This window comes from Sporosarcina sp. YIM B06819 (genome assembly GCF_033485175.1).
In the GTDB taxonomy this organism is placed as follows: domain Bacteria; phylum Bacillota; class Bacilli; order Bacillales_A; family Planococcaceae; genus Sporosarcina.
Genome location: NZ_JAWLIQ010000016.1, coordinates 57672 through 114640 on the forward strand (window position 1 = coordinate 57672; position 56969 = coordinate 114640).

The window sequence follows — 56969 nt, forward strand, 5'->3', positions numbered from 1 at the left end:
AATTGAATACGTATAATATTTACATTATGTTATTCATCCTTTTACTTGGAGTTATTACGGCATTCGTTAGCTTGTCTGGTGGTAGTCGGGCGTTTGCAGCGTGGGCAGTCCAGCGTATTAAGACAAGACGTGGAGCTAAACTATTGACGGTGTTTTTGGGCATTGCGATCTTCGTAGATGACTATTTTAACGCATTGGCAGTTGGTCAAATTGCTCGTCCGATTACGGATCAGCACAAGATTTCTCGCGCGAAATTAGCTTATTTTATCGATTCAACGTCAGCACCGATTTGTTCGATTTCGCCAATTTCTAGCTGGGGTGCGTTTTTAATAGGACAGCTAGCACTCATTTTTGGTGGTGCCGCGGCTATTAGCTATTCACCACTATCGGCTTTTATCATGATGGCCCCTATGAATTTTTATGTTGTGGCAACACTAGCAACAGTCTTTTTCTTGGCGTGGACAGATGTTGATTTATTTGGAATGAAAAAACATGAAGAGCTTGCGAAAGAACAAGGGCAGTTATTTGATCCTTCGAAAGCGATTCCTGGTCAATTGAAAGAGGAGTTCCCTGTGCACGCACATGGTCGTGTACGTGATCTAGTAGCACCGATTGTGGTGTTAGTAGCTGTTACTTTTGCCATGATGATTAGAACGGGCTATTTGGCAGGTGGATCGATGAGCATTTGGTCGATTTTTGAAAACACAGATGTGCCTTTGTCATTGCTAATAGGGGGAATGGCGGGGACAGCAGTTGCTGCGATGTTGTATATGCTACAGATGAAACGCAATGAAACGGCAAGTATGCGGTTGGTCATTCGCGCATTTACAACTGGTGTACAATCGATGATTCCAGCAGTTCTCATCCTAATTTTTGCTTGGGCACTAACCGATTTAATTGCTGTATTAGATACAGGTGCTTATTTATCGGGCGTTGTCATAAGTGCTAATCTACCAGTGGCATTTTTACCGGTTATTATTTTTGTGCTGGCAAGTTTAATGGCCTTTGCAACGGGGACATCTTGGGGGTCATTCGGAATCCTGTTACCGATTGCAGGAACCATTATGATTGATGCCGCACCGGACATTTTATTACCAGCATTGGCAGCAGTTCTTGCAGGAGCGGTCTGCGGCGATCACTGTTCGCCGATATCGGATACGACAATCCTGTCAGCGACAGGTGCGGGGAGTAACCTGATGGATCATGTGACAACGCAATTACCTTACGCGCTCATCAGCGCAGCAATCGCTGCAATTGGCTATATTGTTTTAGGGATTACAGGCTCTGTATGGATAGGTCTTATTGCTGTCATTATTCTTCTTGTTATATTATTTGCTGTTTGGTCGATGAAAGCAAAAAAAGAGGCCGTTCAGCTGTCTGCATAAAAAAAGAAGCGATGGAATTTCATCGCTTCTTTTTTATATAAAAAGCAATTTTTGGATAAAAAAATGTTTTGACAATAATCAATCAGGTATATATACTAGCAATAAGATTACAAACAATCTGAAAGTATTAAACATTTAATTCTCTGTTTTAGAAATAGAGAATAAGAGGGGGAAACTAGGATTTATAGCATTACGTCTTTAATTATCTGAATTGTAAATAAAAAGGGGGATTTCAAATGAAATTGAAAAAATTCGCGGGTATATTTGCCACAGCAACTCTTGCAGTTGGACTACTAGCAGGATGTGGTGCTGGAGAGAAAACGGGCGGGGATAGCTCAAGCGCAGGCGGCGAGGGTGGCGACTCGATTAAGATTGGGATTAACTTAGAATTATCGGGGGCTGTTGCTTCATATGGAACATCAGAACTTGCTGGAATTGAATTAGCTGTTGAAGAAATCAACGCAGCTGGCGGAGTGGATGGCAAGAAAATTGACTTAGTAAAGGTCGATAACAAATCAGACCCGGCAGAAGCAACGAGTGCAGCACTAAAATTAATCGATAAAGATAAAGTCGTGGCAATTATCGGAGCGGCGACAAGTGGTGCAACAGTTGCACAAGCTGATATTGCTAATAGTAAAGAAATACCTATAATCAGCCCATCTGGTACAAGCCCGACAGTAACGGTTAAAGAAAATGGCAGCGTCAATGAATTTGTCTTCCGAACATCTTTCATCGATCCGTTCCAGGGGACTGTTGCAGCGAACTTTGCAGCAAACGAACTGAAAGTGAAAAATGCTGCGATTTACTCGGATAACTCAAGTGACTACTCAAAAGGTCTTGCAGCATCATTCAAAAAAGATTTTGAAGCAGCGGGTGGTAAAGTAGTTAGTGAAGAATCATACATTGCAAAAGACTCTGATTTCCGCTCAACATTAACACGTATTAAAGCGGCAAATCCAGAATTCATTCTGATTCCAGGTTACTATGAAGAAGTTGGATTGATCGTTAAACAAGCGCGTGAAATGGGTATTACAGTACCACTTATGGGCGCAGATGGTTGGGATTCTCCAACTTTACTAGACTTGGCTGGTGCAGAAGCGTTGAACAATACATTCACGACAAATCACTACTCTTCTGAAGATACAGATGGAATCATCCAAGAATTCAATGATAAATTCGAAGCGAAATATAGCAAATTACCAGATGCATTTAACGCACTTGGGTATGACACAGTTTACCTACTAGCTGACGCTATCAAACGTGCAGGTGGAGCAGATTCAGTGAAAATTAAAGATGCTTTAGCTACAACGAAGGATCTTGAACTTGTCACTGGCTTATATTCAGTAGATGAAAATCACCACCCTATCAAATCTGCTACGATTCTTGAATATAAAAACGGTAAGCAAGAATTTAAAACAAAAGTAAATCCTTAATTCAAATACTAGGAATGGGGGGAGGTCATCCTCTCATTCTTTTTTATCTTTGTTCAGCTGAAGATCACTGCGGAACAATAGAGGAACGCAGGCTAAGGTCGCCACGTCCTGTGGCAACGCCTGCATGACCTGCATCGTGCAGGCCCAAGCCTCCGGCGGATGTCATAGATTTTGAAAGGAGTTAATCGAGCTCGATTCAAAATCTGGATGCCATTTCGTCAAGGCGTAATTGATTGAAGCCTATCTTAGAATAAAAAAGGAGTGAAAAATGCATGGAATGGTTACAGCAGCTGATAAACGGTATTTCACTCGGAAGTATATACGCGTTAATAGCATTGGGCTATACAATGGTTTATGGAATCATAAAACTCATTAACTTTGCGCACGGGGAAGTCTTTATGATTGGAGCATTCATCGGCTATTTTTGTATTGCTGGATGGGGGCTTGGGCTGTTTCCAGCTTTGCTAGTTGCAATGACAAGTTGTGCAATCATTGGGGTTATCATCGAACGAATTGCCTACAAACGATTGCGGAATGCGACACGAATTGCCGTTTTAATCACTGCAATCGGAGTATCTTTGCTGATTCAAAATGGTTTCATCTATATGCGCGGAGCACAACCAGAAGCGTATCCGGCTGTTTTTGCGAATAAGTCATTTGCTTTTTTTGGTGCTCAAATTAGTAGCCAGTCCATCTTAATTCTTTCTGTTTCGATTGGCTTGATGATTATCCTTCAATTTATTGTACATAAAACGAAAATTGGGAAGGCGATGCGAGCGGTATCTTATGACAGTGAAGCTGCAAAATTGATGGGCATTAATGTAGATAACACAATCTCGGCGACATTTGCGATTGGCTCTGCACTAGCGGGAGCTGCAGGCGTTATTTTCGGTATTTATTATACAAAGATTGATCCGTTGATGGGGATTATTCCCGGTTTGAAAGCATTTGTAGCGGCTGTTCTTGGTGGAATTGGTATCATTCCAGGGGCAATGGTCGGTGGGCTTGTGCTTGGGGTGGTAGAAACATTTGTAAGTGCGATCGGCTTCTCGCTTTGGAGAGACGCTGCGGCATTCATCATTTTGATCTTAATACTCATTTTCAAACCGTCAGGCATCTTTGGTAAAAATACGCGTGAGAAAGTGTAGGTGACAGGACATTATGAAAAAGTCAAAACAATTTTGGATATTTATCAGCTCATCTATTGCTGCCTATGCCATTGTTCAACTTCTCATCAACATGGGAATTTTGGATGATTTTTATATCAATACTCTTGTTTTTATGTCAATCAATATTATGTTAGCCGTCAGCTTGCATTTAGTCATTGGGATTACGGGACAATTTTCACTAGGGCATGCTGGATTTTTAGCAGTTGGTGCGTATGTATCAGCGATTGTCACTATGAAATTGCAATTACCATTCCTAGTTGCCATTTTAGCAGCGGGTGTAATGGCAACGATTGCCGGATTAATCATCGGGATTCCAAGTTTGCGGTTACGCGGGGATTATCTAGCAATTGCTACGCTTGGTTTCGCAGAAATCATTCGAATTATTTTCTTGAATATTGAATATGTCGGTGGAGCGGCGGGCATGCAGGTCACGCATTTAACGAATTGGACGTACACATTTATATGCCTATTCGCGACAATCGTAATCATTGTGAACTTTACTAATTCACGACATGGTCGAGCATGTATTTCCATTCGTGAGAATGAAATTGCGGCAGATGCTATGGGTATTAATACAACCTACTATAAGGTTCTAGCGTTTGCGATTGGTGCTTTCTTTGCCGGTATTGCCGGTGCGTTGTATGCCCATAACTTCTATATTATCCAGCCTGTTAACTTCGGGTTTTTAAAATCAATTGATATTTTAATTTATGTTGTATTAGGCGGACTAGGAAGTTTGTCAGGTGCAATTGTAGCTACTATATTATTGACAATTGTTTCTACATTCCTACAAAGTTATCCTGAAACACGGATGATTATTTATAGCTTAGTCCTGATCATTGTCATGCTCTATCGTCCAAAAGGTTTAATGGGAACGATGGAAATCACAGATTATTTCAAGCTGTGGAGAGGTTCGAAAGGGGGCAGCAAACATGGCCAGTGAACCGTTACTAAAAGTCACAGATGTCGGTATACAGTTTGGTGGACTAAAAGCTGTTGCGAATTTCAATATGGAAATCAAACAAGGTGAGCTAATTGGATTGATTGGACCTAATGGTGCGGGTAAGACAACGAGCTTTAACTTGTTAACGGGAGTCTATACGCCAACCGAAGGTGAAATTTTACTGAATGGGCAGCGTATTAATGGCATGGCCCCGTACCAGGTTACACGCAAAGGAATTAGTCGGACATTCCAAAATATCCGGTTGTTTAATGAATTGTCTGTATTGGATAACGTAAAAGTGGCTTATCATTCGTTAGCGAAGCATTCAGTAATGAGTTCCATGTTCCGTCTTCCTACTCACTTTTCTGGTGAGAAAGAGATGGAAGAGAAGGCAATGGAGTTTTTGAAAATCTTTCAGTTGGACAAATACAAAGATGAACATGCAAAAAACTTAGCTTACGGAAAACAGCGGAGACTGGAAATCGCCAGGGCGTTAGCGGCGGGACCGCAGCTGTTGTTGCTCGATGAACCTGCCGCTGGGATGAACCCGCAGGAAACGAAGGAATTGATGGAACTCATCGCTTTTGTTCGCAAAGAGTTCAATTTGACCATCTTATTAATTGAACATGATATGAACTTAGTGATGGGGATTTGTGAGCGTATTTACGTATTGGATCATGGTGTGCTTCTTGCTGAAGGAACTCCTGAAGAAATCCGTAATAATCCAAAAGTAATTGAGGCTTATTTAGGGGAGGAGGTCCATGATGAGCATGCTTAAAATTGACAACATCAATGTCTATTATGGAAGTATCCATGCCTTAAAAGGCGTTTCATTGGAAGTAAATCAAGGCGAAATTGTTACATTGATTGGTGCTAATGGAGCTGGGAAAAGCACATTGTTGAAAACATTATCGGGTTTATTGAAGCCGAAAGAAGGCTCTATCACTTATTTGAATTCGTCAATTGCAGGAAAGCCGGCTCAAGACGTTGTTAAGGCTGGAATCTCGCACGTGCCGGAAGGAAGGCGCGTCTTTGCAGATATGAGCGTTGAGGAAAATATTGAATTAGGTGCATTTTTACGCAAAGATAAAGCCGGGATTCAACAGGATTTTCAAAAAGTCTATCAGATTTTTCCGCGCTTACATGAGCGGCGCAAGCAATCTGCCGGTACATTATCTGGTGGAGAACAACAGATGCTGGCGATGGGAAGAGCGATTATGGCGAGGCCAAAGCTATTATTATTGGATGAACCATCCATGGGCTTGGCGCCACTAATGGTGAAAACGATTTTTGAAGTCGTCAAGGATATTAATAAAGAAGGCACAACGATTTTACTTGTCGAACAAAATGCTAACATGGCTTTATCAATTGCGGATCGGGCGTATGTCATTGAAACGGGTAGAGTGATCCTGTCGGGGACTGCCGAAGAATTACAAGCGAGTGAAGAAATAAAAAATGCTTATCTTGGTGGGCATTGACGATTATTAGTAGATATGTTTGAATCGAAAAAGAGAGCGGTTGACCCACAAATTCAAGGGGCAGCCGCTCTTTCTGCTGGTTGTTTGAAGTCTGAATATATGATACATTGACAATAGCAATGAAATCAATACCATATGTCTTAAACATTTCATTACATTTTAAATAATATCGCACTAAATTGTGGGAATGGGGTAGATCGTCGTGTCGTGCAGACCGGAACAAGGAACGAGAGCAGAACATATTAAAAAACCAGATTGGCTAAAAATCAAGCTGAATACGAATGATAATTATGTGGGACTCAAGAAATTGATGCGAGAGAATAATTTGAATACAGTTTGTGAAGAAGCTCGTTGCCCCAACATCCATGAATGTTGGGGAGAGCGTCGCACGGCAACGTTCATGATTCTTGGAGCAGTTTGTACACGTGCCTGTCGCTTTTGTGCGGTTAAAACGGGATTGCCAACTGAACTCGATTTGGCGGAACCGGAACGCGTTGCAGATTCTGTTGCGCTCATGAATTTGAAGCATACCGTCGTAACAGCTGTTGCGCGTGATGATCAAAAAGATGGTGGATCTGCAGTTTTTGCTGAAACCATTCGTGCGATACGTCGAAAAAACCCATTTACGACTGTAGAAGTGCTACCATCAGATATGGGTGGAGATTATGATAATCTAAAGCGTCTGATGGATGCCAAGCCGGATATTCTGAATCATAATATAGAAACCGTACGGCGCCTCACACCGAGAGTTCGTGCTCGAGCAACATATGATCGCTCACTCGAGTTGCTACTGCGTGCGAAAGAAATGCAACCAACAATCCCGACAAAATCTTCTTTGATGCTTGGTCTTGGCGAAACGCATGAAGAAATTTTGGAAACGATGGATGATTTACGAGCACATAAAGTGGATATTATGACAATCGGTCAGTATTTACAGCCGTCGAAAAAGCATTTAAAAGTACAGAAATACTACTCACCGCAAGAATTCGGTGAGTTAAGAAAAATTGCAATGTCCAAAGGATTTTCACACTGTGAAGCGGGTCCATTAGTGCGTTCAAGTTACCATGCGGATGAGCAGGTAAATGCGGCAGCTAAGGAAAGACAGCGTCAGGGTGATGTGGAATTAGAATCGGCACTGCAATCAACTTGAATCGGCAAGCCCTGCTGATTGAGGAGGAATGAAGTTCAATTCCTCCCTGTTGAGCCTTCTGCGGATGTCACAGATTTTGAAGGGAATTGTGGTATGCAACCTAAGTTCGCCGCGTCCTGCGGCAACGGTTGCATACCCGCATCCTGCGGGCACAAGCAAAATTCAAAAACAGGACGCAATTACGCAGAGGCGTAATCGATTAATTGGCGGTGAAATGAATGATAAAATTAGATGATTGGCAGTTTGAGGTCGTGACGAATTTTCGTGATGGTTTCAATGAAGAAGCGCTTCTTGCGCGATATAGTGATGTCCTGCTGAAGTATGATTATATACTGGGCGACTGGGGATATGGGCAACTTCGGTTAAAAGGCTTCTTCGAGGATACGAACCAGAAAGCAACGTATGAAACAAAGATTGGTACTTTACAGGATTACCTGTATGAATACTGTAATTTTGGCTGTGCATATTTCGTTTTGAAAAAAGTAGAGCGTATCAAACCAGATACGTTAATTGAAGAAGTTGCTGAATGACAAGGCTCGCGCGTGGATTTTTATACTCCATGTGCGAGTCTTTTCTATGGGGTGTTAGAGAATAATACTCTAGGAAGAAGGTTTGGGCTGTCCGGAAAGATAGTATTCACAAACTTTTTGAGCAGCCAAAAGGCTGCTTTCCATTCCACGATAAACACAATTGAACTTATCGATCATTTGCCGAAGGTTATCGATCAATTTGAAGTCATTATCGATCATTTCCGCTAAGTTATCGATCAATTGGACAGAGTTATCGTCATTTCGGGACCTTAGACTCGTCTAGTGGACACGGGCACTGTACGCAGCGTGTCTAGTGTGTAATCAATGAGTTCCTTATTTCAATTCATGTAGATATGGTATTATAGTAAAGGATACATAAAGCTAATCATAACAATCAGGAGGGACAGTCTGTGTACTTTGTTGACAGAAATCAAATTAATAAAGCGCTTGATCATATGGAATATTTACTTGGGGTATATGAAAGTGGGAGTAGGTGGGCGGATGATGAAATTCGTTCACTCGCATTGGAGCGGATCGCACAAGTCATCATTGAATCGGTTATTGACGTCGGTAACTCGATGATTGATGGTTTTATCATGCGTGACCCGGGCAGTTACGAGGATATTATTGACATTATGGAAGATGAACGTGTGGTAACGACTGAAATGGCTGGGCCGTTAAAACGGGTAATCGACCTGCGAAAAATGATTGTTCGTGAATTCACGGAAGTGGATATCGCTGAAATTAATAAAGTCCTTCATGACACATTAGGGGAACTTCAAGAATTTCCAAACAAAGTCCGTTATTATCTTGAAAACGAACTAGGTCCAGTATCTGCATTTTTACCTGAGGATAAATAAAGATGGATCACTATAAAGCAATTTGCCTCGACTTAGACGGGACAGTTTACCGTGGGACTGAACCGATTCCAGAGGCAGTGTCTTTTATCGCTAGCGCTCAAGCACGGGGCATCAATCCTTATTTTATAACCAATAATTCTTCGATGACACGCTTGCAGCTTCAAGAAAAGCTGGCTTCATTTGACATTCAAACAGATACTGCTCATATTATGACATCTGCCATTGCGGTAGCTAAATATTGTAAGGAAAATTATAGTGGGGCATCTGTACTGATGATTGGTGAAAATGGATTGGAAGAAGCATTGGTTTCTGAGGGGATTGAACTTACGATGGACAAGCCAGACGTGGTTATTATGGGAATCGATCGCGGTATAACTTATGATAAGTTGGCAGCGGCTTGTCTTGCTCTACGTGCAGGTGCTCATTTCATTGCAACAAATAGTGATAAAGCATTTCCGACAGAACGGGGACTTGTCCCGGGGAATGGCTCGTTTGTCCAATTGATGGAGGCGGCGACGGGCAAATCACCGATATTTGTTGGAAAACCAGAATCGTATATGTTAGGTTTCATTCAGCAAGAAAACGGTTATCGTAAGGAAGAGATGATTATGGTGGGTGATAACTATGACACCGACATTCAAGCTGGAATTCGCTTTGGCATCGATACGCTCCATGTGGCAGGTGGGGTGACATCTAGTGAGGACGTCTTGCTGAAAGAACAGCAGCCGACGTATCATTTTCAATCGTTGTTGGAATGGCCTTAATCAATCACGCTAAGGCGTGATTGCGTCCGGATTTTGAATCGAGCTTGAGGCCAGCACGAGGCTGGTCATGCAACGGAGAAGGATTGAACTGCATCCTTCCTTGTTGCCACAGGACATGGCGGTCTTAGGTTGCCTTCCTTAACTCCTTTCAAAATCCGTGACATCCGCCGGAGGCTTTATCAGGGAGGAATTGAACTGCATTCCTCCTTATTCAGCGGGAATTGGAATACCAATTGAATGAAAAGTTTCCTATATCCATCTTACCAATTATGGAAGTGGGGTATTCAGCTGAATTTAGATAAAAAGCTAACCGCCTTACATAGGCGGTTAGCTATAATGCTCAAAAGAGCGGATTGTCTTCGATGAATTGGTAGATACGTTCAGTCAGTTCTTTAGGTGTGTCGGCTTCGACAACTTCACCATTGACAACTGCGTACAGTGTGTTCATACATTTTGTACAATAGCTTAGACAACCATATTCAAGAACGTCAAGATTCGGATCTTTTTCCAATGTTTCGAAAGTTTCTTGTGAACCATTTGCAATATTACTTATACAAAACTCGACAATCGGATTCATGGCGATCACCTCACTCACTTGGAATCCTACTCCTTTTTCCGCCACACGTCAATTCCCCTGTCCTATCAAAGTTAGCTAATGAAATGAAGATTTACTTTCTGATGACTCATTGTGAAGTTTGTCACAAACTGCTATAATCAGATTGAGAAAATAACGAATTAACGGATTATGAAGGAGAAAAACTATGAGAAAACTTGTACTACTTGGCGCTGGATACGGAAATATGCGTATTATGCTGCGCTTATTGACGAAAGATCTTCCAGATGATATTGAAATCACACTTGTCGATCGGACTCCTTTCCACAGTTTGAAAACGGAATTTTATGGACTGGCGGCTGGGACGGTATCAGATTCAGAGGTCCGTGTTGCATTGCCTATCCACGACAGATTGAAAGTGGTTGGCGGTGAAATTATTGAAATTAGACCGGATGAAAAATGTGTCTATCTCGATGATGGCGTACAGATTAAGTATGATGAGCTCGTGATTGGTCTTGGCTGTGAAGATAATTATCATGATGTACCAGGAGCAGCCGAATACACGTATAGTATCCAAACTATCGGTAAGTCAAGAATTGCTCATGAAAAAATTCTTGGTTTCGGAGCAGGCGCAACAATTGGTATCGTTGGTGCTGGTTTAAGTGGTATAGAACTCGCGAGTGAATTGCGTGAAAGCAGACCTGATTTGAATATTAAATTATTCGATCGTAGTCCACGGATTTTACGCGATTTCCCTGAAAGGCTGAGTAATTATGTCAAAGGCTGGTTTGACGATAATAATGTAGATGTTGTGTCGAATTCTAATATTACAAAAGTAGAACCAAATGCTTTATATAATCATGAAGAAACGATTCCGGTTGATGCAGTTGTCTGGACGGCAGGTATTCGTCCTGTTGCTGCGGTAAAAAATATTGATACTGAAAAAGATAATTCGGGTCGTGTTGTTCTCAATATGTATCATCAGTTGCCCGCATATAACGACGTCTATATTGTAGGGGACTGTGCTTCTTTGCCTTACGCACCAAGTGCTCAGGTTGCAGAAGAACAGGCGGAACAGATTGTCAAGATATTGCGCGCGGTATGGAGCGGGGAAGCTTTGCCAGACAAGATGCCAGAGATTAAGCTAAAAGGCTTCCTTGGTTCATTAGGGAAGAAGCAAGGCTTTGCTTATCTTGCTGACCGTACCGTTACAGGACGTATTGCGAGACTGTTGAAATCAGGCGTATTGTGGATGTATAAATGGCATAATGGCTAATTCCAAAAAATCCTTTATTCACAAAAAATTTGTGGATAAGGGATTTCTTTTTTTTTATTAGTTCTCTGAACGTTGTTTAGTTTCGCGGAAACGTTGCAAGGATTTCATTAGACATTGCAAAGTTTGTAGTAAACGTTGTTAGGTTTCCTGACTACGTTGTTTAGTCCTCTGAACGTTGTATAGTTTCGCGAAAACGTTGCAAGGATTTCATTAGACGTTGCATAGTTTGTAGCAAACGTTGTTAGGTTGCCTGATTACGTTGTTTAGTCCTCTGAACGTTGTATAGTTTCGCGGAAACGTTGCAAGGATTTCATTAGACGTTGCATAGTTTGTAGCAAACGTTGTTAGGTTACCCGATTACGTTGTTGACTGTGATAAAAACGGATTAAATCCCATCAAAAAACGGTCATTCCCTTAAGTACAGGGAATGACCGTTTTTAAGTTACGCTTGTGCCACAAAGCCATGCTTTTCAAGCTCGGCAAATACTGGTTTTAGTTGAATATAACCTTCGCCAATCATTTCGCCTTCAATCATAACAAGTGGATAGAAAAATTCGTCATTGCGTACTTGCTCCACAATTGCGCTTTGTCTGTCGTCTGCAATATCTTCTGCATCGATATCGATGTAGTGGATATCATAAGGCTGATTGGGATACTTCCTATCAATAGCAGCCTGTAACCATTCGTAAGTATCTTTGGAAGAAGGTGCGTTGACGCAGCTGGCACAGACGACCTCTGCTCCATAAATTTCAATGCTTAGTTTGTTCTTTTTCAATTTAACGATCTCCTCTCGACGCATTATTGGATTTTTTCTTAATGGCAGTTTATAATCAGTATAATGAAAGGGGAGTTTAAAAACAATGACAGATACAATGTTGACTGAACCTGTACAAGAAGTATTAGATAAATTACGCCCATTCCTATTGCGTGATGGAGGCGACTGTGAATTGGTTGATATTGAAGATGGTATCGTGAAACTTCGCCTTCTCGGCGCTTGCGGAACATGCCCAAGCTCAACCATTACATTAAAAGCAGGTATTGAACGTGCGCTTCTTGAAGAAGTGCCAGGTGTTGTTGAAGTGGAGCAAGTATTCTAATTTAGCATCGTCTATGCTAAATTTGGCCTCCGGCGAATTTGAATATTGAAATGAAAGCGGGCCGAACTTGGGTCCGCTTTTTCCGTCTAGCTCTGGGCGCCCTCCGCATTTCGTGATTGTATTTCTCGAATTTCCTGCCAACGATCTTTGGCTATTTTAATAATATGCGGCTCTGTTGAGCTACGTTGACCTTCAATGACGCGAGAGAAGTGGCGAATGGCTTCTTCCTTATCCCCGATTTTCCAAGATAGTTCCGCGATGATATAAAGGACTCTCGATTCAGACATTTGGGTGCCTGCATAATCACCTTCAGAATATGAATTAACATATAAGTCTCTAGCAATTTTCATAAAACGTTGTTCTTCTTCCTGTTTACCTTGGTCGCGGTATAACCAAGCAACGCGTAAAGTGAGCCCTGCCATTGACAATGCCTTTTCTTTTTTTAGCATGGCGCTTAGGTAGGCAAGCTTATACGTTTCGATGGCTTCATCGATATCACGTTCCGCTCCGAATGATCGGCCATTCCATTGTGCTGTAATTTTATTTAATATGTCATCCTTTGTACCTGGAGCAAAATAAGGTGCAAATTCATCAGTGAATGAGAAGCCACATTGTGGGCAGACTGCAACATTATAAAGGAGAGGTTTGATTTCAGGGTCTGAATAAACTGGTTTAAAATCGCTCTCGTGTGATGTGACTCGAACAAATCTTGACCGGACTTTTGTGGTGATAAAATCTGTTTTACAATTGAGACACGCTATTTTTTTACCGTAATAAGGGGTAATCTCCAATCGAATCATCCTTTCATACTATCAACCTTATTATAGCGCAAAAGTCTTAACTTACTCCAGCAGAAGTCCCCTACTTCTGTAAATTGCGATATGAAACTAAGTACTCATTCAAATCTTTGGGTGTTCAAACAACTGTTGAATTAAATTAAGAGGTAGGCAACCTAAGTACGTCACGTCTGTTGCAACGGTTGCATGACTGACAAGGAAGGATGCAGTTCAATCCTTCCCCCCCTGTCGGCCCGCAGATGTCACAGATTTTGAAGGGAGTTGTTAAGGAAGGTAGTCTAAGGTCGCGACGTCGTAATCATGTGCCTTAATTTCTGCAAAAGCACAGAAATACGGCAAATCGAACCCTTCGCAGTTCGATTCGCAACGAATGCATAACCTACATCCTGTTGGCACCAAGTGCAATATAAATTCTGCACGCAATTACGCCGGGGCGTAATTGATTAGACGAGTAATTATAATTGCGTTAAGGTTAATTTCCTTGCTATGATGGAGAGAAGAAAACAAAGGGAAGGTGAACGCAAATGGCACAAGTTGTTGAAGTTACTGAGGCAGCGGCATTTCATGTTAAAGAAATGATGCGCCATAATGGGGAAGAAGGTTCATTTTTACGTGTTGCTGTTAATGGCGGAGGCTGCAGCGGATTGACATACGGAATGGGTTTTGAAACTGAAAAGTCTGAGGAGGACCAGCTGTTAGTCCAGCATGGTTTACAAATCCTTGTTTCAAGCGAAGATGCCGGTATTCTTAACGGTACACAAGTTGATTATAAAGAGTCCCTCATGGGGGGCGGATTTATCATAAATAATCCCAATGCAATTGCTTCATGTGGGTGCGGTACATCATTTAGAACAGCGCAGAAAGCTGGAACTCCAGCTGATTGCTGATTATTGTTAAGCCCCTGACAGTATTGTTAAGGGGCTGTTTTTGCTATGGATAATTAGTCTATGTTTTCAAACATTTTGTATTTCAATTATAGTATTGAAATGCCGTTTCAAAAGGGCTACTATAAGAGATAGAAGTTTGTCGAACAAATGACAAAGGCCAGGACTGTGTAAATCGTCGGTGTAGTTGATTTCACGAGGGCCGGGCACATAAAAAATTTAAAGGTGGTTTCGATCTTCGTGAAAAGACCGACAATTTTAGTATTAGGTGCAGGGTACGGCGGTTTATCTACAGTCGTGAATTTGCAAAAATCACTTGGGACAGACGAAGCAGATGTTGTCCTTATTAACAAAAATGATTATCACTATGAATCTACATGGCTTCATGAAGCGGCTGCTGGAACATTGTCTCCTGAACAAGTTCGTTATGACATTAAAAGTGTTATCAATAGCCAAAAAGTGGAATTCATCAAAGCAGAAGTACAAGCAATCGATGTTGCGGGCAAAATTGTAACGACAAATGTTGGTACACATACATACGATTATCTTGTGATTTCTCTTGGCTTCGAAGGTGAAACTTTCGGTATTCCTGGACTTGATAAGTATGCACTTTCAATGGCGAACGTGAAAGCAGCTCGCCAAATTCGTGAACATATCGAATACCAATTTGCAACATGGTCTCTTGAAGAAGAGAAAGACGATAGCCGTCTAACAATCGTTGTTGGTGGTGCAGGATTCTCTGGAATCGAGTTACTTGGTGAACTTGGAAACCGTGTTCCTGAACTTTGCAAAGAGTTCGACGTGCCAGCTGACAAAGTACGCGTACTTTGCGTAGAAGCAGCTCCAATGGTTCTTCCTGGATTTGATCCTGAGCTTGTCCAATATGCTGTAGCTAAATTGGAATCAAAAGGCATCGAATTCTCAATCGGTACGCCGGTTGTTGAAGCGACTGAAGAAGGCGTTAACATTAAAAAAGGCGAAGATGAGTTTGAATTCATCAAAGCTGGTACGGTGATTTGGGCTGCGGGTGTACGTGGTAACCGTTTGATCGAATCATCTGGCATCGAAAACATGCGCGCACGTGTTAAAGTTGATAAAGATCTTCGTGCACCAGGTTATGCTGATGTATTTATCGTTGGAGACTGTGCATTGATGATTAACGAAGAAGCTAATCGTCCATACCCACCAACAGCGCAAATTGCTATGCAACAAGGTGATATGTGTGCAAACAATATTATCGCGCTTATTCAAGGTAAAGCAACATCAGCGTTCGTTCCAGACTTGAAAGGTAGCGTTTGTTCACTTGGTGAAGACGATGCAATCGGTCTAGTATTTGGTAAGAAATTGACAGGAGCAAAAGCTTCATTCATGAAAAAAGTGGTTGATAACCGTTCACTATTCCTAATCGGTGGAGTAGGTCTAACAATTAAAAAAGGGAAATTTAATTTCCTATAAATCGTTTAAAACATTTACAAAGCATCTGCTTGTCTTCTGACAGCAGGTGCTTTTTTGGAAAGGACTGTACATAATGTCACGGAATAAACGGGGAAATGTCTGGCTTGGAGCGGCGGGGCTTGTGGTGAATAGTGAAGGACAGTGGCTCGTTGTGCGTAAAACTTATGGGGGACTTCAAGGGAAATGGTCAATTCCTGCTGGCTTTGTGGATGGTAATGAAACAGCAGATGATGCAGCCATTCGTGAAGTCAAAGAGGAAACGGGCATTGATAGTCGTTTGGAAGGGATGATTGGTTTTCGCACTGGTGTATTGAATGGAGAAATCAGTGATAATATGGCGATATTTCTTCTGAGACCGACATCAGAAGATCAGCTTTTGATTCCACAGCTCAGAGAGATTTCTGAAGCGGTGTGGAAAAGTCCACTAGAGTTGAAACAAGATAAGGATTCTTCTTTGATGATTTTGGAGATGGCTGAAAAAGTGATTGAGTCGGGATTAGATGAAATCGTCGATATTACGCCCGGCGATAGTTTTGGCTATACGTCGTATAAACTATTTTTTAAAAAATAGTCACTTGTAAGAGATGATAAATTGGAAAATAGGTTGTGATTTGTTGAAAGCCGTCTCTCATTCATGTAAAATAATGAATGGAAAACGGAGGTAATTACTTTGGGAACCATTTCACTGACGCACGTCGTCTTATCCGTACTGATTTTCATGGTTATGTTTTTTGGTATCGGATTTCTATTAAATATGCTTCTTCGCATGACATGGTTAATGGCTATCATTTATCCAATTATCGTCGTCTTGATTATTGATGAAGTGAAGATGTATGAATACTTCACAAAGCCAAAATATGCATTTCAACTTCTTGGAGAAAAAGTGATGGCACTTCATATGGCTGACATTATTATTTTAGCAAGTGGTCTCGTTGGAGCCATCATTTCAGGATTTGTTATGAAGATTTTGAGAAAGCAAGGTTATCAGATGTTTTAAGAGGGAGGAATGAAGTTCGATTCCACCCTCTTAAAGCCTCCGGCGGATGTCACAGATTTTGAAAGGAGTTAAGGCAGTCTAAGTTCGCGACTTCCTAATTATGTGCCTTAATTTCTGCAAAAAGCACAGAAATACGGCAAATCGAACCCTACGCAGTTCGATTCGCAACGACTGCATGACCTACATCCTGTAAGCCCCAAGCTCAATTCAAAATCTGGACGCAAACACGCCGAGGCGTGTTTGATAAATTTAGAAGCTGCCACAACGTATTGAGTTGTGGTGGTTTTATTTTTTACCGGCGAGTTTCCGGATTTACCGGCGACTTCAAAAATTTACCCGCGGTCGCATCCAAAAAGCCATGTCATTTCCAGAGGAATTACTCCGGAAGTGACATGGCTTTTTTGTCATACGATAAATGAATAGATAATGATAGAGATGAGGATACCGGTTACAGCGCCTGCAAATACTTCGCTTGGTTTGTGACCGAGTAATGTTTTGAGCTCTTGGATTTTTTGTTGTCCGTCTTTTTGTTGCCAGCCTTTTGCTTCTTGAACAAATGTTTGGAAGTCTAACCGCATTTGATTGATAATTAGCGCTTGTTGTCCCGCCTGATAACGGATTCCCGTCGCGTCAAACATGACAATAACGGCGAAGATGGCGGAGACGGCAAAGAGGGGCGAACCCAGTCCTGATTCATAAGCGATTGCAGTTGTCAAAGCTGTCACTGCCGCAGAATGCGAGCTTGGCATGCCGCCTGTTGATGTCATCAGTTTCCAATCGAGCTTGCCGCTAAGAAGAAAATAGATAGGGATCTTGACGATTTGTGCAAAGACGATCCCGAATAATGCCGCCAGGAGCGGAATGTTTTGGAATATAGCCATTTGTATCCACCCCTTTAAAATTTTCAATGGTGTAACAATTATACCACAAAGCATTCAGACAAAAACAAAATAGTACGACTTCCGAATGAATTCCTACAAAGGGCTGAAAATTTGGTATATAATAAGGATTGTATGAAAAAATTGGAGGCCAGTAAAATGAAAACAATTATTGTAAAACCAGATTTTAACCAAGTAGCAGCAGATGTCCTCGTTATAGGTGTTCCGGAACATCCAGAAAATACTGTCGGCTGGGATGGATTCGTCAGTTCTTTTAGCTCACGTTTACCAGAATGGCTTAAATCTGGAGATGTTAAAACGACTTTCAATAAAATTGTTTCAATGCCTGCCATCGAAGAGCGGGGTTATAAGCGTGTATTTTTTATTGGGCTCGGTGAGCAGAAGGCTTTGACGGTAGATCGCCTGCGTCAAGCATTTGCAGCAATCGGTAAAGAATTAGCGAGCGTGAAAGCGGTTTCTGTTGCAGTTTGGACGGCTCCTTTTACAAATGACAAGCTAGCTTGTGAAGATGTTGCATTTGCGGCATCAGAAGGCATTGGGCTTGGAACGTATAAGTTTGCAGGCTACCGCACGGACTCAAATGAGCGTGATGTAGCAATCGAGGCTTTAACGATCTTATCTTCAGCAGATGAGGATGAATTGAAAGCGGCTTGTGAAGTAGGAAAAGTATATGCCAATGCCGTCAATGAAGCCCGTAATTTAGTCAATATGCCTCCAAATATTTTAACAGCAACTAAAATGGCGGATTATGCACGCGAGCTTGCGGAGAAATATGATTTCGATATCGAAGTGCTCGGGAAAAAAGAGATGGAAGAGCTCGGCATGGGAGCCATCCTTGCAGTCAATCAAGGGTCTGTAGAAGAGCCGAAGCTTATTGTACTGAAATATGCGGCGACAGAGCAATGGGAAAATGTCGTTGGCTTAGTCGGTAAAGGCGTCACCTATGATACAGGCGGTTATTCATTGAAACCTCGTGAAGGAATGGTTGGCATGAAAGGGGATATGGGTGGCGCGGCTGCTGTCCTTGGTGCCATGGCTATCATTGGGGAGTTGCGTCCGCAGAAAAATGTCATTGCTGTCATTGGTTCGACGGATAATATGGTGTCTGGAGATGCATTTAAGCCGGATGATGTTATTACATCATTGAGTGGAAAAACGATTGAAGTGCTTAACACAGATGCTGAGGGGCGCCTTGTGCTAGCAGATGCTGTGACGTATGCGAAACAATCCGGAGCAGATTACCTGATTGACGTAGCAACATTAACAGGTGGCGTCATCGTCGCACTCGGTAACGATAAAACAGGAGCGCTGACGAATGATGAAGCATTCTTTGAAGAATTTATGCAAGCATCTATTGAGACCGGTGAATTCGTTTGGAGACTGCCGTTAACGGAAAGTGATAAGAAAAGAATTCGTAAAAGCGATGTAGCTGACCTGAACAATTCACCGGGCCGTGATGGGCATATGATCTTCGGTGGGGGCTTTGTGGGGGAATTTGCGGGTGATACACCTTGGATTCACTTAGACATTGCAGGGACATCAGACGCGGCTGCTGCGCATGATTTAGGACCAAAAGGAGCAACAGGCGTGATGGTGCGAACTTTGGCGACATTGGTTGAACGACTAGCAGATACTGAACTAGAGAACTAATGGGCAATTGTCTCTTTCCCGCCCGCCCTATATGAATAGGATAGGTGGAAGGGGGATGCAGATGCCTAGAGGTTATAATGGTGGTCGCGGCGGAGTTGGACGTGGTTTCGGGCGCGGCTTTGATGGTATTGGACGTGGATTTGGTGGCTTCGGTATACCGTTTCTTGGGAGCTTTGCTGGTGGTCTTCTAGGATCAGCGCTATCTCCAGGGTATGGAGGAGGTTATGGTGGTTATCCACCATATGCTTATCCACCGTACGGGTATCCACCGTATGGCTATCCGCCCTATGGATACCCACCGTATGGTTACGGATATCCACCGTATGGCGGTTTCGGACCATACTAACAAGAAAGAACGCATGACTGTCGGAAATCCGATTGTCATGCGTTCTTTTTAATCTTTTTCTGAATGGGATGTTGAGTAGTTTCGTTTTACATCAGCTACAACCTTGGCTAGGTCATCACCCACAGTGAGTTCAGTTGGTTTGACACCAGACATATAAGCAGCACGGCTCATGAGATGCCCGCCAATCGGAGAGGTGATGAACAAGAAGGCAATCGCTAGAATCAGCTGAATGCTAAAGATTCCTTTGATCAACCAAAAGTGAAGAAATACCCCTAACAAAATACTGAGTACACCCAACGTGGCGCTTTTAGAAGCGGCATGCGCCCGTGTATAAACATCAGGTAAGCGCAAGATGCCAACAACGGTCACGATAGTGAAAAGGATGCCGACAACGATCGTCAAAACAATGAGTATATTAGCGATTACGGTCACGTTCGATAATCTCTCCTTTCTCAATAAATTTGGAGAATGATACAGTCCCGATGAACGACATAATCGCAATCAGTAAGATGACCTCGATGAAAAATCCAGTATCGAACAAAATCGATAACAAGGCGATGGCAGAAATCAACATGACACCAATCGCATCGAGTGCAATAAGTCGATCGGGTGTGGATGGACCGAAGTACACACGATACAGTAGGCCAAAAATCGACAAGATGACAAGTATGAGACAAATCCAAATGAATGTCATCATGGGCGGCTCACTTCCTTAATCGCTTTTTCGAAAGAGTTTTTGATGGAATCAATTGCTTCATCCACATCATCGACATCAATCGCATGGATATAGAGCGTTTTTTGATCATCCGACACATAGAGGACGAGAGTTCCAGGAGTCAATGTAATTAAGCTGGATAATAGTGTAATCTCCCAGTCGTGTTTCAGGTCGGTCGGTAAAGCAAAAATCATCGGTTCAATATCCATCTTTGGCTGCAAAATCAAGCGTAACACAGAGATATTTGACAGGATCAGTTCTTTGAAGAATATGAGCGTTAATTTAACAGTTGCCCATAGCCGCCAAATATATAGTCGTTCATTGAAAAAACGTCTCATCACGATGATTAAAATAAGCCCAATCAAGTACCCAACGATGAACGTTGAAGCAGTCATTGAAGTGCTCATGAACATCCAAACAGTGGCGATGAAAAAGTTTAATAATAGTTGGAAAGCCATCGCAATCTACTCCTTTAACACCGCATCAATATAGATGGACGGTTGTAGTAATACGTTCGAGGCATCCGTCATATACGGCATCAGCCATTCAGTACCGACACCATATAGCACCGACAGGACGACTAATGCCATAGCTGGAATCATCATGTACTGGTAAGGACGGCGCTCAGTTTTCGGCAAGTCAACAGGTTCACCCCAAAATGCGTAAACGAAAATTCGGATGACGGATAATAAGACGACTAGACTTGATAGGAGAAGGATAATACTTCCCCACACATGACCCGCCTCAAATGCTCCTTGCACAATCAGTAGCTTGCCTATGAAACCACTAAGTGGCGGAATACCTGCTAGTCCAAATGCGGCAATGATATAGAGCCAGCCAAGTGGGGCGTGTGTTTTCATCAGCCCACCCATTTTACGCAAGTTCGATGTACCTGTGACGTAGATGATAATCCCGATGAGTAGGAACAAAGCTCCCTTAATCAGCATGTCATGAATCAGATAGAAAACGGCACCCGTTAATCCAGCTTCGTTCATCTGCGCTGCGCCGAATAAAATGGCGCCGACTGCGATAACGATGTTATAAATGATAATTTGTTTCAAATCAAAGTATGCAAGTGCTCCTATACAGCCTGCAATGATCGTTAAAATCGCCAATACAGACAAAATTTCATGTGTAAATCCAATATCATGGACGAAAAACAGTGTATACGTCCGCATGATAGCGTAGACCCCGACTTTCGTCAGTAACGCCCCAAATAGGGCTAGAACCGGTATGGGGGGAGATGCATAAGATCCCGGTAACCAGAAGTACAGTGGGAAAATGGACCCTTTGATGCCAAATACGATAAGGAAGAGAATCGCAATGACTGTAATAATGCCCGGTTGTCCAATTTGTGCGATTTTTGCTGAAATATCGGCCATATTTAATGTTCCAATGACTGAGTACAAAAAGGCGACTGTAATGACAAACAATGCCGATGAAATGACATTGATGAGTACATATTTGATGGATTCTCGAAGCTGTTTCTTCTCGCCACCTAATACGATTAACACATATGAGGCGATGAGTAGCACTTCAAAGAATACGAACATATTGAAAATGTCGCCTGTTGTAAAGGCACCATTGACACCTGTTACCATGAAGAGAATAGCAGGATAGTAGAAGTAACGTTCCCGTTCTTCCCCAATAGCTGTGAAGCTGTAAATGACAACGCCTAACGTTAGTATAATCGTAGTTGTCACAAGCACCGCGGAAAACATGTCAGAAACCATCGAGATGCCGAAGGGTGCTGCCCAGCTACCTAATGTCAGTGCTTGAATGCCGTCAGCTTTTACTTTCGCCACAAGAAACAAGGCCGCAACTAAGCTGACGACGAGCCCTAAAGCCGTTAATGCTCGTTGTACACGAATATTCTCTTTAAAAAACAGGAGGATAATCGCGAACAGGAATGGTAAGAGGATCGGAAATAAAGGTAAGTTAATCATGTTCGTCATTTCCTCTCATCAGATTCATATTGTCTGTTTGATGTTCAGCATACGTCCGATAAGCTAATACCAAAATGAAAGCTGTCACACCAAAACTAATAACAATGGCCGTCAAAATAAGCGCTTGCGGCAAAGGGTCTACAAAATTGGTTACGCCGTCAGCGATAACAGGAGGCGAAATACCACCAAGTCCACCCATCGTTAAAATTAACAAATGTGCACCATGGCTAAGTAAGCCAGTCCCCAAAATAATTTTTAGAATACTCCTAGAAAGGATTAAGTAGGTAGCCGCCGTGAACAGAATCCCGATGACAAGTATCATAATCAGTTCCATTAGGCATCTCCTCCAATCGATTGAATCATCGTAATCGCCGCTCCAACAACGACCAGATAGACACCTGCATCGAAAATCATCGCCGTATGAAGGGATGTTTTTCCGAACAAAGGTAACTCAAAATAATCGAAAGCATGTGTAAAGAACGGTACGTTGAAAAATATAGAACCAGCTGCTGTGCCAAGTGCTAGCAGTAAACCAATACCTATCACAATCGTGAAATTGAAAGGCAAAGCTTTTTGTACTGTTTTCAAATCAAAGGCGAGTAACAGTAGGACAATGGCGCCAGTTGTTAGCAATCCTCCGACGAATCCACCACCGGGTGTATAATGACCCGCAAAGAAAATATGGATGGAAAAAAGGAAGATGATGAAAAATACGAATTTGGTTGTCGTTTGTAAAATAACATCATTTGTTTTCATCCGTATCCTCCTTTCTTGCAAGTCGCAGTCGAATCATCGCGAGTACGCCGATACCTGCAATCGACAGTACAGCAATTTCAAATAATGTATCAAAGCCACGGTAATCGACAAGAATTACGTTGACGATATTACCGCCACCTGCTTCTGTCGCTACTGTATCTTTGTAATATTGTGAGATAGATGGTATTAGTTTTTGCGAGTGCGCCGACAACGCAACAAGCATGACAGTGATACCGACACCTGCTGCAATAAGTAGATTAACAAGCTTATTAGGCTTCGTTTCCCCGTGATTGTTCAACTTTGGCAAATGTTGAAATGCCAACAGGAACAGAGCAACAGAAATCGTTTCAATGACAAGTTGCGTCAACGCCAAATCAGGTGCTTTGAAAATAACGAAGAACAAGGCAACCGAATAACCTACTGCACCAAGAGCAATAATGGCTGCCAGTCGCGTTTTCGCTAGCAAAATCATCGCCACAGCAATGACCAGGATAATCGCAGTCAATACCCCATAAACACTTACGGCTGAAAAACTATTCATATCTACAACAAAGGCTTCCTTGATGAACAGCGCTGCCGTTGTAATCGCAATAATGAAAGCGAACATATAGAGCAAATACGTCCGGATTAACCCCGTCATATAAAAACGAGATAGACGATTCATACCATTTTCGCCAAACAACATGGCTGAATCGTACAAGGCATTCAACGACAGGTATTGCGGTTGAATATCGTAAAGCTTCTGCCATTTCTTCATCGTGACGTATAAAACCGCACCAACGCCAAAAATAGCAATCGTCATCCACAATGCCGGAGAATAAAAGCCGTGCCATGCTGCAACATGCACGTCAACTTCAGATGGATGGTTATACAATCCAGGTTGAACGGCCATGACAGCCGGCTTGACCAACCATTTACCAATCAGGTTTGGGATAAAGAAAATCCCGACAACAAGTGTAGCTAAAATAATAGGGGATAGTAGCATCCCGATAGGCGCTTCATGTGGCGTTTGCGGAAGCGGTTCACTTTTCCGCTGTCCTGCAAACGTTTTGAAAACAAAGTAAAAGCTATAAACGAATGTGAAAACACTCGCAATCCAAGCAACAACTGGGAAAATAATGCCCCATGTTCCAAAGTTGAATAATTCAAAATGGCGAATGGCTAGCATAGAGTCAAGGAACATTTCTTTACTTAGGAAACCGTTAAATGGCGGTAATCCTGCCATTGACATCGAACCGATGAACGCCACAGTAAAGCTGATTGGCATAATGCTCATCAAGCCACCGAGCTTGCGAATATCTCTCGTACCTGTTTCATGATCTACAATACCCGCAATCATGAACAAACTACCTTTAAAGGTCGCATGGTTAATCAAATGGAAAATCGCTGCAAATGCGGCAAATTTAAAAATCGCATCATCTGTATGATAGGCGATTGCGCCTGCGCCGAGCAGTGACATAATGAGCCCCAGCTGACTAACGGTTGAGAAAGCTAGAATGGCTTTCAAATCCGTTTGCTTCACAGCAAAGAACGATCCCCAGAACAGTGTCAGCAGGCCAATGCCAGTAACGAGCCAAATCCATACTTCGGAAACTGCGAAGATAGGCGTAAAGCGTGCGACTAGATACAGTCCAGCTTTCACCATTGTGGCAGAGTGCAGATAGGAGCTGACTGGTGTAGGCGCTTCCATTGCGTCGGGTAACCAAATGTAAAACGGGAACTGAGCAGACTTGGTGAATGCACCGAGTAGGACAAGAACAAGTGCCAGTGTAAAGAATTCATGTCCGACGAACGTAGAAGCAGTTGCAATGAGTTCACGGATGGAAAACGAATTGCCCATGATGCCAAGTAACACGAATCCCCCGAGCATCATTAAACCGCCAAACACCGTGATCATCATTGATTTCAGGGCGCCAAAGCGTGAGCCATCTCGCGTATACCAATAACCAATCAATAGGAACGACGAAATAGATGTTAATTCCCAGAATAAATAAAGGGTAATGACATTATCCGATTGAACGACACCTAGCATGGCTGTCATAAATAACAGTAGATAGACGTAAAAGTTGCCGAGCTTCTCCTTGTCTTTATCGAGATAAAAGATGGAGTATAGCACAACGAGTGCACCAATGCCTGTTATGAGCAAGGTGAACAGTAGGCTCAAGCCATCAATATAGGCAACGAACGAAATACCAAGGGTCGGAATCCATTGCAGTTCAGAAATGGCATGACCTCCATCCATTGTCGTGGCGATGAATCCGATATAAAAGATGAATAGAGAAAGTGGGACGAGCAATACGAACCAGCCCGTATGTATGCCTTTTACATGCTTAAAAAGCAACGGAACAACAAGGGCAGCTAAGATGGGTAGAAAAATCAACAATACAAATTCCAAGTAAATCCTCCTTTTAACGCAAAAAAGTCTGTCATAAAAGGGCGTAGGTACCCCTTGGTGACAGACTCCTCCAAGTACGTTCGATTATTTGGCTGAAGCCAATATACCATAGCTCGTGATAATTGTAAAATTGAAAAAGCTGGATATTGTTGCTTGTTGGGACGTATTTCCGATAGTATTGAGCCTATGAAAACATTTTAATTTGAATCAGCAAATACATTTGCTGATTCAAATTAAGCCTCCGGCGGATGTCAGGGATTTTGAAAGGAGTTAATGAAGGCAGTCTAAGTTCGCGACGTCCTAATTATGTGCCTTAATTTCTGCAAAAAGCACAGAAATACGGCAAATCGAACCCTTTGCAGTTCGATTCGCAACAAAGAGGGATGCAGTTCAATCCCTCTCCACTGCATGACCTACAAGGAAGGATGCAGTTCAATCCTTCGCCCCTGTAGGCCTCATGCACAATTTAAAATCCCTACGCAATTACGCCGGGGCGTAATTGAAATTATCGAGGTGCCTAATGAAAAATCCATACATATTCGGTTATTTGCCTTTCGTCACAATTGTACTTTTCAGTTTGACGTTTGGTGTTTATACGGTCGGTTTGTCGGTCGATTTGTTTAAGGAGATTGGTTTGTATGCAGGAATGCGCGAGTTTTTAACGGATATGCAGCTCCGTATTTTCTTGCTGGTGATTTACGCATTGCTGTTTTTTATGGTGTTCTCTGCCTTGAAATTAATTGCTGGGACGATTCATGAAACGGCGATGCTGTTCTTTTCAAAGGATGTTGAAGGAGAATCATATAGCGAGGCAAAAGGCGGCAACGTCATTTACTTTTTCGGTGCGCTTGTATCAGCCGGCGGTATTAGTTCAATTGGTATATTGGCTGTTACTTTTCTGCTGACAACATTTATATATTTCATATACGTGGTATATAAATTGAGTAATTTTATGACGATTGGCAGAACTATCGGATTGATCGTTTTTGAAATCATTATTTGGGCTGTACTCATTTCCACCATCGTTTATATTTTACTTAAACTTTATAATGGCGTCATAGCAAGTTTACCGTTTTTGGAATGAAATCAGGTACCTTCGCTAAGTAAAAAACTAGCCCTCATGAAAAGGCTAGTCTAGAAGTAGTGTGGAAAAGAGTTGCAAATGGAGTTTCTGATCGCTTAAACGTTTCATAGGCTGTGGTTTGTCATACCCTACCCAAACAGCTGTTGTATAGTGTTCGTTGAGTCCGCCTACCCATAAATCTTTGTAATGGTCTGTTGTGCCGGTTTTTGCCCCTGTATACGATGTCGTATTCGGAATGCCGCGCCCAGTGCCGCTTGTCACGACGTCAGATAGCAGGCTACGCATGGTGGAAACCGTAGCAGGCGACCAGACGTCTATTTTGTCATTTGGCCACTCATACAGAATAGTTCCCGCAGTATCCTTAACAGAACGAATCGCATGAGGCCGCTTATACGTCCCGTCGATAAACCCAGTATAAGCTCCCGCAAGCTCCAGTGGTGTCATCCCTTTTGATAAGCCTCCTAGTGCCGCCGCATAGGTATGATCCTGCTGTGTAATCGACTTGAATTGAAAGGGTTCGATAAAGTCAAACGCCTTGTCGATACCAACAGTCTTAAATAATCGAATGGCTGCCGTATTATGGCTAAGTCGAAATGCATCTCTTACTTTGGTTGTCCCGTACACATAGCCACCGACATTTGTAGGACAGTAAGTGCCGATACAAATGTTACCGCTATTGACGCGGCTGTTTGCTGTGTAAGGCCCACTTTCAAAGTAAGGGGCATAGACTAAAATTGGTTTGATGGCGGAGCCTGGTTGTCGCACCGCTTGGAATGCCCGGTGGAAATCCGCTTTTTTATAATCCTTGCCGGCAAATAGGCTGACAATTTCCCGCGTGCCGTTGTCGATGACAGCGGCCCCCGCTTGTAGACCCTTGGGCTTTAATAGCGCGGAAATGGCTTGTTCATCCCGCCGCTGCTTGATGGGGTCAAGTGCTGTTTCGATAATAAGACCTGTCGCCAACACTTCTGCAGTCCGTTGCTTGACTCGCGCTTCCAGTGCCAGCTTGGTAGATTCATCCGTTGCATTAGCAATCTGATCCGTCAAGCCCTCCGATTGAGCAATCAACTCTGACAGCTCAGAAAGGACATAGGTACTGTAAACAGGGAAATTATTTTCTTTTTTCTTTACCTGTAATTCAATCGGTATGCTTGCATATGTTTCGGCTTCCGCGGTGGTGATGACTCCATTTTTTGCGAGTATGGACAGCAAACGCTCCTGTCTTTTTTTTGTTTGATTGAAATGAACTAATGGATTGTATAATGAAGGATTATTTGGAATGGCGGCGATAAAGGCTTGCTCCGCTTTATTCAACTCATAAATGGGTTTATTGAAGTAATAAGATGCAGCTGCGCCAATACCATACACTTGGTTGCCAAAATACATTTCATTCAAATACATCTCCAAAATATCATCTTTTGAAGTTTGTTTCTCAAGCTCTGCCGCATAAAATAGTTCCGTCAATTTCCGTTCGTACGTCTTTTCAGTTGATAAAAAGCGCATACGGACGACTTGTTGGGTGATGGTTGAAGCGCCTTGCCTCACATCGTCTGTTGCTGTATTGACAGCAAACGCCCGAACGATAGCGGCTACATCATAGCCTCGGTGCTCAAAAAAACCTGTATCTTCGCTTTCAAGGAATAGTTGGCGAACGAATGTCGGAATGGATGTGAGCGCAAGTGGTTCACGCCACTCCACGTACTCTTCCGTAAAAATGACGCCATTGCGATCCGTCATCGAAACGGGAACGTTGATGGGTGGTGTTGATAGCTCGATGGATGTGTCCAACTGCTTATTAAACGAATCAGCTGTTGTTAACTCAACAGCTATTGCATCTTGCACGATAACTAAAATAGGGATAAATAAAAGAATAATGATAATGCCGATGAACCGTTTCAACACGGGACCTCCGTTCAGAAATATGTACTGACAAAAGAATAGCACAGGGCCTGCACGATGCAGGTCATGCAACGGGGAAGGATTGAACTGCATCCTTCCTTGTTGCCGCAGGACGCGGCGAACTTAAGTTGCCTTCCGCCCTAATTAAGATTAAGTTTGTCGGTCTTTCATTGCCAAGAAATCTTCAAAATCTTGGACAGGTTTTCTTTTTGCATAATATAGGAAGGCAAAGCCAACGAGGAACAACGCACCTGTCACAACGAAGACTGATGAGATACCGATAAAGCCACTTAAAATCCCGCCGAACATCGGACCGATAATATTTCCTAAAAAGCGGAAGCTAGTGTTATAGCCCATTACTTCGCCTTGGATGTTGACAGGGGCTTCACGTCTGACAAGTGCTGTTGTAATAGGAATCATTCCACCTACTGCAATCCCGAAGAGTAGCCGGCAAATGATGAGCTGCCATAGCTCGGTGACAAACGCTTGAGGGACAATGAAAATGAAAGAAAGTAATAGTAATATGGACAATACTTTTTCATAGCCAATATCATCCCCGAGCTTTCCCCAATGGCGTGCAAACAGTAAATTGCCTAAACCAGCTGCACTGAATGTGACACCTGCAAGGAAGGCAACATCTCTGGCATCCGTCAATTCTGCTACGTAGAGTGATAGCAATGGTTGGATGCTGAAATTGCCGATTTGAATGAGTGCAGTGACAATCATGACATTTAACATTAGTCGATGGTGCAGGAGTCCGCTCAATATTGCTTTACGCGAATAACGATTAGCTCGCGCGTTTTTTGCGCGTTTCTGCTCTTGAATGCCGAAAAGCACAATAATGGCAGCCACTGTGACAGAAATCGATGTAATGACAAAGGTATATTGGAATCCGAAAGCATCTGCCAATAACCCACCTAAAACCGGACCGAACAATGTGCCCGTCACACTACCCATTTGCAAAGTCCCGAGCATTTTACCGGCTTCTTCTTTAGAGGTTTGTGAGGACACAAAGGCGAGAGAAGTAGGGATGAATCCTGCAACGACTCCATTGAGTAAGCGTAGTAGGAAAAATACTTCTACTGAATCGACAAAGCCCATTAAAAAAACAGACGTTGCAATCCCAAAGCCATTAATGAGTAAAATAGGTTTGTAGCCATATTTATCTGCAACTCGCCCCCAAATGGGTGACATGATTAAAGCGGTAATAAATGTAGCGCCAAAAATAAGGCCAGACCATTTTTGGACGTAAGCATCGGAATGGTCGCCGAATGTATCAATATAGAGTGAGAGGAAGGGCATAATCATCGTCATGGTACCTGCGACGAGGAAGTTAGAAATCAAAATGATGATAAAGTTTCGTTTTTGCATAGCCATGTAAAAACCCACTTTCTGAATCGTGCTCTTCCGTCAGTATAAAACAGTTCGAGATACGAAGGAAGTATCGTGCTTATTCGTCGAAAAATAAATGGCAATATGGTAGAATAATTCAGGGTGAATGCGATATGAAAAAGTATTTTTTCTCTTTACTATCTATTCTTGTCATTATCCTGTTAACCGCTTGCGGCACAGCTGCTGATAAAGAACCAGTGTTAGAGAAGAAAAAAACGGCTGAGCAGACGCCAGCTGAAGAAAATAGTGTGAAAGATCAAGAGGAGGCAACAACTATGTATCCACAATTATCAAAAGAAGTAGCAGCAAACGAAGCGCTCGTTGTAATGAACACGACACTCGGTCCGATTAAAATCAAGCTTTTCCCTGAACAAGCTCCAAAAACGGTCAAAAACTTTTTGACGCACGCTGAAAATGGTTATTACAATGGTATCATTTTCCACCGTGTCATTGAAGATTTCATGATCCAAGGTGGAGATCCGACAGGCACAGGTATGGGTGGAGAAAGCATCTACGGCGCAACGTTTGAAGATGAATTCACAATGGATTTATTCAACTTAAATGGTGCATTGTCTATGGCAAACGCTGGTCCTGGAACAAATGGTAGCCAGTTCTTCATCGTTCAAGCATCACAAGCACCTGGAACAGCTAAACAAATGGAAGAAGGCGGCTGGCCAGCAGAAATTGCAAAAGCTTACGAAGAAACAGGCGGCACGCCACATCTTGACCAAAAGCACACTGTATTTGGACAAGTGATTGAAGGCATGGACGTAGTTAACAAAATTGCGGCAGTGAAAAAAGGCCGTCAAGATAAGCCAGTTGAAGACGTTTCTATTGAGTCAATCGAAATTCTTCAAAAGTAATCTTAGCCAAGTGAAATTATTTAAGTGAGGAAGTGTAGAAAGTGAACGTTTTATTAATGCCGTTCCTTTACTTTCCAGAAGATAAGTCAGAATATATACCTGCGGCTATTTCATTTGTCTTTTTCATGATTCTATTAGTGTTAGCTTATAGATGGATTCAACGTAATTCACAGAAGCAAGAACTAGAAACAAAAGAATTAGAAGAACGCATATTGCGTGAACGCCGTGAGGCACAAGAAAAACAGCGCTCTCAACATTGAGAGGCTGTTTTTTTATATTGGTGCGAAAATCAACCTCGTTCGGATTATTAGGCTAATTGTTCTATTATGAAATGACTTCATATGAAAGATGTTTAATTCCTTGCAGAGAGAGGCAAACTGCAACAAGTCTAAAAAAAGGAGTAGATCCTGATGAATTTGAAAAAAGAAGCGTTGAAAATCTTAAAAGATAGCTTCGTTGGAACAATGGCAACCGTACAACAGAACAAGCCTCACACGCGGTATATGACGTTTTTTAATGATGAATTTACGCTTTACACCGCAACATCAAAACAAACTCAAAAGGTGGATGAACTTGAGTTGAACCCTTTTACGCATATCTTAATTGGATATGAGGGGAAAGGGATGGGTGACGAATACCTTGAAATAGAAGGTATAGTCAGCATTTCTGATGACGAAAGTATAAAAGAGAAAGTGTGGAATAAGCATATGAAATCATGGTTTAGTGGTCCAGAGGATCCAGACCTTGTCATTTTAAAAATTTCACCCAATGCCATTCGTTTGATGAATAAAAAAGGTGAGGAACCGAAAGTAATTACACTCTGACCATGAAGTACCAGCGCTAAGTGCTGGTACTTTTTTTGATGTAATTAGCGTAAGACGTCTTCAATAGAGTTCGTAACGTGTATTGCGCGAAGTGTTTTATTCATTGTGTAGTCAAGTGCACCTGTACCGCCTAAGTAAAAATCAATGTGTTTATTGTCTACAGCAAATTGATCTAACCTCTTTAATAAATCTGGATCCTTGTCAAAAGGAGTTGTTGTTGTTGCGGATAGTAGTACTTTTGCAGGCTTCAACTTTTCTACCAGCGATTCAATAGAGCCGGGAGCTGGGTAAGCACCAACGAGCATTGTTTTAAAGCCTTTCTGCATAAGTTGCAATAAAAGTATGTGTAATGGGATTTCATGCAGTTCATAGGGAAGGCAAGCTCCGACGATTAAAGACGCATTCTCACGGAATTGATAGTTACGACGAATTTGTACTAAAAAGTCTCGTGTGACAAGACTTGAAACAGCCTCTTGGTACTCATTCCATTCATTCCTATGCCATTTGTTGCCAACCTCATTTAAAAAAGGGACGATAACGGATGTCAAAAAATCAGCTAATCCGTAAGCATGGTAAGCTTGTTGCAATACTAAATGTATTTCTAATTCATCGCAATGGGCTCCTTTTTCAAGAAGTCGAAAGACATAATCATTAAGGATTGCTGGATGTTGAAGGGAATGGCTAGGTTCAGGAATAGCATCACCTACAATATTTCTAGCTTTTGTAATCTCGACAGCACGCTTAACGGTATGTCCTTGTCCAGAGAGAGTTTTGACGTTTAGCAGAAAATTAATATCTACTTCACTATATATACGATAGCCATTTTCCAGTCTTTTTGGTTGTACAAGATGATAACGTTCTTCCCATTTACGGATGACTTGTTTAGATAATCCAGTCATATCTGAAACTTGTTGAATAAGATACATTCCATTTAAATCTGTTGAGGACATGGTGTTTATGACATCCTTTCGAAAAACTATACATCTGAGTCAATTTCATAATCAAACAAGCAGCTTTAAAATCCGAACAAGGTTGATTTCCACTCCAGGCGGACGCTTTCCGCGGGCTTGGCTTCAGCCTCCTCGTCACTACGCTCCTGCGGGGTCTTCAGCTCAAGCTATTCCCGCAGGAGTCGCCGCCTTGCGTTCCAATCAACGTGAGTAGAACATCATATTAACGAATATTTACATTAGTCATTGTATAATCGTTCGTCTTTTTAATCAAAATAAGTAATTATGAAATTGATACATCTATGTGTAAGTATAAGGATTGTATGGGTTTTGTACAATGTTGTATGTTGAAGGTTGTACAATAAAAAAGGAAATCAAACCTGGATCTACTCCAAAGAAACATCTGCTGGAATTGGTTCAGGCTTGCCAAACAAATAGCCTTGGAATAATTTGTATCCAACTTCTTTCAGCCATTCAAAGTCTTCTCTCTGCTCAATACCTTCCGCAAGAGGAACTGCACCAATGTGTAAGGCTGCCTTTAAAAACTTTTTAGCAGCTATTTGTTTAGTTGGATTAACAGAAACACCCTGTACAAATTTCATATCTAACTTCATATAATTGGGCATTAATTGTTCAAGCACTTCAATTGTACTAAATCCTTCTCCTACATCATCCAGGGCATAGTGTAAACCCCTCTTTCTGTAATACGTTAATATTTTCTTCAAATGCTCAATATCATCTACATTTTCTGTCTCAACGACTTCAAAAACTAATTGAGAATAGGAAATGCCTAACTGATTGGCAAGTTGAACAGTAGTTCTTAGACAATGCTCTGGAGAGTAAATTGAAGTTGGGATGAAATTTATGAATACTTTCTTTTGGATATTGACGGCATTCCGAACGGCAACCATTCTGCAAACGCGATCTATCGCATATGTTCGGTTTCTTTTTTTTGCCGCTGTAAACACTTCATTTGGAGGCATGGAATTTCCTGCATCATCCTGGAATCTAGCTAGCATTTCATAAGCAAAGACTTCTTGGCTTCCCGTAACGATGGGCTGTATATGGAATGTAACTTTTTCGTTAAGTATGACCTGGTCAATCCACTGTATATCTAGAAGTTCATTGACTTCATGAATAGGTCTCCATGTACTTCCATCCACTTTAAACTGAATGGTCTCAATGTCCATTATATCCTTAAAATAGTCATATAGGCCTGCAACCGCAGTTTCCCTTACAACGATGATATTTTTCCGTGCGTTTACCAATAAATCATTACTTTTAAGATAGGAAATAAGTTCAGGAAGATGTGATGTATTATTTTCCCCGGAAATAAGAATTTTGTAAAACAGCTCTGTTGGGTTACAGGCATTACATGAATGCATAAAATATCCTCCTAATCTACATCTTGATTTATCTAAAACTAGTATATACCAAGTTTGATTATTTGTATAACCTTTTATGTTGTACGTTATACAAAGCTTTGACAAGTGATTGTAACTCTGTTAATAATAGAGTTAGGAAATAGAAGGAATAGAACTGCAATGAATGGGGGAATAGTTTTGAATCGACTATTAAAGTGGGGAAGAAAGAGTACGGAAGAATCTGAGCCCTCCAAACGGTTTGAAAAGTCACTAGTAATTCCGAAGGTAGATTTGCATACATATCCGGAATTGAAAAAACAGATGGAACTAATAGGATTTACAGTGCAGGATATGGCGGTCGTAAAATCCTTTCAGCCCATAATAAAAGATGGAATCGATGAAATTACATCGGTTTTTTATGAAAAAGTATTAGCGGTGGAATCACTTCGCCTTATTATTGAACAACGTACGCAAGTAGATAGGTTGAGGCAATTGATAAAGAATTATATTATTGGAATATTCGATGGGGAAATAAACGAAGAAACCATTCAGAAAAAAATGCAAGTAGCACAAATGCATTTTAAAATCGGATTGGAGCCCAAATGGTATATGGGTGCCTTTCAGCAAATTCAAGAAGTAATTGTACGTTTAATTGCAAAAGAAATTAAATCTGCTGAACAGCGGGAGAAATCAATGTTAATTGTATCGAAGCTTATTAACTTTGAAATGCAGATAGTTTTGGAAGAATACGAAAAGGAAAATTTAAAGTTGCGTGAAACGCAGTATGAAATCGTCAAACTGGAGTTGAAAAGTCAAATTTCTTCAATAAGTGAAGACCTTGCAACCTTGACTGACGAGACGAGTACCTCTATCGAACATGTAGATGCAAATGCAAGTGGAATTCGTGAGAGCATTCATTCAAACGTGGAAAGTGTCAGCCGCATACAATCCGATGCAACTGCTGGGAACGACATGGTGCAACAATTGGAATCTCAAATGGAGTTTATTACGGGTGAAACGCGACATATGGGAGAAGTGGTTAGCCAGTTGAAAATTTCATCAAACCAAATTAGTAACATTATTGAAATGGTAAAACAAATTGCAGAACAAACAAACCTGTTAGCGTTGAATGCATCAATTGAAGCTGCGCGGGCAGGAGAATCTGGAAAAGGGTTTGCAGTTGTTGCACAAGAAGTTCGTAAGTTGGCAGAGCAATCCAGACAGTCTGTCGAGCAGATTACCGATCTTGTTCGAATTTCCACGGGATTGACTGACCAGGCGGTAAATACGATTGGAGAGGTTCAAAAAAGTGTAGCTATTGGGCTAGACAGCTCCATCCAAACACAGACAAAGTTCAATAAAATTCTCCACTCAATTGAAGAGAATAATCATCATATAAATCGAGTAGAAATAGATGTGACTGAACTAATTAAAGTCATTAAAGCAATTGGAAATGATACAAAAAAGGTAGCTACGACAGCAGAGAGCCTTCATCAAACAGCTCTACAATTATAATATAAGAAGGAAGTGAAAAAATGTTTTTAGCTTTAAATGAAATCAAGAAAAACAAATTACGATTTACATTGATCATTGGTGTTTTAATGCTTGTATCATATTTAGTATTCTTTCTATCAGGACTTGCGACAGGCTTGGAAAATTTGAATAGGGAATCGGTCGATAAGTGGGAAGCCACTGCAATTATATTGACTGAGGAATCCGATAAGAGTATGTACCAATCATCACTAACCATTGATGATGCAAGCGAAATCGATGCCAAAGAAATGGCTGTTATCGGTCAAATAAACGCTGTAGCAGGCAATGGTAAACAAAAAACTAATGTTTCGATCTTTGGGATAAATAAAGATGAATTCATTATGCCAAAAGTGACAGAAGGCGAAGTATTTGTAAAGGAAAATGAAGTCATCGCTAGTGATGCACTAAAAGATGAAGGCTTTAAAGTTGGTGATGAGTTGAACTTATCTTCATCTGCTGAAGTCCTAACAATTGTCGGATTCACAGACCAAGCGAGGTTTAATGCAGCTCCAGTTCTATATGGAGATTTGTCTACCTTCCATCGCGTGAAATTCGGTGAAGCGGCTGAGGTGAACAGAAATAGTATAAATGGAATAGTTATTCGAGGCGATTATACAAATATTTCTACGCCTGAATCACTAGAATCAATTGAAATCGAAACGTTCATACGCAGTTTACCAGGCTACACGGAACAAAGTTTGACACTAAACTTCATGATCTATTTCTTGTTTATTATTTCGGCGGTCATTGTAGCCATCTTCCTTTATGTTTTGACCGTCCAGAAAATTAGTATGTTTGGTGTGATGAAAGCACAAGGGATATCGAATGGCTATCTGTCACGTTCCGTCATTGCACAAACATTCCTATTAGCAGCAGTTGGTGTAGTAGTCGGTTTCATATTGACCTTAATCACCGGTGCATTTTTACCAAGTGCGGTACCAGTAGCGTTCAATCTTGTTACGATGTCCATCTACGGAATAGTTTTGATTGTAGTGGCGATAATGGGTGCGGTGTTCTCTGTTCTTACAATTGTTAGAATTGATCCATTGAAAGCGATAGGAGGATGAAAAATGGCAGTTTTAGAATTAAAACAAGTGAAAAAGACGTTTGGCAGTGGTCATAAACAAGTAGAAGCCATGAAGGAAACAAACTTCTCGGCAGACAAGGGAGAGCTAATTGCGATTATCGGTCCATCTGGGTCTGGTAAAAGTACATTCCTTACGATTGTCGGCGGGCTTCTGACACCTACTTCAGGTGCTGTCATCATTAATGATAAGAATCTAGTGGATTTAAATGAGAAAGAGCGTTCAAAAATAAGACTACAGGAAATTGGCTTCATTTTACAGGCTTCTAACCTGATCCCATTTCTGAAGGTTGCCAATCAGCTGAAACTATTGGATCAAGTAAAGAAAGGAAATATGACAAAATCCCAACTCGAAGAGCTATATGAGGACTTGGGGATTGGTGACTTACGAACTAAATACCCCGCAGATTTGTCTGGAGGGGAAAGGCAGCGGGTGGCAATTGCTAAAGCATTATACAGTAATCCTTCCATTATTTTGGCGGATGAACCAACAGCGTCTCTAGACTCTGATCGTGCCTATGAAGTAATGGAGCTATTGAAAAATGAAACGAAGAACAAGAACACCACCACTATTGTCGTCACACATGATATACGTCTGGTGGGTTATTGTGACAAGGTTTACAAAATGACGGATGGTGTACTGGTTCAAGAAAAATAAAGACGGTTATCTACTTAGAGGGATGAATGGATGCCTTATCATGAATGAAGGCATCCATTAATAGGAACGGTAAACATTTGGTGAGTGAGAAGCTTTAGGTTACTACTATTTGTATCAGGTGTACCTTTACTTGAAAAGGAATATAAGGTTCACTTTGAATTCGCTCATTATTTGTGGCGGACGAGTAAATTTGTCCCCATGAGACCAAAGAATATTGACTAAATGGGACATGCTACTCTTAACTGATATGAAGGATGAGTTGTAGTTGAAAAAAATAATCGTTTGGTTTAGAAAAGATTTACGGTTGCATGATAACCAACCATTGTGGGAAGCAGCTCAGCAAGGGACCATCATTCCGGTTTTTATCTGGTCAGAGGAAGAGGAGCGTGAATACGCTACAAGCGAAGCGGCTCGTTGGTGGCTTCATCATTCACTGATCGCTTTAGAAAAAGAACTTGAATCGCATGGTTTGAGCCTCATTTTTAGACGAGGCAATAGTCTTGAACAGCTCGCTTCCATTTGTGAGCAAACGAAAGCAGATGCTATCTTTTTTGGTGAACGATATGAGCCTTCTATAGTGAATAGAGATCGCACGATTGCTAATAAACTACTTTCATGCGTAAATGAAATTCGTTCGTTTTCGTCAAACTTATTGTTCACGCCCGGTGATTTATTGAACAAAAAAAATGAACCCTACAAGGTATTTACGTCGTTTTGGAAAAGAACGATGCGCGAATCTGTTACTCGACCACTTCCAATACCGGCCAGTATTGTTCCATACGGTAAAGAAATTCAATCTTTACGAGTAGAGGGGCTTGGATTGTTATCAAAAAACACCTATTATGAAAAGTTCCATATTTACTGGGAGCCCGGTGAAAAGGGGGCTATTACGAGATGGCACCAATTTGTGGATGAAGGGCTTAGCCACTACGGTGAAGAAAATGATATTCCTTCTGCCAATTCTGTTTCATTGTTGTCGCCTTATTTAGTGTGGGGAGACATTAGTGTCAGGTCAATCTGGCATGCAGCAAAGAGACTTCATGATGAGGATACGAAAGAATATATGCAATCATCCATCGCTGCATTTTTGAGGCAACTTATATGGCGTGAATTTGCTTACCACCAGCTCATTCATTTCCCTAAAATGCTCAATGACCCTTTACGTGAAAAGTTTAAAGGGTTTCCATGGCTAGGTTCTGATGAAGAATTGTCCAAATGGCAAAAAGGCTTGACGGGTTATCCGCTTGTCGATGCAGGGATGCGTGAATTATGGGAAACGGGTGTAATCCATAATCGGGTACGTATGGTTGTTGCTTCTTTCTTAGTTAAACACTTACTCGTTTCTTGGGTCGATGGATCAGAGTGGTTTCAAGAAACACTTGTTGATTTTGATCCGGCTAACAATGCAATGGGCTGGCAATGGGTGGCTGGATCAGGAATTGATGCAGCACCTTTCTTTCGAATATTTAATCCGATGTTACAAAGCCAAAAGTTTGATGCGGAAGGCATATATATCCGCAAGTGGATCCCAGAACTTAAACAATTGCCCAATAAATATATCCATGAACCTTGGAAGGCGCCTGGGAACATTCTTCTTGAATCTGGAATCGTGCTAGGGAAGACGTATCCACTTCCTATCATCGACCACTCCGTTGCTAGAATGCGTGCATTAGAAGCATATGCACAAGTCAAAAACAACGTATAAGGTGTATCCGCTGTCCTAAATAAAGGGAGGCGGATTTTTTTGTTTATCCACACAACGTCTAGTTTTTGAATATTGATGTGCTAGTTGTGTTTGATTAATCAAGATAGATGGCATTTTAAATTGGAGGATATTTTTTCTTGGTTTGAAACAAAGTTTACGGGCACAATACTAAGTGAAACACAAAAAGGAGTGATTTTGGTGGATATGAAGGATAATGTACAAAAAGAATTAGCCAAGATTAATGAAGAGACAAAAGATGGGATTTTAGAGAATTTCAATCAATTCAAGCAGTACCTAGCTGAAAAAATCGAGTTAGGGGAGAAAATGGGGTTAAGTGAAGAAAAGCTTGCAAAAACTACAGAATTGATTGCAAATTATCTCGCCAAGCATGAAGATCCACGTAATAGGGAAGAGAAAATATTAATGGAGCTTTGGAATTCCGGCTCAAAAGAGCAACAACATACACTGGCACACATGCTGTTAGAGATGGTAAGAAAAGCTTCATAGCATGGAAGCGTCCATTTATAAATTGCATGTACAATTGTAATGGAAAATCGATCTATTCATACATGAGGGCACCCCGCTTGTTAGTAACATCCTAACAAGTGGAGGTGCTTTTTTAGTAGAAGTTATCGCTGTTCACGTCAGTCATTCATCGCAGTAATAAAGCGTTTAACGCCTTCTTCGACGAGTTGACGTGGTGTTGCTACGTTCATACGTAGAAAACCACGTCCTGCTTCACCATACTTTGAACCTGGATCAAGCGCCAGTTTACCTTTCGTCAACAGCTTGTCCATGATGTCTTCTTCAGTAAGCCCCATATCGCGATAATCAATCCACAGTAGATACGTACCAGCCGGTTTAGCGATAGATAAGCCGGGAATTGCTGAAGTTAGTTCATGAATGGCATAGTCCATATTAGCGGATACTGTTGTCAATAATTCATCTAACCAAGGGCCGCCTTTTTGGTAGGCTGCACTAAACGCGGCAGCTGCAAATGGACTTAGATCCATCTGGCCATGTGCCATCGCATTCAATGATAATTGCTCCCGCACATTTTCATCTGTTGCGATCATCACTGCGGCTTGGATTCCAGCAAGATTAAATGTTTTTGTTGGCGCCACGCATGTGATAATACGTCCGGCTTCTACCCCCGCAAGCGTAGCTAGTGGGATATGCTGATTGCCAGGGAAAACAAGATCAGCGTGGATTTCATCAGATAATATAAGAACATCGTATTTGGTGCACAGCCTTATGATTTCTTGCAGTTCATCCTTTATCCAGACGATGCCTCCGGGATTATGGGGATTACATAAGATGAACAGTTTGACATTTTGCTGCAAGCATTTCTCGAATTCATCAAAGTTAATGGAATAATTTCCGTTGTCCTCCTGCATTACATACTCAACAATCGTGCGCTGTTGACGTGCTGGAACCTGAGAAAACGGTGGATAGACGGGTGAAGTAATAAGGATACCATCTCCTGCCTTTGTAAACGTTTCAACGACGGAAGCAATGGCTGGAACAACCCCATGATGAAAGAGCATCCAATCATTATTCGTTTGCCAGTTGTGACGTTCGGCTAGCCAAACACGAAGCGAATCTTTACAGCCTTCACACATATAAGAGTAGCCGAAAATAGGATGGTCAATACGCTCTTTCAATGCATGGGTTACTGCTTCAGGTGCGGCGAAATCCATATCGGCAATCCACATCGGTAAAATATCTGATGCATCTTCAATGTTATAAATTTTCTCCATCATGCTCCATTTGACAGAGCGGGTTTCTCGCCGTTCGATGACCTGTTCGAAAATACTCATGAGTATCCCTACTTTCCTTTTTTCTCTACTATGCTATCATAAATAAGACTAAAGAAAAATAAGGTGGCTTATCGTGGAATCAATCGAAATGAATAAAAAAGCTATTGCGCTGCTTGAACAATGGGATCCGTTTGAAGCGGGAGCAAAAGCATACCAACTCGAAATTGTTGATGTCATCTCAGAATTGCATCGTCTCGATCATCCAACAGACCTTGCTAAACGCATACGCGAAATTTATGAACATTCGTACGAGCTATGGATTCCCATTGAAAAATGCGTGAAAATTTCTTATAAGTTATTAGCGATTAAATACGAGGCGAAGTGTATCGTCTGAAAAGTAGAGCCGTACCTGCGAATGTCTGGGTATGGCTTTTTATATCTTGCGAGTGTCAGTCATTTAGGTGAAGAAGAATAGGAGGTATCATGAGGGTGAGTGTAAATATTAACGGTAAAAACGACACATTTATTGTTAGTAATAAACATGACAGTGAGCTGCACAATCATTTTTTTCTCTATGCTAACTCATAAATAGTATTAAATCCCCATGGAATTCCATGGGGATTTTCACATTAATTTGGGAATAGGCGGTATTGGAGTCATTAGACTGGTTATAAAGGAGTGCCTAATGTTATTATATAGCTTAGGTTAAATAGACCTACTAGACACTCTTGCTAGAAACTTTTGATACTTAGTGAAAGACTGAACAGCGCTCCTCCTTTGTCTTATCGCTCAGGCTTCCCTTGTAAGATGCCTTTGCTGGAGATTAGGTGGGAATCATAAATGCAGCTAAATAGTTTGCGAGCTCAAAACTTTGAAAAAGGCCTATGGATGAATACAGGAGGATTTATCGAGCGAAAAAGTGTTTGTTGAGCAAGTAGCGCTTTAATTCAGGCAGGTTGAAAAATATTGATGAGTTAGTAGAGTGAATAAAATTAAGGAAGGAAAGAAAAGAATGATTAACTTTAAAAGTATTAAAAGCAAGTTGTTATTTGCATTTTCAATCGTTATTATTCTAGTTATCCTATTGGGAATTTATAATATTTCTGTAATAATGAAGAGTAATAAAGAAGCAAGAAATATAGTAGAAAAAGAGCTTCCGGTGTTGATTGCTAACGAACAATTGGCGTTATCGATGGCAAATCGGATATCGACAGCCCGTGGGTATGTATTATTCGGCGGGGACTTCAGGGATCGCTTCGATGCATATACGGAACAAGGAAAGCAAAATGAAGCGGTGATTAGGGAAATCGAAGTCACTGAAGAATTTGATCAGCTGATTGAGCAGACGATAGCTTGGCGAAAACTGATCGCTACGGATGTATTTGATGAGTATGATAAAGGGAACAAAGAGGTGGCGCTTCGAAATTTGGATGCATCCGCCCCTATGGTTCGTGAAATCATGGCCGGTTATGAAAAAATGGCTAAAGATAGTGAAGCAACCATCAATGAGATTGAGCAAGGAGTTATGGCCAGAGGAGAAGCGACATTCCACATCGTGATAATCGTCACGATTTTAGTGATCTTACTCAGCGTGGTCATTGCTTTTCAGAGTGCCAATTCGATTACTAAACCGATAAAAAGAGTAATGGATCGAATGAATAAGATGGCGCAAGGTGATTTAAGTGGAGAGCCCCTTGAATCACAATCCAAAGACGAGGTGGGGCAACTTATCAATTCTACAAATGGGATGAATAACAATATTCGTCAGTTGTTAAATGAAATTAATAATGTTTCTGGATCCGTAACAGGTCAAAGCGAGGAGTTAATCCAGTCATCGAATGAGGTAAATGCAGCTGCGCATCAAATTGCGGTGACGATGCAAGAGTTGGCTATCGGCATTGAAGGGGAAGCCCGAAGTGCAAGTGAACTGGCAGCCACGATGGAGTCCTTTACAAGTAAAGTGGAAGAAGCGAATGAAAAAGGCGAGCATATCCAACGCTCTTCCAATGAAGTGCTGACGATGACCTCGCAAGGCAGTCAACTAATGGAATCTTCGAGCGACCAAATGGTTAAGATTGACCAAATTGTGCAGGAAGCAGTTCGGAAAATCCAAGGATTGGATGCACAGTCCCAAGAAATATCCAAACTGGTTGTCGTCATAAAGGATATCGCGGATCAAACAAATCTGTTGGCCTTAAATGCGGCTATTGAAGCCGCGAGGGCTGGCGAACATGGGAAAGGTTTTGCGGTTGTCGCAGAAGAAGTTAAAAAACTGGCAGAACAAGTTTCTGTTTCTGTTACTGACATTACAGGCATTGTAACGAGTATACAATATGAATCCAGTTCTGTAGCTGAATCGCTATTAGGCGGATATGTTGAAGTGGAAAGAGGAACAGAACAAATAAAAATTACGAGTAACACGTTCAACGGAATAACTAGAGCTGTTACAGAAATGGTGAATCATATTCAAATCGTTTCAGAGAACCTATCTGACATCGCGGCAAACAGTCAGGAGATGAGGGGATCCGTTGAGGAAATTGCGGCAATCTCCGAACAATCGGCTGCCGGTGTGGAACAAACCTCCGCTTCATCACAACAAACAAGTAGCTCGATGGAAGAAGTGGCGGGAAGTTCAGATCAACTTGCGAAATTAGCAGAGGAACTGAATGATTTAGTACACCAATTTAAACTGTAAATAAGAAGTATAGAAAAACCCATGGATTTCAAAATCCATGGGTTTTTCTATTAAGACACAAGCTCACTAATCCAAGTTGCGAAAATTACGATAATTGATGCAGGTGCTAATTGTACACGAATAAGCTTGAATGCCAAAGGACTTTCATTGATGTTGACAAGAACAGAACTTTTCCATTAATTCCTTTCAAAATCTGTGACATCCGCCGGAGGCTTCACTTGATTCAGCAGTAGAGATTCAGCCTACTGCTGAATCAAGTGAAACAAAACGGCACAAAGTTTCGTATCATCTACAGAAGCAAGGGGGCGAGGGGGCACCATGAACGATATTGACTTAATTAAAAAAGCGCAGCAAGGAGATCGGGCTGCTTATGGAGAGCTGATGAAGCTTCATTATTGGACGGTTGAGAAATTCGCCTATCAATGTGGTGTGCGGTTGGACGATATACCGGATGTGACGCAGGAAGTATTCATTAAATTGCACAGGTTTTTGCATCAATTCAATCACGACCGCTTTACGACCTGGCTGTATAAAATTACATTGAACGCAGCTCGTGATTATTACCGGAAAGAAAGTCGTGAGCGAGATAAACAACAAAAGGCCGTAGACAATACACAAATTACGGCTCAAGATTCCGCCGAGGCACAAGTTTTATTATTTGAAGAGGATCGTGAATTGCATGCGGCGATTATCCAACTGGATGAAAAATATCGACTACCACTGATTCTGTACTATTTTCAGGATCTATCCTATCAACAAATTGCAGATGTCTTGAACATTACGCTGTCTGCTGTGAAAACACGTTTACATCGTGCGAAAGACAGTTTAAAAAAAGTGATGGACAATAATGGAGGTGTGCGTCATGGCGAATAACGATTTCGATAAACGAATGGAATTTCTGAAAAAGTCTTATAATCGTCTGCCATCTTCCTTTGATCCTGAGGAAATCCTTCAGAAAATCGAAGAGGAGACGAATAATCCGGGAAAGAAGGAGCCTGCTGTTAGGAGAAAAAGCACATTACGCCACAAGGTAACGGTTTGGTCTGTCAGCATCGCAAGTGTGTTTTTGTTTGGCATTATTACGGCTTTGTTTATCACTGAACATAATGAGAAACTGGCTAGTGCTGCATATATTGAAAAGTTCCAACAGGACTATGCCATGGAACGCGAGAAGCAACGGGATATCTTGAAGTTGGAAGAAGACAATTTCGGCAAGTTGACGTTTGTTCAGGAGGCTGATGCGATTATTGATAATATTGCCGACGATAAGGAGCAAGCGGAAGCAAACTATGAACTTGCGCTATCGAGCTTGAAATTACCATCTAGCATGATGAAAGATATCGCAGATCAATCTTTAGTGGAAGATGAGCAGGCGAGTTTTGATTATCTCGATTCGTTTTTCGGAAAAATAAGGAGTCTCATCGCTATCTATGATGACATTTTGATGCAGAACCATCAGGCAATAGAAAGCTTTGAAATGGATCCTTCCATCGATAAGACCGCAGTAATGATGCTGAGTCCTGATACATTTCCAGAGGAACTTCAAAATATTATTGATACGATGCGCAAGCAATACATCGAACTGCATATGGAGAAAGACACTGGGGAAATTACGGCGCGCTATTATGCACCAAGGCTTGCTGAAAAGGTAAAGACTAAATTTCACCCGGCCACACGTGGTTATGCCACACTGGCACTTACGAGAGCAGGACAGTTGGAAGGTAGCGACTCTGATAGACGAGCAGAAATAGCAAATCAGTCAATTACATTACCAAATCAGCATTTTGAACAACAAGTAAAATCACTTTATGAGCAATTTAAAACTTCTCATGATAAAACCATCTTTAAAGGATTATCGTTAATTTATATGGCCGGCGTATTTAATTATGCCAACGATATGGAAGATCCTGAAACGATGTATTATTTAAGCCATAGTGATGATATCACAACTAACATTAACCAAGGCAGAGGCTATACGATAGAGGAATATATAACAAATTGGCGCAAAGGTAGGTCGCTTTTTAAGGATACGGAGCAAATCGTATTTTCTGGGGATTCATTGGAACAAGGTGCTCCTAGTGCACTATCTACTACTGTTCAAGTGAATCGCAAGGATGGATCTTCAGAGGATTTCTATTTTGTATGGGGGAACGGTCAGGAGTGGCAATTATTTATGCAGGGGTTAGAGCCATTACCCTCATCGTATAGTGAGCCAGAAATCCCAATGGATAAGGAATTTATGGCACGCGTCCATCGTGAGTACAAAGTGTACACCGAATCTAATTATCAATATGATTTGCCGGGAGTAGAAGCAGTAATAGTTGTCGGGCTCTATTTTTACGCAGCGGAAATCGGTGATTATGAAACACAGTATTCACTATATGTCCAAGGGGAATACGGACCACCTATTGACAAAGAAACATTTATCAAAGAGGCGGCGTTAAGTCCGACTGTCAAATTTGATGAAGTATATCAATCGATTTCATTCCAGGCAGATGGCAATTGGGACGGACTCGCTACACTGAATTTGAATCCTGAACATGATACTTATAACAGTAAAACACACTATTTTTCAATGTCGCATACGGATAGTGGTTGGCGCGTCAATTTCCTTCCGATGCAATGAGAAGAGTAAAGGAGGAAGTCTGTTAAATGTGAGACGATTTTGCTCCAAACCTCTAAACATGGTATAATTTTGATGGCCCTTGCGGCGACAGATATAATATCATAGTAGATTGGGAGCTGTTTCAAATGGCGAGAAAATATGAAGCTGGAGAAGAGCTTTCCGGCAAAGTAACAGGCATTCAACCGTATGGTGCATTTGTTGCACTTGATGAAGAAACACAAGGATTGGTCCACATTTCTGAAATCACATACGGTTTCGTGAAAGATATTAATGAATTTCTTTCAGTCGGTCAAGAAGTCAATGTGAAGGTGTTGGAAGTCGACGAACAAGCAGGGAAAATTAGCCTGTCAATCCGTGCGCTTCACGAAGCTCCACCATCGACAAAAAGAGATGACAATCCACGTAAATCATTGCAAGCACGCGTCAATGAGCGAGATGCAGATGGATTTAATTCATTGAAAGACAAATTGCAAGACTGGATCGAAAAATCCGGACAATAAAAAATAAGGGATTAGGCTTAGATGCCTAATCCCTTATTTTTTTATTTTCTTTAAACGATACTGCAAATTTTGCCGGCTCATACCTAGCGCATTCGCAGTCTTTGTTATATTGTCCTCATTTAGCTTCATGGCTTTGTGTAAATAATACACTTCCGCCTCACGTAAAAATTGGTCAAGGGGAAGCAATTCTTTATTTGGCTGAACAATAAAATCCGTAGCCTGCGTAGGTTCATCCGCGATAGCATTGCTTTTCATTCTAAAATGAAGCGGTAGCATATCGACTGTGACAACCGTTTCTAGGGTAGCAAGTGAAGAAATCTCATCAAGAAGAAACTCAAGCTCACGCATATTGCCAGGCCAGTCGTAGTTAAGGAAAAGCTGCTCTACTTCCGATTCAATCCCTTGCAATGTGGAGCCATAGCGCTCACTACGCCGGGTTAAATAAGCAGATATGAACGGCACGATATCCTCCTTACGCTTACGTAGAGGGGGAATCCGTACGGTAAACGATGCAAAGAAATAGTATAAGTCCTTCAATAGAGCACCGGAAGCAATCAATTCTACCGGGTCGTCCCCAATACTTGCGATAAATTGGCGGTTGCCAGCGGGTGTTTTTCTGAGAATTGCCAATAATTTTTGCTGCAATGAAATCGACAACAAGTCAATGCGCTCACAAAACAACGTGAAAGGCTCTGGGTCTTGTAAGTCCTCGCTTAAGCGTGCAATCAAAATAGGGTCTGAACTATGACAGAACAAGGTATAGAATAGACCATTGGAAGGCGACAATTCATTATGTATGCTTTCCGCGACAAGATCCTTGCCTGTTCCTGATTCGCCAATTAACAGGACGGGCAATTTTGCACGCACAGCTTTTTTAGCGGTCGAGATGACGGCTTTCATTGAGGGGGAGACGGCGATGATCTGATTGAACGTTACAGGATCACTATTTTTCCGATAAGGTTGCAAAACGAACTTTTCAAGAGCCGTTACATCACGAGCGAGTTCGACGGCACCAATGAGATTTGCGTCCTCGTAAATAGGGTAAGTATCATTGATGGTTGTAATTTCTGTCCCATTTCGATTCCAATACGTCTGTTTGACATTCAATTGTTCCTTGCCGCTTTGCAATACTTTTAACAACGTACTTTCTTGCTGATCAAAATTGAATAGCTCCAAAATCGAACGGTCGCCCACATCTTCGAGGGCAAGACCTTCAATTTCTTTCATCTTGTTATTATAAATGACAGTGCGACCATTTTGGTCGATGGCATGGATGCCAACGCCGGCGTGACCGACTGCAAACGTATAAAAGGGGAGGAGTGATTCATCGATATTTTTCAAAATAACCACCGTCCAATAAATTTTTTGTGAACAAATAATGAATAACACTTGAAATCTGCAACAATCTTTTGCATTATTATATATGTAATCAATTACTAAGTGCAAATAATTTTTGCGTTCTACTACAAAAGGAGGAACAACATGATTCCGTATAAACACGAACCGTTCACAGATTTTACTGTAGAAGAGAACAAACATGCTTTCCTTGAGGCGTTAAAAACAGTCGAAGGCTACCTTGGTCAAGACTATCCACTCATTATTGGTGGAGAGCGTATCATGACGGAAGATAAATTAGTATCAACAAACCCTGCAAACAAAGCAGAAATCATTGGATCAGTTTCGAAAGCGAGCAGAGATCTAGCTGAAAAAGCGATGACAGTTGCAGACGAAACATTCAATACATGGAAAAAAGTAAAACCTGAATTCCGTGCAGATGTCCTATTCAAAGCAGCTGCAATTATTCGTCGTCGTAAACACGAATTCTCAGCATTGCTAACAAAAGAAGCTGGGAAGCCTTGGAATGAAGCGGATGCAGATACAGCTGAAGCAATCGACTTCCTAGAATTCTATGCACGCAAAATGCTTGAACTGAAAAATGGTATTCCAGTTGAAAGTCGTCCGGGGGAGTACAATCGTTTTGACTACATTCCACTTGGTGTAGGTGTTGTCATCTCTCCTTGGAACTTCGCATTTGCAATCATGGCTGGAACAACAGTGGCAGCACTTGTAACAGGTAACACGGTTCTTCTAAAACCAGCATCTACAACACCTGTTGTAGCTTACAAGTTCCTCGAAGTTCTTGAAGAAGCAGGTATGCCTGCTGGTGTTGTTAACTACATCCCGGGATCTGGCGCTGAAGTGGGAGACTACCTTGTCGATCACCCAAGAACGCGTTTCATCTCCTTCACGGGTTCACGTGAAATTGGAACACGCATTTACGAACGTGCAGCAATCGTTAACGAAGGCCAAATCTGGTTGAAACGCGTTATCGCTGAAATGGGCGGTAAAGATACAATCGTTGTCGACAATGACGCAGATCTTGAGCTTGCAGCACAATCTATCGTTAAATCTGCATTCGGCTTCAGCGGACAGAAATGTTCAGCTTGTTCTCGTGCAGTGATTCACGAAGACGTTTATGACCAAGTCGTGGCACGCGTTGAGGAATTGACAAATGCATTGACATACGGCGATCCAGCAGATCAGTCAAACTTCACTGGCCCTGTTATTGACCAAGCTTCTTTCGATAAAATCATGAGTTACATTGAAATTGGTAAACAAGAAGGTCGCGTCATCGCTGGCGGAACTGGCGACAGTTCAAAAGGCTTCTTCGTAGCACCGACAGTTATTGCGGATCTTGATCCAAAAGCGCGCGTGATGCAAGAAGAAATCTTTGGCCCAGTTGTCGGCTTAACAAAAGCGAAAAGCTTTACAGAAGCAATTGAAATTGCTAACAACACAGATTACGGTCTAACTGGTGCGGTCATTACAAATAACCGTTTCCATATCGAACAAGCACGTGAAGATTTCCATGTAGGAAACTTATACTTCAACCGTAATTGCACAGGCGCAATCGTTGGTTACCAACCATTTGGTGGCTTTAACATGTCTGGAACAGACTCAAAAGCAGGCGGCCCAGACTACCTACAACTTCATATGCAAGGTAAAACAACGTCAGAGACGTTTTAATTTGAATCAGCAGAAGTTCCTGCTGATTCAAATTACGCCGAGGCGTAATTGATTTAATTCAAAATAAAAAAACAGACCTATCCATGCGGTAGGTCTGCCATTACATAACCTACAAAAGGGGAGGAAAATGTATGTCAGTATCAGAAACAGTGATCGTTCAGACGGAGAAATTTGGGGCGAATAACTATCATCCGCTACCAATCGTTATTTCAGAAGCACAAGGGGTTTGGGTGAAAGATCCAGAAGGTAATAAATACATGGATATGCTATCTGCTTATTCAGCTGTTAACCAAGGCCATCGTCATCCAAAAATTATTCAAGCATTAAAAGACCAAGCCGATAAAGTGACATTGACTTCACGTGCATTCCACAACGACCAACTTGGGCCATGGTACGAAAAGATTTGTCAACTATCCGGCAAAGAAATGGCACTTCCGATGAACACGGGCGCGGAAGCTGTTGAAACCGCTGTCAAGGCAGCACGTCGTTGGGCTTATGATGTCAAAGGAGTTGCAGAAGGCCAAGCAGAAATCATTGCATGTATCGGTAACTTCCACGGTCGTACAATGACGGCTGTATCCTTATCTTCAGAAGCAGAATACAAGCGTGGATTTGGTCCGATGCTTCCAGGCATTGATTTGATCCCATACGGCGACATCGCGGCACTTGAAGCAGCAATCACGCCAAATACAGCTGCATTCTTAATCGAACCGATTCAAGGGGAAGCAGGAATCATTATTCCACCAACGGGCTTTATGAAAGCTGCTCGCGACCTTTGTAAGGAACATAATGTTCTATTCATTGCTGACGAAATCCAGGCAGGCCTATGCCGTACTGGGAAAATGTTTGCTTGTGAATGGGAAGATATGAATCCGGATATGTACATCCTTGGTAAAGCTTTGGGCGGCGGCGTATTCCCGATTTCTTGTGTCGTAGCAGACAAAGAAATTCTTGGCGTCTTCAATCCTGGCTCACACGGTTCAACATTCGGTGGTAACCCAATGGCATGTGCAGTTTCTATCGCTTCTCTAGAAGTGCTAGAAAAAGAGGAACTAGCGAAGAATTCACTTGAACTAGGAAACTATTTCATGGAAGAGCTAAAGAAAATTGCCCACCCGTCGATTAAAGAAGTAAGAGGACGCGGATTGTTCATCGGTGTTGAACTGACAGAAGCGGCACGCCCATATTGTGAGGCGTTCAAAGAACTCGGTCTACTCTGTAAAGAAACGCACGATACAGTGATCCGTTTTGCACCACCACTCATCATCACAAAAGAAGAGTTGGATTGGGCGCTCGAAAGAATTAAAAAAGTTTTCGCATAAGATCTATTACAACTTGGCGTAATTGCTAGAAAAATTTGTGACACCCGCCGGAGGCATTAATTTATTTCAGCTTTGCTGAAGTAAATTAAATAATATCTGCAAAAAGCTTGTCCAATATGTTACAATGTATACAAACAAAACACATTATGAATCAAAGAGGCGAACCGTAAAAATGACTGAAAACCTGAATCTGTTTACGTCTACACAAGATGTCATTAAAGATGCACTTGAGAAATTAGGCTATGATGAAGGAATGTACGAACTTTTAAAAGAACCACTTCGTATGGTCGAAGTCCGTATTCCAATCCGTATGGATGATGGCAAAGTGAAAGTTTTCAAAGGCTACCGTGGACAGCATAATGATGCTGTTGGACCAACAAAAGGCGGCGTTCGTTTCCACCCGGAAGTGACAGCTGAAGAAGTAAAAGCACTTTCGATGTGGATGACATTGAAAGCTGGTATCGTTGACCTGCCATACGGCGGTGGTAAAGGTGCAATCATCTGTGATCCGCGCGAAATGTCAATGGGCGAACTTGAGCGATTAAGCCGTGGATACGTCCGTGCGCTAAGCCAAGTAATGGGACCAGCAAAAGATATTCCAGCTCCAGACGTCTTCACAAATGCGCAAATCATGGCATGGATGATGGATGAATATAGTCGAATTGATGAATTCAACTCACCGGGCTTCATTACAGGGAAACCAATTGTTCTCGGTGGTTCACAAGGACGCGACCGCGCAACTGCGGAAGGTGTAACAATCATCATCGAAGAAGCGGCAAAACGTCGTGGAATTGATATGAAAGGTGCACGTATCGTAATCCAAGGATTTGGAAATGCGGGAAGCTTCCTATCTAAGTTCCTTCATGATGCGGGTGCGAAAGTAATCGGAATTTCCGATGCTTACGGTGCTCTTCATGATCCTGATGGACTAGATATTGATTATCTTTTAGATCGTCGTGATAGCTTCGGAACAGTAACAACACTTTTCGACAACACGATTACGAACCAAGAATTGCTTGAACTGGATTGCGATATTTTAGTGCCAGCAGCAATTGCCAACCAAATTACAGAGAAAAATGCACATAACATCAAAGCTAAAATCGTTGTTGAAGCTGCAAATGGTCCAACAACTTCTGAAGGAACAAAAATCCTAACGGAGCGTGGAATTCTTCTTGTTCCCGATGTTCTTGCTAGTGCTGGCGGTGTAACAGTTTCTTACTTTGAGTGGGTCCAAAATAACATGGGTTACTACTGGACGGAAGAAGAAGTTCGTGAAAAAATGACGAAAAAAATGGTTGACGCATTTGAAAACGTTTATACGGTCGCTGAAACACGTAATATTGATATGCGTCTAGCTGCATATATGATTGGTGTTCGTAAAACAGCGGAAGCATCTCGTTTCCGTGGTTGGGCTTAACAGAATAAAAAAGGAATGAACTGCAAATCCTTTTTTATTCCGTGCCTCCGGCGCGTTTGATTTTAAATAAAAAGGCATCTCCCGTTACTAGCGGGAGATGCCTTTTATACTTCTTTAGGTGTAGGCATTCGGATATCATCACGATCGCGCTGATAGTCAAATAGAATCCCGAGATTAATCAGCCCTGAAATACCGATAACTACATAAATGAAGCGTGCCAGTGGTTCTGCGGATCCGCCAGCCATCTGAGCAACGACATCAAAACGAAATATACCTGCAACACCCCAGTTGAGTGCACCGATAATGGTTATAGCGAGTGCTATTTTTTGAAAAATTCCCATCTATTCGCACCTCCTAGGCTTACTATTCCCAGCTGTTTTTTTTTCATACCTGCGTCATTAGTTTTGCAAAACAGCTATCGGTCTAAGATAATGAAGAGACAAGAAGGAGGCAATATTAATGAATAAATTCGAATTTTATAATCCGGTCAAGCTTATTTTTGGAAAAGGTCAATTGCAAAAGTTATCAACAGAGTTAGGAAACTACGGAAAAAGGGTACTTGTTGTTTATGGTGGTGGCAGTATTAAGCGCAATGGTCTGTATGATGAAGTAATGACCATTTTACATGACCGAGGTATGGAAGTGCATGAACTGTCGGGAGTGGAACCGAATCCGCGTGTATCAACAGCACGAAAAGGTGCAGCGATTTGTAAGGAACACGGCATCGATTTCATCTTGGCAGTTGGTGGTGGATCGGTGATTGATTGTACAAAACTAATTGCAGTCGCTGCGAAATACGAGGGGGACGCATGGGATTTTGTTACGGGAAAAGCTTCTCCTAAGGATGCACTACCATTTGGCACGATTTTGACGCTTGCGGCAACAGGTTCTGAAATGAATAGAGGGTCAGTCATAACGAATGAGGAAACACAAGAGAAATATGGTTGGGGCAGTCCATTTAATTATCCTAAATTCTCTATTCTGGATCCGACCTATACGCTGTCAGTCCCGAAAGACCAAACTGTCTACGGAATTGTCGATATGATGTCGCATGTTTTTGAACAATACTTTCATAACGCTACCAATACGCCTGTTCAGGATGAATTATGTGAAGGGGTTTTGCGTGCCATCATGGAAGCAGGACCTAAACTTGTTGAAAACTTGGATGATTATGATCTGCGGGAAACGATTTTATTCGCAGGAACATGGGGCTTAAACGGTTTTCTGCAAATGGGCTATAACGGTGACTGGGCATCGCATGATATTGAGCACGCGGTATCTGCGGTCTATGATATCCCGCATGCGGGTGGACTTGCAATACTATTCCCTCATTGGATGCGCCATAATGTCAACGTCAATGCTGCGCGATTTGCAAAACTGGCGGTCAATGTCTTTGGGGTTAATCCGGCAGGGAAGAATGACGAGGAAATCTCATTTGAAGGGATTGCTAACCTGAGAACGTTCTGGACATCTATAGGTGCACCGGAAACGCTAGGGGATTATAATATTGACGATTCAAAACTTGTGCTCATGGCTGAAAAAGCAACGGTCAATGGCTCGCTTGGCAATTTTGCTAAGTTAGATAAAGATGATGTATTAGCTATTTTGAAAGCTTCATTATAAAAGAAATGGAAAACGTCACGCTAGGAGATTCCCTCCTTCGTGACGTTTTTTTATTATTTAGGTAGTTTGGAACTAAATTGCTTAACTACTTTTGGGGGATTTTCTTTCTTCCAGGTTGAAACACCATCGTCTTCATCAAAAGAAATGAGAACTTCCCGAACACCTTTTTGTTGAAGGATAAGATCCAATAGCCGGTCTCGAATATCATCAACATAGGCAACTGTGTGAGAAGGGTCCACTTCCGCAACTACTTCAACATGAAGAAATTCCCCTTCTTTAACGACTTCAACGCGTTGGATATCTTTCACATCGGGGTCTTCTGCGACAAGATGGGCAATATGTGTGAGCATTTCTTCATCTGTTTCCCCAATTGCACCGCGAGCGTTTTCCAGAAATACTTTACCAACAACGTAAAACATCATTAATCCAATTAGGACAGAAGCAATTCCTTCTGCGATAAGTATTCCAAAGAAATGGGCGAATAGGACGGCGACAAAAGCAAGGACACCACCCATTGTGGCAACCAAGTCTTCCATAAATACAAGTTTTGTCGCCGGTTTTGCCCGATTGAGATGCTTAAAACTTATCGTAAGCGGCGCAAGGCCACCTTTTTGAATACCTGCGTCATGCAAAATTTCTTTTCCGGCTTTATATAAAACAAAAGATTCAAGGACAATTGCACTTCCAAGAACAGAGAGGTTAAGTATCAATCCACTCGATTCAACGGGATTTAGGATATGATGCCATCCACCAATAACTGCCTCGTAGGACATAATGGCGACAACAATGACTGCGCCCAAACAAACTAAGTTGACGACACGACCAAATCCGTTCGGAAATTTGGCCGTCGGCGCTTTTTTGGATAGGGCAGACCCAATATAGACAAAGAATTGGTTGGCGGCATCACCGAGAGAATGCAACATTTCCGCGAACATGGCGATATTGCCGGTTAGGAAGAAGGCAACGGCTTTCATAATGGCGATTACTGTATTGACGATTGCTGCGAGTAGGGAAGGTTTGTTACCTTCTTTTAAGAGTGTGAGTATTTCTTTCATTATTTTCCTCCGTTATTGAAAGATTTCTATTTCGACCGATTCGACATAAGGAAGCGTCGTTAACTCAATATACAATTTTGTAGTAGGCTTTTTAGGAAGTGCAGAAAGTCGGAAATCAAGTTCATGATGCAATTGGTTACTGCCTGTCGTGATTTGACGAATTCGCAAATTCTCGATGATCATGCCTTCCGTTTTTAAATAAGCAATGAGATCTTCGATTTTTGCTTTATCCGATAAAACAAAAATGAAGGCTGCTTCCTTTGTACGAAGTCGTTTTGGGCCAAATTTGCCGAGTGCGGGTGCGATTACTTCGATAACAAACATGACACTTAGAACTGTGAAGGCTGCTTCAATATAAAAACCTGCTCCGACCGCAATCCCAATACTGGCTGCACCCCAAATCATCGCCGCAGTTGTCAGACCAGTAATATTATCATTATCTCTCCGTAATATAGCTCCGGCGCCAAGAAAACCAATTCCGCTCACGATTTGTGCAGCAAGGCGGAGGGGATCCATTGTTACGTTAATATCGGTGCGTGCAGGCACTAGATAGGCGGCTTCTATGGAGACAATTGTTAGCAGGCAGCTAAAAGTCGAGATAACTGCACTCGTCTTCAATCCAATCGGTTTCTTCTTTATTTCCCTCTCTACACCAATTACTAAACTTAATGCAAGTGCAAGAAGAATTTTAATTAATACTTCGGGATACATCGCTTCATTCGCAATCCAATCCATTACCCTGCCTCCCCGAATGTCGTAATGTCCTTTCAACTTAACCATGTTATACTAATTACTATTCTTATTGCCATAAACAACAAGAATCTAACCTAACTCCTATTGAAAGAGATGTGTAGTAAATGGAAAAACCTGCGATTCATCCTTATATTCCGATAATCATTGGCGTAATATCCGTAGCCCTATCCGCGATCTTCGTCAAACTTGCAACAGCTGATGCAGGAGTAATTGCTTTTTATCGAATGTTTTTCTCTGTTGTCCTTATGTTGCCGATTTTTCTGTTGAAATACCGGAAAGAAGTTCTGACCCTTGGCAAAAAGGATTGGATTTTTTCCGCGATTGCAGGCGTGTTTTTAGCATTTCACTTTATTCTATGGTTTGAATCATTAAATTACACCTCAGTAGCCAGTTCAACTGTACTAGTTACTTTGCAACCGATATTCGCCTTCGTCGGAACCTATTTCTTCTTTAAAGAGAAACTGTCATTTAAAACGATACTATCTGCGGTTATTGCAATCACGGGAAGTGTGATCATTAGCTGGGGAGATTTCAAACTAAGTGGCACTGCTTTTTATGGAGACATGTTAGCACTTGTAGGCTGTGCACTCATTACGGCTTATCTTTTGTTTGGTCAAGATGTGCGAAAACGACTATCTCTTATTACTTATACGTTTGTTGTGTACTCCATAAGCACAATCACATTATTTTTCTATGTCCTCATTAAAGGGGAGTCATTCGGTCCTTATCAAGGATCTGATTGGTTCTGGTTTTTCATGCTCGCACTCATACCGAATTTATTAGGCCATACATTATTCAACTGGGCTATCAAATGGGTAAGCACCAATGTTATATCCATTGCAATCCTATTCGAACCTGTCGGAGCAGCAATCTTGGCGTTCTATGTCTTCAATGAAACATTAGTTACGTCTCAAATTCTTGGCGGTTTGGTTGTAATAGCGGGGATATTGCTGTTTGTCATCGATGGAAATAAATTGCGAGAAAAACTTTTTTCAAAAAAGGCTTGATTTTCTATAACATTGTATTGTATATTAGTACATGTCCTCCGGGAACGAGAAACAACGAAAAAGAAATTGAAATTAGTTGTTGACTCGTTCAGGAAGAGATGTTATAGTAATAAACGTCGCTTCTCAAGTTTCGAAAAACAACGAAAAAGAAATTGAAATTAGTTGTTGACATGAGGAACACAACTTGATACAATGTAAAGGTTGCTAACGAAATAATGGCAACAAACAAGATCGACATGAACCTTGAAAACTGAACAGCAAAACGTCAATGAAATATAGCGAGAGTGCTTAACGCATTCGAGCAAAACGTTTCTAAGTAAATCGATTTCCGTCGAATGAACAGAAACACA

General features: G+C 41.6%; 57 protein-coding genes and 1 pseudogene (1 of these 58 only partly in view). 38 read left to right on the top strand and 20 right to left on the bottom strand.

Annotated elements, in window-relative coordinates; genetic code table 11:
• From R2B72_RS12215 to R2B72_RS12260, 10 genes are all read left to right on the top strand, one after another.
• Nucleotides 1–1385: the 3' portion of a Na+/H+ antiporter NhaC family protein gene (locus R2B72_RS12215; protein WP_318616859.1), read on the top strand. It extends 190 nt beyond the left edge of the window; 1385 of the gene's 1575 nt are visible here — the last part of the coding sequence; its start codon lies beyond the left edge, outside the window; the stop codon is at nucleotides 1383–1385.
• A 236-nt stretch (nucleotides 1386–1621) separates the two neighbouring features.
• Nucleotides 1622–2818: an ABC transporter substrate-binding protein gene (locus R2B72_RS12220; RefSeq protein WP_318616860.1), complete on the top strand. Its 1197-nt coding sequence runs from the start codon at nucleotides 1622–1624 to the stop codon at nucleotides 2816–2818.
• A gap of 272 nt (nucleotides 2819–3090) precedes the next feature.
• The gene (locus R2B72_RS12225; RefSeq protein ID WP_318616861.1) at nucleotides 3091–3966 is read left to right on the top strand and encodes a branched-chain amino acid ABC transporter permease; all 876 of its coding nucleotides are present in this window, start codon (nucleotides 3091–3093) and stop codon (nucleotides 3964–3966) included.
• Nucleotides 3967–3979: 13 nt separating this feature from the next.
• Nucleotides 3980–4930, top strand: coding sequence for a branched-chain amino acid ABC transporter permease (locus tag R2B72_RS12230; protein WP_318616862.1), 951 nt, complete (start codon nucleotides 3980–3982; stop codon nucleotides 4928–4930).
• Complete coding sequence (locus tag R2B72_RS12235) at nucleotides 4920–5708, top strand: ABC transporter ATP-binding protein (RefSeq protein ID WP_318616863.1); 789 nt, start codon at nucleotides 4920–4922, stop codon at nucleotides 5706–5708. Before R2B72_RS12230 ends, R2B72_RS12235 begins: the two co-directional genes overlap by 11 nt.
• Nucleotides 5701–6408: an ABC transporter ATP-binding protein gene (locus R2B72_RS12240; protein WP_318616927.1), complete on the top strand. Its 708-nt coding sequence runs from the start codon at nucleotides 5701–5703 to the stop codon at nucleotides 6406–6408. The genes R2B72_RS12235 and R2B72_RS12240 overlap by 8 nt, the downstream gene beginning before the upstream one ends.
• A gap of 202 nt (nucleotides 6409–6610) precedes the next feature.
• Nucleotides 6611–7558 carry a lipoyl synthase gene (gene lipA, locus R2B72_RS12245; RefSeq protein ID WP_318616864.1) on the top strand — a complete coding sequence of 316 codons (948 nt, stop codon included), beginning with the start codon at nucleotides 6611–6613 and terminating at the stop codon, nucleotides 7556–7558.
• Between the two features lie 218 nt (nucleotides 7559–7776).
• Nucleotides 7777–8088 carry a YutD family protein gene (locus R2B72_RS12250; RefSeq protein WP_318616866.1) on the top strand — a complete coding sequence of 104 codons (312 nt, stop codon included), beginning with the start codon at nucleotides 7777–7779 and terminating at the stop codon, nucleotides 8086–8088.
• 410 nt (nucleotides 8089–8498) lie between these two features.
• Entirely contained in the window at nucleotides 8499–8948 is a 450-nt protein-coding gene (locus R2B72_RS12255) for a DUF86 domain-containing protein (RefSeq protein ID WP_318616868.1), read from the top strand.
• A 2-nt stretch (nucleotides 8949–8950) separates the two neighbouring features.
• Entirely contained in the window at nucleotides 8951–9712 is a 762-nt protein-coding gene (locus tag R2B72_RS12260) for a TIGR01457 family HAD-type hydrolase (RefSeq protein WP_318616870.1), read from the top strand.
• A gap of 340 nt (nucleotides 9713–10052) precedes the next feature.
• Here R2B72_RS12260 and R2B72_RS12265 read toward each other — a convergent pair whose 3' ends face one another.
• Nucleotides 10053–10289 carry a YuzB family protein gene (locus tag R2B72_RS12265; protein ID WP_318616928.1) on the bottom strand — a complete coding sequence of 79 codons (237 nt, stop codon included), beginning with the start codon at nucleotides 10287–10289 and terminating at the stop codon, nucleotides 10053–10055.
• A gap of 184 nt (nucleotides 10290–10473) precedes the next feature.
• On the opposite strand from R2B72_RS12265, the gene R2B72_RS12270 reads away from it, so the two are divergent.
• Nucleotides 10474–11541, top strand: a complete 1068-nt coding sequence (locus R2B72_RS12270) for an NAD(P)/FAD-dependent oxidoreductase (RefSeq protein ID WP_318616871.1) — start codon at nucleotides 10474–10476, stop codon at nucleotides 11539–11541.
• 442 nt (nucleotides 11542–11983) lie between these two features.
• Here R2B72_RS12270 and R2B72_RS12275 read toward each other — a convergent pair whose 3' ends face one another.
• Nucleotides 11984–12316: a YuzD family protein gene (locus tag R2B72_RS12275; RefSeq protein WP_318616872.1), complete on the bottom strand. Its 333-nt coding sequence runs from the start codon at nucleotides 12314–12316 to the stop codon at nucleotides 11984–11986.
• 85 nt (nucleotides 12317–12401) lie between these two features.
• Here R2B72_RS12275 and R2B72_RS12280 point away from each other — a divergent pair, with 85 nt between their 5' ends.
• Nucleotides 12402–12638, top strand: coding sequence for a NifU family protein (locus R2B72_RS12280; RefSeq protein WP_203247966.1), 237 nt, complete (start codon nucleotides 12402–12404; stop codon nucleotides 12636–12638).
• A gap of 86 nt (nucleotides 12639–12724) precedes the next feature.
• Here the strand turns inward: R2B72_RS12280 and R2B72_RS12285 are convergent, their stop codons facing one another.
• Nucleotides 12725–13438, bottom strand: coding sequence for a DUF2225 domain-containing protein (locus R2B72_RS12285; RefSeq protein ID WP_318616873.1), 714 nt, complete (start codon nucleotides 13436–13438; stop codon nucleotides 12725–12727).
• Nucleotides 13439–13959: 521 nt separating this feature from the next.
• Here R2B72_RS12285 and R2B72_RS12290 point away from each other — a divergent pair.
• The 4 genes from R2B72_RS12290 (at nucleotide 13960) to R2B72_RS12305 (ending at nucleotide 16771) form a co-directional block, all read left to right on the top strand.
• Nucleotides 13960–14322, top strand: a complete 363-nt coding sequence (locus R2B72_RS12290) for an iron-sulfur cluster assembly accessory protein (protein ID WP_318616874.1) — start codon at nucleotides 13960–13962, stop codon at nucleotides 14320–14322.
• Nucleotides 14323–14559: 237 nt separating this feature from the next.
• A complete protein-coding gene (locus R2B72_RS12295) occupies nucleotides 14560–15774 on the top strand; it encodes an NAD(P)/FAD-dependent oxidoreductase (protein WP_318616875.1) in 1215 nt (404 codons plus the stop codon).
• A 73-nt stretch (nucleotides 15775–15847) separates the two neighbouring features.
• Nucleotides 15848–16345 (top strand): NUDIX hydrolase, encoded by a 498-nt coding sequence (locus R2B72_RS12300; RefSeq protein WP_318616876.1) that lies wholly within the window; start codon nucleotides 15848–15850, stop codon nucleotides 16343–16345.
• 99 nt (nucleotides 16346–16444) lie between these two features.
• A complete protein-coding gene (locus tag R2B72_RS12305) occupies nucleotides 16445–16771 on the top strand; it encodes a YuiB family protein (RefSeq protein ID WP_318616878.1) in 327 nt (108 codons plus the stop codon).
• 404 nt (nucleotides 16772–17175) lie between these two features.
• Here the strand turns inward: R2B72_RS12305 and R2B72_RS12310 are convergent, their stop codons facing one another.
• Complete coding sequence (locus R2B72_RS12310; protein WP_318616879.1) at nucleotides 17176–17652, bottom strand: divergent PAP2 family protein; 477 nt, start codon at nucleotides 17650–17652, stop codon at nucleotides 17176–17178.
• A 156-nt stretch (nucleotides 17653–17808) separates the two neighbouring features.
• Between R2B72_RS12310 and R2B72_RS12315 the strand changes: the two genes are divergently transcribed.
• Together R2B72_RS12315 and R2B72_RS12320 are read left to right on the top strand one after the other, a co-directional pair.
• Nucleotides 17809–19320, top strand: a complete 1512-nt coding sequence (locus R2B72_RS12315; protein ID WP_318616880.1) for a leucyl aminopeptidase — start codon at nucleotides 17809–17811, stop codon at nucleotides 19318–19320.
• 61 nt (nucleotides 19321–19381) lie between these two features.
• On the top strand, nucleotides 19382–19666 hold the full coding sequence (locus R2B72_RS12320; protein WP_412177839.1) for a hypothetical protein: 285 nt from the start codon (nucleotides 19382–19384) through the stop codon (nucleotides 19664–19666).
• A 48-nt stretch (nucleotides 19667–19714) separates the two neighbouring features.
• Here R2B72_RS12320 and mnhG read toward each other — a convergent pair whose 3' ends face one another.
• The 7 genes from mnhG to R2B72_RS12355 are packed head-to-tail and all read right to left on the bottom strand — an operon-like array spanning nucleotide 19715 to nucleotide 25478.
• On the bottom strand, nucleotides 19715–20098 hold the full coding sequence (mnhG, locus tag R2B72_RS12325; RefSeq protein WP_318616882.1) for a monovalent cation/H(+) antiporter subunit G: 384 nt from the start codon (nucleotides 20096–20098) through the stop codon (nucleotides 19715–19717).
• Nucleotides 20082–20363, bottom strand: a complete 282-nt coding sequence (locus R2B72_RS12330; protein WP_318616883.1) for a Na(+)/H(+) antiporter subunit F1 — start codon at nucleotides 20361–20363, stop codon at nucleotides 20082–20084. Before R2B72_RS12330 ends, mnhG begins: the two co-directional genes overlap by 17 nt.
• The gene (locus R2B72_RS12335; RefSeq protein ID WP_318616884.1) at nucleotides 20360–20839 is read right to left on the bottom strand and encodes a Na+/H+ antiporter subunit E; all 480 of its coding nucleotides are present in this window, start codon (nucleotides 20837–20839) and stop codon (nucleotides 20360–20362) included. Before R2B72_RS12335 ends, R2B72_RS12330 begins: the two co-directional genes overlap by 4 nt.
• 6 nt (nucleotides 20840–20845) lie before the next feature.
• Nucleotides 20846–22327: a Na+/H+ antiporter subunit D gene (locus R2B72_RS12340; protein WP_318616929.1), complete on the bottom strand. Its 1482-nt coding sequence runs from the start codon at nucleotides 22325–22327 to the stop codon at nucleotides 20846–20848.
• Nucleotides 22320–22661, bottom strand: a complete 342-nt coding sequence (locus R2B72_RS12345; protein ID WP_318616885.1) for a Na(+)/H(+) antiporter subunit C — start codon at nucleotides 22659–22661, stop codon at nucleotides 22320–22322. The genes R2B72_RS12340 and R2B72_RS12345 overlap by 8 nt, the downstream gene beginning before the upstream one ends.
• Complete coding sequence (locus R2B72_RS12350; RefSeq protein WP_318616887.1) at nucleotides 22661–23083, bottom strand: Na(+)/H(+) antiporter subunit B; 423 nt, start codon at nucleotides 23081–23083, stop codon at nucleotides 22661–22663. Before R2B72_RS12350 ends, R2B72_RS12345 begins: the two co-directional genes overlap by 1 nt.
• Nucleotides 23070–25478 (bottom strand): Na+/H+ antiporter subunit A, encoded by a 2409-nt coding sequence (locus R2B72_RS12355; protein ID WP_318616888.1) that lies wholly within the window; start codon nucleotides 25476–25478, stop codon nucleotides 23070–23072. Before R2B72_RS12355 ends, R2B72_RS12350 begins: the two co-directional genes overlap by 14 nt.
• Nucleotides 25479–25998: 520 nt before the next feature.
• On the opposite strand from R2B72_RS12355, the gene R2B72_RS12360 reads away from it, so the two are divergent.
• Nucleotides 25999–26562, top strand: coding sequence for a YufK family protein (locus R2B72_RS12360; RefSeq protein WP_318616889.1), 564 nt, complete (start codon nucleotides 25999–26001; stop codon nucleotides 26560–26562).
• 45 nt (nucleotides 26563–26607) lie between these two features.
• On the opposite strand, the gene R2B72_RS12365 is transcribed toward R2B72_RS12360, so the two are convergent.
• Together R2B72_RS12365 and R2B72_RS12370 are read right to left on the bottom strand one after the other, a co-directional pair.
• Nucleotides 26608–28461, bottom strand: a complete 1854-nt coding sequence (locus R2B72_RS12365) for a transglycosylase domain-containing protein (protein WP_318616890.1) — start codon at nucleotides 28459–28461, stop codon at nucleotides 26608–26610.
• A 150-nt stretch (nucleotides 28462–28611) separates the two neighbouring features.
• Nucleotides 28612–29838 carry an MFS transporter gene (locus R2B72_RS12370; protein ID WP_318616891.1) on the bottom strand — a complete coding sequence of 409 codons (1227 nt, stop codon included), beginning with the start codon at nucleotides 29836–29838 and terminating at the stop codon, nucleotides 28612–28614.
• Nucleotides 29839–29966: 128 nt separating this feature from the next.
• Here R2B72_RS12370 and R2B72_RS12375 point away from each other — a divergent pair, with 128 nt between their 5' ends.
• From R2B72_RS12375 to R2B72_RS12385, 3 genes are all read left to right on the top strand, one after another.
• Complete coding sequence (locus R2B72_RS12375; RefSeq protein ID WP_318616892.1) at nucleotides 29967–30716, top strand: peptidylprolyl isomerase; 750 nt, start codon at nucleotides 29967–29969, stop codon at nucleotides 30714–30716.
• Nucleotides 30717–30772: 56 nt separating this feature from the next.
• A complete protein-coding gene (locus R2B72_RS12380; protein WP_412177841.1) occupies nucleotides 30773–30976 on the top strand; it encodes a hypothetical protein in 204 nt (67 codons plus the stop codon).
• 150 nt (nucleotides 30977–31126) lie between these two features.
• The gene (locus tag R2B72_RS12385) at nucleotides 31127–31540 is read left to right on the top strand and encodes a pyridoxamine 5'-phosphate oxidase family protein (RefSeq protein ID WP_318616894.1); all 414 of its coding nucleotides are present in this window, start codon (nucleotides 31127–31129) and stop codon (nucleotides 31538–31540) included.
• Between the two features lie 44 nt (nucleotides 31541–31584).
• Here R2B72_RS12385 and R2B72_RS12390 read toward each other — a convergent pair whose 3' ends face one another.
• Nucleotides 31585–32490, bottom strand: coding sequence for a MerR family transcriptional regulator (locus R2B72_RS12390; RefSeq protein ID WP_318616896.1), 906 nt, complete (start codon nucleotides 32488–32490; stop codon nucleotides 31585–31587).
• Nucleotides 32491–32876: 386 nt separating this feature from the next.
• Nucleotides 32877–33875: an EAL domain-containing protein gene (locus tag R2B72_RS12395; RefSeq protein ID WP_318616898.1), complete on the bottom strand. Its 999-nt coding sequence runs from the start codon at nucleotides 33873–33875 to the stop codon at nucleotides 32877–32879.
• A 177-nt stretch (nucleotides 33876–34052) separates the two neighbouring features.
• Here R2B72_RS12395 and R2B72_RS12400 point away from each other — a divergent pair, with 177 nt between their 5' ends.
• The 6 genes and pseudogenes from R2B72_RS12400 to R2B72_RS12425 all read left to right on the top strand — a co-directional run bounded on the left by R2B72_RS12400 (nucleotide 34053) and on the right by R2B72_RS12425 (nucleotide 39341).
• Complete coding sequence (locus R2B72_RS12400) at nucleotides 34053–35369, top strand: globin-coupled sensor protein (protein WP_318616900.1); 1317 nt, start codon at nucleotides 34053–34055, stop codon at nucleotides 35367–35369.
• 20 nt (nucleotides 35370–35389) lie between these two features.
• Complete coding sequence (locus R2B72_RS12405) at nucleotides 35390–36454, top strand: ABC transporter permease (protein WP_318616901.1); 1065 nt, start codon at nucleotides 35390–35392, stop codon at nucleotides 36452–36454.
• A 3-nt stretch (nucleotides 36455–36457) separates the two neighbouring features.
• Complete coding sequence (locus tag R2B72_RS12410) at nucleotides 36458–37129, top strand: ABC transporter ATP-binding protein (protein ID WP_318616902.1); 672 nt, start codon at nucleotides 36458–36460, stop codon at nucleotides 37127–37129.
• Between the two features lie 99 nt (nucleotides 37130–37228).
• Nucleotides 37229–37351: pseudogene (locus R2B72_RS12415) on the top strand (hypothetical protein); the annotation flags it as partial.
• Nucleotides 37352–37394: 43 nt separating this feature from the next.
• Nucleotides 37395–38834, top strand: coding sequence for a deoxyribodipyrimidine photo-lyase (locus tag R2B72_RS12420; protein WP_318616903.1), 1440 nt, complete (start codon nucleotides 37395–37397; stop codon nucleotides 38832–38834).
• Nucleotides 38835–38924: 90 nt separating this feature from the next.
• Nucleotides 38925–39341: a DUF3243 domain-containing protein gene (locus R2B72_RS12425; protein WP_318616904.1), complete on the top strand. Its 417-nt coding sequence runs from the start codon at nucleotides 38925–38927 to the stop codon at nucleotides 39339–39341.
• Between the two features lie 137 nt (nucleotides 39342–39478).
• On the opposite strand, the gene R2B72_RS12430 is transcribed toward R2B72_RS12425, so the two are convergent.
• The gene (locus R2B72_RS12430; RefSeq protein ID WP_318616905.1) at nucleotides 39479–40654 is read right to left on the bottom strand and encodes a MalY/PatB family protein; all 1176 of its coding nucleotides are present in this window, start codon (nucleotides 40652–40654) and stop codon (nucleotides 39479–39481) included.
• A 73-nt stretch (nucleotides 40655–40727) separates the two neighbouring features.
• Between R2B72_RS12430 and R2B72_RS12435 the strand changes: the two genes are divergently transcribed.
• From R2B72_RS12435 to yugI, 5 genes are all read left to right on the top strand, one after another.
• Entirely contained in the window at nucleotides 40728–40988 is a 261-nt protein-coding gene (locus tag R2B72_RS12435) for a DUF1871 family protein (RefSeq protein WP_318616906.1), read from the top strand.
• A gap of 588 nt (nucleotides 40989–41576) precedes the next feature.
• A complete protein-coding gene (locus R2B72_RS12440; protein ID WP_318616907.1) occupies nucleotides 41577–43289 on the top strand; it encodes a methyl-accepting chemotaxis protein in 1713 nt (570 codons plus the stop codon).
• A 318-nt stretch (nucleotides 43290–43607) separates the two neighbouring features.
• Entirely contained in the window at nucleotides 43608–44162 is a 555-nt protein-coding gene (locus R2B72_RS12445; RefSeq protein ID WP_318616908.1) for an RNA polymerase sigma factor, read from the top strand.
• Nucleotides 44152–45915, top strand: coding sequence for a hypothetical protein (locus R2B72_RS12450; protein WP_318616909.1), 1764 nt, complete (start codon nucleotides 44152–44154; stop codon nucleotides 45913–45915). Before R2B72_RS12445 ends, R2B72_RS12450 begins: the two co-directional genes overlap by 11 nt.
• Before the next feature lie 125 nt (nucleotides 45916–46040).
• Nucleotides 46041–46415, top strand: a complete 375-nt coding sequence (yugI, locus tag R2B72_RS12455) for a S1 domain-containing post-transcriptional regulator GSP13 (protein WP_318616910.1) — start codon at nucleotides 46041–46043, stop codon at nucleotides 46413–46415.
• Nucleotides 46416–46448: 33 nt separating this feature from the next.
• On the opposite strand, the gene R2B72_RS12460 is transcribed toward yugI, so the two are convergent.
• Nucleotides 46449–47756 carry a sigma 54-interacting transcriptional regulator gene (locus R2B72_RS12460; RefSeq protein ID WP_318616911.1) on the bottom strand — a complete coding sequence of 436 codons (1308 nt, stop codon included), beginning with the start codon at nucleotides 47754–47756 and terminating at the stop codon, nucleotides 46449–46451.
• A 141-nt stretch (nucleotides 47757–47897) separates the two neighbouring features.
• On the opposite strand from R2B72_RS12460, the gene pruA reads away from it, so the two are divergent.
• The 3 genes from pruA (at nucleotide 47898) to R2B72_RS12475 (ending at nucleotide 52181) form a co-directional block, all read left to right on the top strand.
• Complete coding sequence (gene pruA / locus R2B72_RS12465) at nucleotides 47898–49442, top strand: L-glutamate gamma-semialdehyde dehydrogenase (protein WP_318616912.1); 1545 nt, start codon at nucleotides 47898–47900, stop codon at nucleotides 49440–49442.
• A gap of 131 nt (nucleotides 49443–49573) precedes the next feature.
• Nucleotides 49574–50764, top strand: coding sequence for an ornithine--oxo-acid transaminase (locus R2B72_RS12470; protein ID WP_318616913.1), 1191 nt, complete (start codon nucleotides 49574–49576; stop codon nucleotides 50762–50764).
• 172 nt (nucleotides 50765–50936) lie between these two features.
• Nucleotides 50937–52181 (top strand): Glu/Leu/Phe/Val dehydrogenase, encoded by a 1245-nt coding sequence (locus R2B72_RS12475; protein ID WP_318616914.1) that lies wholly within the window; start codon nucleotides 50937–50939, stop codon nucleotides 52179–52181.
• A 104-nt stretch (nucleotides 52182–52285) separates the two neighbouring features.
• On the opposite strand, the gene R2B72_RS12480 is transcribed toward R2B72_RS12475, so the two are convergent.
• Entirely contained in the window at nucleotides 52286–52522 is a 237-nt protein-coding gene (locus tag R2B72_RS12480; protein WP_318616915.1) for a DUF378 domain-containing protein, read from the bottom strand.
• Nucleotides 52523–52640: 118 nt separating this feature from the next.
• On the opposite strand from R2B72_RS12480, the gene R2B72_RS12485 reads away from it, so the two are divergent.
• On the top strand, nucleotides 52641–53804 hold the full coding sequence (locus tag R2B72_RS12485) for an iron-containing alcohol dehydrogenase (RefSeq protein WP_318616916.1): 1164 nt from the start codon (nucleotides 52641–52643) through the stop codon (nucleotides 53802–53804).
• Between the two features lie 53 nt (nucleotides 53805–53857).
• Here R2B72_RS12485 and R2B72_RS12490 read toward each other — a convergent pair whose 3' ends face one another.
• Both R2B72_RS12490 and R2B72_RS12495 read right to left on the bottom strand, forming a co-directional pair.
• Nucleotides 53858–54859 (bottom strand): cation diffusion facilitator family transporter, encoded by a 1002-nt coding sequence (locus R2B72_RS12490; protein ID WP_318616918.1) that lies wholly within the window; start codon nucleotides 54857–54859, stop codon nucleotides 53858–53860.
• A 12-nt stretch (nucleotides 54860–54871) separates the two neighbouring features.
• Nucleotides 54872–55594 (bottom strand): MgtC/SapB family protein, encoded by a 723-nt coding sequence (locus R2B72_RS12495; RefSeq protein ID WP_318616919.1) that lies wholly within the window; start codon nucleotides 55592–55594, stop codon nucleotides 54872–54874.
• Nucleotides 55595–55716: 122 nt separating this feature from the next.
• On the opposite strand from R2B72_RS12495, the gene R2B72_RS12500 reads away from it, so the two are divergent.
• Nucleotides 55717–56619: a DMT family transporter gene (locus R2B72_RS12500; RefSeq protein WP_318616920.1), complete on the top strand. Its 903-nt coding sequence runs from the start codon at nucleotides 55717–55719 to the stop codon at nucleotides 56617–56619.
• The last annotated feature ends 350 nt before the right edge of the window (nucleotides 56620–56969 follow it).

Bases quoted from the DNA above. Each gene is read 5' to 3' on its own strand.
- R2B72_RS12220 (WP_318616860.1), top strand. From the start codon at position 1,622: ATGAAATTGAAAAAATTCGCGGGTATATTTGCCACAGCAACTCTTGCA.
- R2B72_RS12395 (WP_318616898.1), bottom strand. From the start codon at position 33,875: ATGCATTCATGTAATGCCTGTAACCCAACAGAGCTGTTTTACAAAATT.
- R2B72_RS12320 (WP_412177839.1), top strand. From the start codon at position 19,382: ATGCCTAGAGGTTATAATGGTGGTCGCGGCGGAGTTGGACGTGGTTTC.
- R2B72_RS12385 (WP_318616894.1), top strand. From the start codon at position 31,127: ATGAATTTGAAAAAAGAAGCGTTGAAAATCTTAAAAGATAGCTTCGTT.
- R2B72_RS12340 (WP_318616929.1), bottom strand. From the start codon at position 22,327: ATGATTAACTTACCTTTATTTCCGATCCTCTTACCATTCCTGTTCGCG.
- R2B72_RS12350 (WP_318616887.1), bottom strand. From the start codon at position 23,083: ATGAAAACAAATGATGTTATTTTACAAACGACAACCAAATTCGTATTT.
- R2B72_RS12485 (WP_318616916.1), top strand. From the start codon at position 52,641: ATGAATAAATTCGAATTTTATAATCCGGTCAAGCTTATTTTTGGAAAA.
- R2B72_RS12330 (WP_318616883.1), bottom strand. From the start codon at position 20,363: ATGATGACATTCATTTGGATTTGTCTCATACTTGTCATCTTGTCGATT.
- R2B72_RS12360 (WP_318616889.1), top strand. From the start codon at position 25,999: ATGAAAAATCCATACATATTCGGTTATTTGCCTTTCGTCACAATTGTA.
- pruA (WP_318616912.1), top strand. From the start codon at position 47,898: ATGATTCCGTATAAACACGAACCGTTCACAGATTTTACTGTAGAAGAG.
- R2B72_RS12495 (WP_318616919.1), bottom strand. From the start codon at position 55,594: ATGGATTGGATTGCGAATGAAGCGATGTATCCCGAAGTATTAATTAAA.
- R2B72_RS12235 (WP_318616863.1), top strand. From the start codon at position 4,920: ATGGCCAGTGAACCGTTACTAAAAGTCACAGATGTCGGTATACAGTTT.
- R2B72_RS12450 (WP_318616909.1), top strand. From the start codon at position 44,152: ATGGCGAATAACGATTTCGATAAACGAATGGAATTTCTGAAAAAGTCT.
- R2B72_RS12405 (WP_318616901.1), top strand. From the start codon at position 35,390: ATGTTTTTAGCTTTAAATGAAATCAAGAAAAACAAATTACGATTTACA.
- R2B72_RS12230 (WP_318616862.1), top strand. From the start codon at position 3,980: ATGAAAAAGTCAAAACAATTTTGGATATTTATCAGCTCATCTATTGCT.
- R2B72_RS12225 (WP_318616861.1), top strand. From the start codon at position 3,091: ATGGAATGGTTACAGCAGCTGATAAACGGTATTTCACTCGGAAGTATA.
- R2B72_RS12445 (WP_318616908.1), top strand. From the start codon at position 43,608: ATGAACGATATTGACTTAATTAAAAAAGCGCAGCAAGGAGATCGGGCT.
- R2B72_RS12300 (WP_318616876.1), top strand. From the start codon at position 15,848: ATGTCACGGAATAAACGGGGAAATGTCTGGCTTGGAGCGGCGGGGCTT.
- R2B72_RS12500 (WP_318616920.1), top strand. From the start codon at position 55,717: ATGGAAAAACCTGCGATTCATCCTTATATTCCGATAATCATTGGCGTA.
- R2B72_RS12380 (WP_412177841.1), top strand. From the start codon at position 30,773: ATGCCGTTCCTTTACTTTCCAGAAGATAAGTCAGAATATATACCTGCG.
- R2B72_RS12475 (WP_318616914.1), top strand. From the start codon at position 50,937: ATGACTGAAAACCTGAATCTGTTTACGTCTACACAAGATGTCATTAAA.
- R2B72_RS12410 (WP_318616902.1), top strand. From the start codon at position 36,458: ATGGCAGTTTTAGAATTAAAACAAGTGAAAAAGACGTTTGGCAGTGGT.
- R2B72_RS12240 (WP_318616927.1), top strand. From the start codon at position 5,701: ATGCTTAAAATTGACAACATCAATGTCTATTATGGAAGTATCCATGCC.
- R2B72_RS12490 (WP_318616918.1), bottom strand. From the start codon at position 54,859: ATGAAAGAAATACTCACACTCTTAAAAGAAGGTAACAAACCTTCCCTA.
- R2B72_RS12280 (WP_203247966.1), top strand. From the start codon at position 12,402: ATGACAGATACAATGTTGACTGAACCTGTACAAGAAGTATTAGATAAA.
- R2B72_RS12250 (WP_318616866.1), top strand. From the start codon at position 7,777: ATGATAAAATTAGATGATTGGCAGTTTGAGGTCGTGACGAATTTTCGT.
- R2B72_RS12270 (WP_318616871.1), top strand. From the start codon at position 10,474: ATGAGAAAACTTGTACTACTTGGCGCTGGATACGGAAATATGCGTATT.
- R2B72_RS12480 (WP_318616915.1), bottom strand. From the start codon at position 52,522: ATGGGAATTTTTCAAAAAATAGCACTCGCTATAACCATTATCGGTGCA.
- R2B72_RS12390 (WP_318616896.1), bottom strand. From the start codon at position 32,490: ATGTCCTCAACAGATTTAAATGGAATGTATCTTATTCAACAAGTTTCA.
- R2B72_RS12285 (WP_318616873.1), bottom strand. From the start codon at position 13,438: ATGATTCGATTGGAGATTACCCCTTATTACGGTAAAAAAATAGCGTGT.
- R2B72_RS12470 (WP_318616913.1), top strand. From the start codon at position 49,574: ATGTCAGTATCAGAAACAGTGATCGTTCAGACGGAGAAATTTGGGGCG.
- R2B72_RS12290 (WP_318616874.1), top strand. From the start codon at position 13,960: ATGGCACAAGTTGTTGAAGTTACTGAGGCAGCGGCATTTCATGTTAAA.
- R2B72_RS12265 (WP_318616928.1), bottom strand. From the start codon at position 10,289: ATGAATCCGATTGTCGAGTTTTGTATAAGTAATATTGCAAATGGTTCA.
- R2B72_RS12375 (WP_318616892.1), top strand. From the start codon at position 29,967: ATGAAAAAGTATTTTTTCTCTTTACTATCTATTCTTGTCATTATCCTG.
- R2B72_RS12335 (WP_318616884.1), bottom strand. From the start codon at position 20,839: ATGGCTTTCCAACTATTATTAAACTTTTTCATCGCCACTGTTTGGATG.
- R2B72_RS12310 (WP_318616879.1), bottom strand. From the start codon at position 17,652: ATGGCTATATTCCAAAACATTCCGCTCCTGGCGGCATTATTCGGGATC.
- yugI (WP_318616910.1), top strand. From the start codon at position 46,041: ATGGCGAGAAAATATGAAGCTGGAGAAGAGCTTTCCGGCAAAGTAACA.
- R2B72_RS12430 (WP_318616905.1), bottom strand. From the start codon at position 40,654: ATGAGTATTTTCGAACAGGTCATCGAACGGCGAGAAACCCGCTCTGTC.
- R2B72_RS12260 (WP_318616870.1), top strand. From the start codon at position 8,951: ATGGATCACTATAAAGCAATTTGCCTCGACTTAGACGGGACAGTTTAC.
- R2B72_RS12345 (WP_318616885.1), bottom strand. From the start codon at position 22,661: ATGGAACTGATTATGATACTTGTCATCGGGATTCTGTTCACGGCGGCT.
- R2B72_RS12315 (WP_318616880.1), top strand. From the start codon at position 17,809: ATGAAAACAATTATTGTAAAACCAGATTTTAACCAAGTAGCAGCAGAT.
- R2B72_RS12370 (WP_318616891.1), bottom strand. From the start codon at position 29,838: ATGGCTATGCAAAAACGAAACTTTATCATCATTTTGATTTCTAACTTC.